This is a genomic window from Thalassobaculum sp. (genome assembly GCF_040219215.1).
GTDB lineage: Bacteria > Pseudomonadota > Alphaproteobacteria > Thalassobaculales > Thalassobaculaceae > Thalassobaculum_A.
This window is the reverse complement of sequence record NZ_JAVJSX010000022.1, coordinates 108,574-164,298: the sequence shown is the minus strand read 5'-3', so window position 1 is coordinate 164,298 and position 55,725 is coordinate 108,574. Positions and strand designations below refer to the sequence as shown.

The 55,725-nt window shown below is 66.1% G+C and carries 57 protein-coding genes (2 of these 57 cut by a window edge); 29 read left to right on the top strand and 28 right to left on the bottom strand.

All coding sequences use genetic code 11. The annotated features are described in order from the left end of the window. Positions 1–784 carry the 5' portion of an NADH:flavin oxidoreductase/NADH oxidase gene (locus RIC54_RS16395; protein ID WP_350090209.1) on the bottom strand. The gene continues 380 nt to the left of window position 1, outside the view, so 784 of the gene's 1,164 nt are visible here — the first part of the coding sequence; it begins with the start codon at positions 782–784; the stop codon falls past the left edge of the window. A 598-nt stretch (positions 785–1,382) separates the two neighbouring features. On the opposite strand from RIC54_RS16395, the gene RIC54_RS16390 reads away from it, so the two are divergent. The 5 genes from RIC54_RS16390 (at position 1,383) to RIC54_RS16370 (ending at position 5,817) form a co-directional block, all read left to right on the top strand. Continuing rightward, positions 1,383–2,150 (top strand): response regulator transcription factor, encoded by a 768-nt coding sequence (locus RIC54_RS16390; RefSeq protein ID WP_350090206.1) that lies wholly within the window; start codon positions 1,383–1,385, stop codon positions 2,148–2,150. Positions 2,151–2,163: 13 nt separating this feature from the next. After that, entirely contained in the window at positions 2,164–3,663 is a 1,500-nt protein-coding gene (locus RIC54_RS16385) for a sensor histidine kinase (protein ID WP_350090203.1), read from the top strand. A gap of 333 nt (positions 3,664–3,996) precedes the next feature. Continuing rightward, the gene (locus tag RIC54_RS16380; RefSeq protein ID WP_350090200.1) at positions 3,997–4,563 is read left to right on the top strand and encodes an RNA polymerase sigma factor; all 567 of its coding nucleotides are present in this window, start codon (positions 3,997–3,999) and stop codon (positions 4,561–4,563) included. Between the two features lie 139 nt (positions 4,564–4,702). After that, a complete protein-coding gene (locus RIC54_RS16375; RefSeq protein WP_350090197.1) occupies positions 4,703–4,984 on the top strand; it encodes an anti-sigma factor in 282 nt (93 codons plus the stop codon). A 41-nt stretch (positions 4,985–5,025) separates the two neighbouring features. Next, positions 5,026–5,817, top strand: coding sequence for an SDR family oxidoreductase (locus tag RIC54_RS16370; RefSeq protein WP_350090194.1), 792 nt, complete (start codon positions 5,026–5,028; stop codon positions 5,815–5,817). 6 nt (positions 5,818–5,823) lie between these two features. Here the strand turns inward: RIC54_RS16370 and glpK are convergent, their stop codons facing one another. Continuing rightward, a complete protein-coding gene (gene glpK / locus RIC54_RS16365; protein WP_350090191.1) occupies positions 5,824–7,317 on the bottom strand; it encodes a glycerol kinase GlpK in 1,494 nt (497 codons plus the stop codon). Between the two features lie 133 nt (positions 7,318–7,450). Between glpK and RIC54_RS16360 the strand changes: the two genes are divergently transcribed. The 9 genes from RIC54_RS16360 to RIC54_RS16320 all read left to right on the top strand — a co-directional run bounded on the left by RIC54_RS16360 (position 7,451) and on the right by RIC54_RS16320 (position 16,589). After that, positions 7,451–8,218 carry a DeoR/GlpR family DNA-binding transcription regulator gene (locus tag RIC54_RS16360; protein WP_350090188.1) on the top strand — a complete coding sequence of 256 codons (768 nt, stop codon included), beginning with the start codon at positions 7,451–7,453 and terminating at the stop codon, positions 8,216–8,218. A 113-nt stretch (positions 8,219–8,331) separates the two neighbouring features. Beyond that, entirely contained in the window at positions 8,332–9,879 is a 1,548-nt protein-coding gene (gene glpD / locus RIC54_RS16355; protein ID WP_350090185.1) for a glycerol-3-phosphate dehydrogenase, read from the top strand. A gap of 45 nt (positions 9,880–9,924) precedes the next feature. After that, positions 9,925–11,019 carry an ABC transporter ATP-binding protein gene (locus RIC54_RS16350; RefSeq protein WP_350090182.1) on the top strand — a complete coding sequence of 365 codons (1,095 nt, stop codon included), beginning with the start codon at positions 9,925–9,927 and terminating at the stop codon, positions 11,017–11,019. Between the two features lie 10 nt (positions 11,020–11,029). Next, a complete protein-coding gene (locus RIC54_RS16345) occupies positions 11,030–12,115 on the top strand; it encodes an ABC transporter ATP-binding protein (protein WP_350090179.1) in 1,086 nt (361 codons plus the stop codon). A gap of 14 nt (positions 12,116–12,129) precedes the next feature. Next, positions 12,130–13,002: a carbohydrate ABC transporter permease gene (locus RIC54_RS16340; RefSeq protein ID WP_350090176.1), complete on the top strand. Its 873-nt coding sequence runs from the start codon at positions 12,130–12,132 to the stop codon at positions 13,000–13,002. A gap of 13 nt (positions 13,003–13,015) precedes the next feature. Then, positions 13,016–13,819 carry a carbohydrate ABC transporter permease gene (locus RIC54_RS16335; protein ID WP_350090173.1) on the top strand — a complete coding sequence of 268 codons (804 nt, stop codon included), beginning with the start codon at positions 13,016–13,018 and terminating at the stop codon, positions 13,817–13,819. 13 nt (positions 13,820–13,832) lie between these two features. Beyond that, entirely contained in the window at positions 13,833–14,108 is a 276-nt protein-coding gene (locus RIC54_RS16330) for a DUF2160 domain-containing protein (protein WP_350090170.1), read from the top strand. A 142-nt stretch (positions 14,109–14,250) separates the two neighbouring features. Further along, positions 14,251–15,972 carry an ABC transporter substrate-binding protein gene (locus tag RIC54_RS16325; RefSeq protein ID WP_502989671.1) on the top strand — a complete coding sequence of 574 codons (1,722 nt, stop codon included), beginning with the start codon at positions 14,251–14,253 and terminating at the stop codon, positions 15,970–15,972. A gap of 146 nt (positions 15,973–16,118) precedes the next feature. Then, a complete protein-coding gene (locus RIC54_RS16320) occupies positions 16,119–16,589 on the top strand; it encodes a hypothetical protein (RefSeq protein WP_350090164.1) in 471 nt (156 codons plus the stop codon). 43 nt (positions 16,590–16,632) lie between these two features. On the opposite strand, the gene RIC54_RS16315 is transcribed toward RIC54_RS16320, so the two are convergent. Continuing rightward, positions 16,633–18,384, bottom strand: coding sequence for a methyl-accepting chemotaxis protein (locus RIC54_RS16315; RefSeq protein ID WP_350090161.1), 1,752 nt, complete (start codon positions 18,382–18,384; stop codon positions 16,633–16,635). A gap of 260 nt (positions 18,385–18,644) precedes the next feature. Here RIC54_RS16315 and RIC54_RS16310 point away from each other — a divergent pair, with 260 nt between their 5' ends. The 3 genes from RIC54_RS16310 to RIC54_RS16300 all read left to right on the top strand — a co-directional run bounded on the left by RIC54_RS16310 (position 18,645) and on the right by RIC54_RS16300 (position 21,148). Next, positions 18,645–19,904, top strand: coding sequence for an MFS transporter (locus RIC54_RS16310; protein ID WP_350090158.1), 1,260 nt, complete (start codon positions 18,645–18,647; stop codon positions 19,902–19,904). A gap of 52 nt (positions 19,905–19,956) precedes the next feature. Continuing rightward, on the top strand, positions 19,957–20,304 hold the full coding sequence (locus tag RIC54_RS16305) for a hypothetical protein (protein ID WP_350090155.1): 348 nt from the start codon (positions 19,957–19,959) through the stop codon (positions 20,302–20,304). A gap of 88 nt (positions 20,305–20,392) precedes the next feature. Then, positions 20,393–21,148, top strand: a complete 756-nt coding sequence (locus RIC54_RS16300) for an NIPSNAP family protein (RefSeq protein ID WP_350090152.1) — start codon at positions 20,393–20,395, stop codon at positions 21,146–21,148. A gap of 22 nt (positions 21,149–21,170) precedes the next feature. Here the strand turns inward: RIC54_RS16300 and RIC54_RS16295 are convergent, their stop codons facing one another. Both RIC54_RS16295 and RIC54_RS16290 read right to left on the bottom strand, forming a co-directional pair. Beyond that, positions 21,171–22,091, bottom strand: a complete 921-nt coding sequence (locus RIC54_RS16295; protein WP_350090150.1) for a glutaminase — start codon at positions 22,089–22,091, stop codon at positions 21,171–21,173. 23 nt (positions 22,092–22,114) lie between these two features. Then, a complete protein-coding gene (locus RIC54_RS16290) occupies positions 22,115–23,428 on the bottom strand; it encodes a DUF1835 domain-containing protein (RefSeq protein ID WP_350090147.1) in 1,314 nt (437 codons plus the stop codon). A gap of 262 nt (positions 23,429–23,690) precedes the next feature. Here RIC54_RS16290 and RIC54_RS16285 point away from each other — a divergent pair, with 262 nt between their 5' ends. Continuing rightward, on the top strand, positions 23,691–24,443 hold the full coding sequence (locus tag RIC54_RS16285; protein WP_350090144.1) for a proteasome-type protease: 753 nt from the start codon (positions 23,691–23,693) through the stop codon (positions 24,441–24,443). A 124-nt stretch (positions 24,444–24,567) separates the two neighbouring features. Then, entirely contained in the window at positions 24,568–26,919 is a 2,352-nt protein-coding gene (locus RIC54_RS16280; RefSeq protein ID WP_502989666.1) for a xanthine dehydrogenase family protein molybdopterin-binding subunit, read from the top strand. A gap of 15 nt (positions 26,920–26,934) precedes the next feature. Here RIC54_RS16280 and RIC54_RS16275 read toward each other — a convergent pair whose 3' ends face one another. Together RIC54_RS16275 and RIC54_RS16270 are read right to left on the bottom strand one after the other, a co-directional pair. Continuing rightward, positions 26,935–27,540, bottom strand: coding sequence for a gamma carbonic anhydrase family protein (locus RIC54_RS16275; protein WP_350090141.1), 606 nt, complete (start codon positions 27,538–27,540; stop codon positions 26,935–26,937). After that, entirely contained in the window at positions 27,534–28,052 is a 519-nt protein-coding gene (locus RIC54_RS16270; RefSeq protein WP_350090138.1) for a MarR family winged helix-turn-helix transcriptional regulator, read from the bottom strand. The genes RIC54_RS16275 and RIC54_RS16270 overlap by 7 nt, the downstream gene beginning before the upstream one ends. Before the next feature lie 147 nt (positions 28,053–28,199). On the opposite strand from RIC54_RS16270, the gene RIC54_RS16265 reads away from it, so the two are divergent. Beyond that, positions 28,200–28,547, top strand: a complete 348-nt coding sequence (locus RIC54_RS16265) for a hypothetical protein (protein ID WP_350090136.1) — start codon at positions 28,200–28,202, stop codon at positions 28,545–28,547. 25 nt (positions 28,548–28,572) lie between these two features. Here RIC54_RS16265 and RIC54_RS16260 read toward each other — a convergent pair whose 3' ends face one another. From RIC54_RS16260 to RIC54_RS16250, 3 genes are read right to left on the bottom strand one after another with little or no spacing between them, the layout of a single operon-like run. After that, positions 28,573–28,932 carry a hypothetical protein gene (locus RIC54_RS16260; RefSeq protein WP_350090134.1) on the bottom strand — a complete coding sequence of 120 codons (360 nt, stop codon included), beginning with the start codon at positions 28,930–28,932 and terminating at the stop codon, positions 28,573–28,575. Between the two features lie 56 nt (positions 28,933–28,988). Then, on the bottom strand, positions 28,989–29,669 hold the full coding sequence (locus RIC54_RS16255; RefSeq protein WP_350090131.1) for a hypothetical protein: 681 nt from the start codon (positions 29,667–29,669) through the stop codon (positions 28,989–28,991). 41 nt (positions 29,670–29,710) lie between these two features. After that, on the bottom strand, positions 29,711–30,508 hold the full coding sequence (locus tag RIC54_RS16250; protein WP_350090128.1) for a shikimate dehydrogenase family protein: 798 nt from the start codon (positions 30,506–30,508) through the stop codon (positions 29,711–29,713). A gap of 254 nt (positions 30,509–30,762) precedes the next feature. On the opposite strand from RIC54_RS16250, the gene RIC54_RS16245 reads away from it, so the two are divergent. Continuing rightward, the gene (locus RIC54_RS16245; RefSeq protein WP_350090125.1) at positions 30,763–30,966 is read left to right on the top strand and encodes a hypothetical protein; all 204 of its coding nucleotides are present in this window, start codon (positions 30,763–30,765) and stop codon (positions 30,964–30,966) included. Positions 30,967–30,978: 12 nt separating this feature from the next. Here the strand turns inward: RIC54_RS16245 and RIC54_RS16240 are convergent, their stop codons facing one another. The 3 genes from RIC54_RS16240 to RIC54_RS16230 all read right to left on the bottom strand — a co-directional run bounded on the left by RIC54_RS16240 (position 30,979) and on the right by RIC54_RS16230 (position 32,978). Beyond that, positions 30,979–31,836 carry a carbon-nitrogen hydrolase family protein gene (locus RIC54_RS16240; RefSeq protein WP_350090122.1) on the bottom strand — a complete coding sequence of 286 codons (858 nt, stop codon included), beginning with the start codon at positions 31,834–31,836 and terminating at the stop codon, positions 30,979–30,981. 35 nt (positions 31,837–31,871) lie between these two features. Beyond that, a complete protein-coding gene (gene grxC, locus RIC54_RS16235) occupies positions 31,872–32,138 on the bottom strand; it encodes a glutaredoxin 3 (RefSeq protein ID WP_350090119.1) in 267 nt (88 codons plus the stop codon). A 93-nt stretch (positions 32,139–32,231) separates the two neighbouring features. Further along, a complete protein-coding gene (locus tag RIC54_RS16230) occupies positions 32,232–32,978 on the bottom strand; it encodes a ComFC family protein (RefSeq protein WP_350090116.1) in 747 nt (248 codons plus the stop codon). A gap of 84 nt (positions 32,979–33,062) precedes the next feature. Between RIC54_RS16230 and RIC54_RS16225 the strand changes: the two genes are divergently transcribed. After that, complete coding sequence (locus RIC54_RS16225; protein ID WP_350151206.1) at positions 33,063–33,962, top strand: methyltransferase domain-containing protein; 900 nt, start codon at positions 33,063–33,065, stop codon at positions 33,960–33,962. Between the two features lie 22 nt (positions 33,963–33,984). Here the strand turns inward: RIC54_RS16225 and RIC54_RS16220 are convergent, their stop codons facing one another. The 5 genes from RIC54_RS16220 to RIC54_RS16200 all read right to left on the bottom strand — a co-directional run bounded on the left by RIC54_RS16220 (position 33,985) and on the right by RIC54_RS16200 (position 36,689). Further along, positions 33,985–34,359 (bottom strand): DUF4112 domain-containing protein, encoded by a 375-nt coding sequence (locus RIC54_RS16220; protein WP_350090110.1) that lies wholly within the window; start codon positions 34,357–34,359, stop codon positions 33,985–33,987. 3 nt (positions 34,360–34,362) lie between these two features. Beyond that, positions 34,363–34,521, bottom strand: a complete 159-nt coding sequence (locus RIC54_RS16215) for a YqaE/Pmp3 family membrane protein (protein ID WP_350090107.1) — start codon at positions 34,519–34,521, stop codon at positions 34,363–34,365. A gap of 104 nt (positions 34,522–34,625) precedes the next feature. Continuing rightward, positions 34,626–35,387: an oxygen-binding di-iron domain-containing protein gene (locus tag RIC54_RS16210; protein ID WP_350090104.1), complete on the bottom strand. Its 762-nt coding sequence runs from the start codon at positions 35,385–35,387 to the stop codon at positions 34,626–34,628. Positions 35,388–35,416: 29 nt separating this feature from the next. After that, on the bottom strand, positions 35,417–36,001 hold the full coding sequence (locus RIC54_RS16205) for a TetR/AcrR family transcriptional regulator (protein WP_350090101.1): 585 nt from the start codon (positions 35,999–36,001) through the stop codon (positions 35,417–35,419). A 94-nt stretch (positions 36,002–36,095) separates the two neighbouring features. After that, entirely contained in the window at positions 36,096–36,689 is a 594-nt protein-coding gene (locus RIC54_RS16200; RefSeq protein ID WP_350090098.1) for a LysE family translocator, read from the bottom strand. A 51-nt stretch (positions 36,690–36,740) separates the two neighbouring features. On the opposite strand from RIC54_RS16200, the gene RIC54_RS16195 reads away from it, so the two are divergent. Further along, entirely contained in the window at positions 36,741–37,631 is an 891-nt protein-coding gene (locus RIC54_RS16195; protein ID WP_350090095.1) for an AraC family transcriptional regulator, read from the top strand. 24 nt (positions 37,632–37,655) lie between these two features. Here the strand turns inward: RIC54_RS16195 and RIC54_RS16190 are convergent, their stop codons facing one another. Together RIC54_RS16190 and RIC54_RS16185 are read right to left on the bottom strand one after the other, a co-directional pair. After that, positions 37,656–38,771 (bottom strand): SMP-30/gluconolactonase/LRE family protein, encoded by a 1,116-nt coding sequence (locus tag RIC54_RS16190; protein WP_502989665.1) that lies wholly within the window; start codon positions 38,769–38,771, stop codon positions 37,656–37,658. A 154-nt stretch (positions 38,772–38,925) separates the two neighbouring features. After that, the gene (locus tag RIC54_RS16185; protein WP_350090092.1) at positions 38,926–39,846 is read right to left on the bottom strand and encodes a LysR substrate-binding domain-containing protein; all 921 of its coding nucleotides are present in this window, start codon (positions 39,844–39,846) and stop codon (positions 38,926–38,928) included. 117 nt (positions 39,847–39,963) lie between these two features. Here RIC54_RS16185 and RIC54_RS16180 point away from each other — a divergent pair, with 117 nt between their 5' ends. Beyond that, positions 39,964–40,194 (top strand): hypothetical protein, encoded by a 231-nt coding sequence (locus RIC54_RS16180; RefSeq protein WP_350090089.1) that lies wholly within the window; start codon positions 39,964–39,966, stop codon positions 40,192–40,194. 8 nt (positions 40,195–40,202) lie between these two features. On the opposite strand, the gene RIC54_RS16175 is transcribed toward RIC54_RS16180, so the two are convergent. The 3 genes from RIC54_RS16175 to RIC54_RS16165 form a co-directional block, all read right to left on the bottom strand. Further along, positions 40,203–40,637 (bottom strand): (deoxy)nucleoside triphosphate pyrophosphohydrolase, encoded by a 435-nt coding sequence (locus RIC54_RS16175; RefSeq protein ID WP_350090653.1) that lies wholly within the window; start codon positions 40,635–40,637, stop codon positions 40,203–40,205. Between the two features lie 40 nt (positions 40,638–40,677). After that, on the bottom strand, positions 40,678–41,913 hold the full coding sequence (gene argJ, locus RIC54_RS16170) for a bifunctional glutamate N-acetyltransferase/amino-acid acetyltransferase ArgJ (RefSeq protein ID WP_350090086.1): 1,236 nt from the start codon (positions 41,911–41,913) through the stop codon (positions 40,678–40,680). A 63-nt stretch (positions 41,914–41,976) separates the two neighbouring features. Then, positions 41,977–42,858, bottom strand: coding sequence for a peptidylprolyl isomerase (locus tag RIC54_RS16165; RefSeq protein WP_350090083.1), 882 nt, complete (start codon positions 42,856–42,858; stop codon positions 41,977–41,979). Positions 42,859–43,254: 396 nt separating this feature from the next. On the opposite strand from RIC54_RS16165, the gene RIC54_RS16160 reads away from it, so the two are divergent. Beyond that, positions 43,255–44,937 carry a methyl-accepting chemotaxis protein gene (locus tag RIC54_RS16160; RefSeq protein ID WP_350151203.1) on the top strand — a complete coding sequence of 561 codons (1,683 nt, stop codon included), beginning with the start codon at positions 43,255–43,257 and terminating at the stop codon, positions 44,935–44,937. Between the two features lie 98 nt (positions 44,938–45,035). On the opposite strand, the gene RIC54_RS16155 is transcribed toward RIC54_RS16160, so the two are convergent. The 3 genes from RIC54_RS16155 to RIC54_RS16145 all read right to left on the bottom strand — a co-directional run bounded on the left by RIC54_RS16155 (position 45,036) and on the right by RIC54_RS16145 (position 48,887). After that, positions 45,036–46,916 carry an ATP-binding protein gene (locus RIC54_RS16155; RefSeq protein WP_350151201.1) on the bottom strand — a complete coding sequence of 627 codons (1,881 nt, stop codon included), beginning with the start codon at positions 46,914–46,916 and terminating at the stop codon, positions 45,036–45,038. A gap of 22 nt (positions 46,917–46,938) precedes the next feature. Then, positions 46,939–47,928, bottom strand: a complete 990-nt coding sequence (locus RIC54_RS16150) for an ABC transporter substrate-binding protein (RefSeq protein ID WP_350090074.1) — start codon at positions 47,926–47,928, stop codon at positions 46,939–46,941. Between the two features lie 158 nt (positions 47,929–48,086). Further along, a complete protein-coding gene (locus RIC54_RS16145; protein WP_350090071.1) occupies positions 48,087–48,887 on the bottom strand; it encodes a hypothetical protein in 801 nt (266 codons plus the stop codon). A gap of 251 nt (positions 48,888–49,138) precedes the next feature. Here RIC54_RS16145 and secA point away from each other — a divergent pair, with 251 nt between their 5' ends. The 3 genes from secA (at position 49,139) to RIC54_RS16130 (ending at position 52,956) form a co-directional block, all read left to right on the top strand. Next, positions 49,139–51,901 (top strand): preprotein translocase subunit SecA, encoded by a 2,763-nt coding sequence (gene secA / locus RIC54_RS16140; protein ID WP_350151200.1) that lies wholly within the window; start codon positions 49,139–49,141, stop codon positions 51,899–51,901. A 120-nt stretch (positions 51,902–52,021) separates the two neighbouring features. Further along, positions 52,022–52,216: a hypothetical protein gene (locus RIC54_RS16135; protein ID WP_350090065.1), complete on the top strand. Its 195-nt coding sequence runs from the start codon at positions 52,022–52,024 to the stop codon at positions 52,214–52,216. Between the two features lie 143 nt (positions 52,217–52,359). Then, on the top strand, positions 52,360–52,956 hold the full coding sequence (locus RIC54_RS16130; RefSeq protein ID WP_350090650.1) for a PAS domain-containing protein: 597 nt from the start codon (positions 52,360–52,362) through the stop codon (positions 52,954–52,956). A 15-nt stretch (positions 52,957–52,971) separates the two neighbouring features. On the opposite strand, the gene RIC54_RS16125 is transcribed toward RIC54_RS16130, so the two are convergent. After that, positions 52,972–53,898: a dihydrodipicolinate synthase family protein gene (locus RIC54_RS16125; protein ID WP_350090062.1), complete on the bottom strand. Its 927-nt coding sequence runs from the start codon at positions 53,896–53,898 to the stop codon at positions 52,972–52,974. Between the two features lie 86 nt (positions 53,899–53,984). After that, positions 53,985–54,767 carry an HpcH/HpaI aldolase family protein gene (locus RIC54_RS16120; RefSeq protein ID WP_350090059.1) on the bottom strand — a complete coding sequence of 261 codons (783 nt, stop codon included), beginning with the start codon at positions 54,765–54,767 and terminating at the stop codon, positions 53,985–53,987. Between the two features lie 177 nt (positions 54,768–54,944). Here RIC54_RS16120 and RIC54_RS16115 point away from each other — a divergent pair, with 177 nt between their 5' ends. Then, positions 54,945–55,725, top strand: partial view of an FAD-binding oxidoreductase gene (locus RIC54_RS16115; RefSeq protein WP_350090056.1) — the 5' portion only. Its footprint extends 653 nt past the window's final position; 781 of the gene's 1,434 nt are visible here — the first part of the coding sequence; it begins with the start codon at positions 54,945–54,947; its stop codon lies off the right edge, out of view.

The window sequence follows — 55,725 nt, the reverse complement described above, 5'->3', positions numbered from 1 at the left end:
TCAACTCATGGGCCAGCGCGACGCTGTCGTCCATCTCCCAGCCGTCGTCGATGCCGTCGACCGAAGAAATACGCACGAACAGCGGCTTGTCTTTCGGCCAGACCGCGCGCACCGCCTCGGCGACCTCCAGCGGAAAGCGCATGCGCCCGGACCGGTCGCCGCCATAGCCGTCATTGCGCTTGTTGGACAGCGGCGACAGGAACGACTGCAGCAGATAGCCGTGGGCCATGTGGATCTCGACAATGTCGAACCCCGCTTCCCCGGCGCGCTCCGCGGCATCGGCGAAATCCTGCCGGGTCCTTGCGAGGTCGGCATCGTCCATCATCTTCGGCGTCAGCCAGCCTTCGGCCAGGGCATTTTCCGACGGGCCGAACGGCTTCCACAGCCGATCGCCGCGTGCGATCTCGGCGCCCGTCACCGGGCCGCCGCCTTCCCATGGGCGCTGGGTGCTGGCCTTGCGCCCCCCGTGACCGATCTGGACGGCCGGCACGGAGCGCTGCTGTTTGATGAAGTCGGTGATCGGCCGGAACGCTTTCACCTGATCGGCGTTGTACAGTCCGGGGCAGCCATTGGTGATTCGTCCGTCTTCGGAAACTCCTGTCGCTTCGACGAAAACGGAGCCGGCGCCACCCATGGCGAACTTGCCGTAGTGCACCAGATGATAGGTCGTCGGAACACCATCGACGGCCGAGTACTGGTCCATTGGAGAGATGACAACCCTGTTGGGAAGCGTCACCGACCCTATGGTCAACGGCTTGAACAGAAGGGGGTGTGTGGACGGCATGGGGGAACTCCGGAGCTTCCGATGGCGCCATGAAAGCGGGCGGCACCACACAATGCAAGTTGGTGGGCGGTCAGGCCACGTGCACTGGGGACCGTTGACACGCCTGAGCCGCCGGGGGATGACAGCGCTATGCGCGAGTTACTGGTCTTGACCACGGCACTTCTCATCACAGCGTGTGCAGCAACGGTGCCGCCACCGCCGACGCCGACGCCGGCGCCGACCGTTGCCACCGCTCCACCGCCGGTTTCCCGACCCGAGAACTCGATCCCACAGGCCGCCGCGCCGGTGCCGGTGCCCAGGCCGGCTTCCGCGAAAGTTGAACCGTTCGATCTGAGAACGCTCCGCGGCGCAACGGAGTCGACCGTCGTCACCCTGATCGGTCAGCCGGATAGCATTCGGGAGCAGTCGCCGGGCAAGGTTTGGGTTTACAATCACGGCGCCTGTCAAATCGAGGTGCACATGTATCCGAGTGTCGATCTGGGCAGCATGGGCGTTCTCGGTACCGCGATCCTGCCTCCGTCACTGGGTGACGGCGATCGCGACCGATGCCGCCGGAGCCTCGCCCGCCGAACCGCCAGGGCGGAGTGAGAGGCGGGGCATGATGGAGAACGTGCACATCCTGATCGTCGATGACGATTCGATCATTCGCGAAACGCTGTCGATGAACTTCGAGGATCAGGGAGTGTCGGTCCACGGCCTGCCGAGCGGCGAAGCCCTGCTCGAGCACCTGAAAGGGGGCGAAACCGCCGACCTCATCCTGCTTGACTGGAAGATGGGTCAGTTCAGCGGCTTGGACACCTTGCGGGAGATGCGGCGCGCCGGGCACGAAATCCCGGTGATCTTCCTGACCAGCCTGACCGACCAGATCTATGAAGAGGCGGCCCTGGCTACCGGCGCGCTTGATTTCATCGACAAGTCACGCAGCTTCTCGATCCTGCTGCATCGGGTGCGGACGGTCCTGGCAGGACGTCGCAACCCCATCGGGGCCGGCATGGACGCGGTGGTTGACGATGATGCTGGTACCGCCAAGGCCAGGATCGGTCACTTGTTGCTCGACCCGGAGGTAGGGCGCGCCTATTGGCAGGACAGGCTGGTGCCGTTGACGCTGACGGAATTCCAGATCGTGCATGCGCTGGCCGTGGAAGCGGGCCGCGATACCCGGTACCGCGATATCTACGACCTGGTGCATGGCGACGGGTTCCACGCGGGTGCCGCCGGCGATGGATACCGGGCGAACGTCCGGGGGTTCATCAAGCGGATTCGACGGAAGTTCGAAGAGATCGACGAGACGTTCTCGGAGATCGAGAACTATCCGGGGTTCGGGTACCGGTGGCGTGCACAGGACACCGAGGGGGGTGTGTCATGAACCCCGTGTCGGTGTGAGCCTGCGGTCTCCGTTGCGGCCGATCACGGCGAAACTGGCTCTGGTCATCATCCTGTTCGCCGCGGTCCCGGCTGTCCTCTACCAGCAGTTCCGGATAGCCGAAGCGGAGCGTACAGCCCTGTTGTTGGACGGGATCGCCAACCAAGGGCAGGCCATCATCGAGTCGATGCGGTCGGTCCTGATGAAGGCGGACCCCACGGAACTGACCCAGCTTGGCCCCCGCATGGCGGCGTTGGCCGGTGATCAGGTTGGGCTGCGCCTGTTGTACCGACCCCAGGAGTCGACGATCGACTCGTTCCTGCTGGTCGCGGCGGTACCGCCCATTCCAGCGGATGCCCTGGAGTCCGAGCGAAGGTTCCTGATCCGCTCGCGCCTGCTCGAGACGGCTTGGAATTCCTGCGACGCCACCGAACCGATCGGCCAAACGCTCGACAACGGCAGCGCCGAAGAAATGCTCGTGGTGGCAGTGACGCCGATGCAGACCGGCAACGGTTGTTGGGCCCTGGTGACGCGGCTGGCCGCCTCGGCGTCGCTGGCTCGCACCATTTCGGTGCCGTACTGGCAGCGGCCGGAGGTGCTGCTGGCCCTTGGCCTGTATCTGTCGCTGGCAGCGGTCATGCTCCTCGTGTTGCTGTCGGTGTCGAGAAACCTGGCGCGCTTTGAACGCTTGGCCCGTCTGATCGCCACGGGACGGGAGCCGAACCGCCGATTTGAAGCACTCAACGAAGTGCCGGAGCTGTCCGGGGTCGCACGGCAGTTCGATGCGATGGTCGACCGGCTGCGGGGCAGTGCCGCCTTCATCCGCGAGACTGCGGAGGAAAGCGCCCACGCGCTGAAGACTCCGATCGGCGCGATAAGACAGTCGCTGGAACCGCTTCGCCTGGTGGTGCCGGAAACCAACCAGCGCGGTCAGAGGGCGCTTGAGATCATCGACCAGTCCTGTGGCCGGTTGGGCGAACTCGTGGTTCATGCGCACCGGTCAATCGATGCGGCGGCGCAGATCGCCGACCCGCCGACCGATCGGATCGACCTCGGTGCAACGGTGGCCGGTCTGGTGGAGGACATGCGCGGTCCTTCGGAGCAGAGGAATGTCGGCCTGCGAACCGATGTCGAGCCGAACGTCGTCGTCATTGGCGGCGACGAGGTGATCGAGACCATCGTTGAGAATCTGATCGACAACGCGATCAGCTTTTCGTCGCCCGGGACCACGGTTGGTGTTTCCGTGCGTTCAGCAGGGGGACAGGCGATCCTGTCGGTGCTTGACGAGGGGCCGGGCGTCAACGGCGAGGTCGCGCAGAGGATGTTTGAGAAAGGCTTCTCGCGCCGTCCAAGGGGCAGGACCGACCCGGAGGCGGCTGCGCGCGAGAATTTCGGGATGGGGCTGTGGATCGTACAGCGCCACGTCCGGGTAATGGGCGGCTCGATCAGCGCCAGCAACCGGCCTGAAGGCGGGCTTGCCATGGAAGTCCAACTGCCTCTGGCTCTATCGGACTGAGTCTGATTCCTGCCGCTGCCAGGGATCCGGCCAACGCCGGGATCCCCCATCAATGTCTTCTGCATCGAGCCAATGACCTGAACCGCCACGGCCCGGGGTGCCGTTTGCATTGGGCGGCGGCGCTGCCAGACCGGCGTCTCGCGTATGTTGTGTCAATCTTACGGTTTCATGTATTCGCTAAATAGATACCTGTGATAAAAAAGTGGCATAGATGTGATAATCATGGATCCAGCGCTTTTACACTGTGTTATGTTGAAGGTTACTATGTTTACCAATTGATAGAGGTCAGAAAATCGCTAATTGTCTCTTCGTACACAACGCGGAGGCAAGAATATGCGCAGCGAATTCGTCGATGAAATCGAGCAGATGATTCCGACGCTGCGGCGGTTCGCGCACTCGTTGGCCCGCAACGCGGCGGATGCCGACGACCTGCTGCAGGACACCCTCGAGCGCTCGCTGGGCCGGTCGCACCAGTTCGAAGCGGGAACCAACCTGAAGGCATGGCTCTTCACGATCATGCGCAATCGCTTCTACACCGAATGCCGCCGCCGCCAGCGTGTCCGTGATCATGCTGAAGAGCGTCGGTTCGGCGCCGCCGATGGCGAAGAGCGGGTGATGGGCGACCAGTTCGCCCGGGTCGAGACCCAGGAGATCGCGCGAGCATTCGGCATGCTGACCGGTGAAGAGCGCAGCCTGCTGATCATGGCGACCGTCGAGGAGCTGCCGTACGAGACGATCGCGCAGATGCTGGAAGTTGAGATTGGAACGGTGAAGTCGCGAGTGTCTCGCGTCCGCGCCAAACTACGTCGAATTCAGGAGGAGACGGGGGACATCGCGCTTGCGCGCGTTGGCATCTCGTCGAAGCCGGTCCGGACCCACCTGTCCGCCGGCACCGCCTGACACTGTAGCCGCCCGGTTTTCGCGACCGGTCCATCACCGTCGTTCCCCCCCCTGGTCAGGGAACCGGGCGGCGCCCGTAGCGTTCTCCCCGTGATATGCATCATGTTCATCAGCGAAGTGATGCGCGCGGGGAGACGTTATGGGTGATGAATTGGACGTCCACAGCTGGGAAATGGTGTCGGCGTATGCCGACGGTGCGCTGGACGAAGTCGGGGCGGCCGTTGTCGAACGGGCGCTGCGGACCGATCCGGCGATGGCAGCGGCTCTCACCGCGATCGAACAGCAGAACATGGCGTTGAAGGCGTGGGCGGCCAGTGTGGATGTCCGCCCGGCGCCGCTTGGCGTGCAGGGGATGCTCAACCGCGCCCGCACGGAACGATGCCCTTGCGTCAACGGCGACGGCGCCCGCATCAAACAATGATATGACGCTATCCAAGCACCGACATCGCCGGGGAGGGCGAGATGCAGGTTCGTTTGGATGGGCGCACCGCGCTGGTAACCGGTGGCAGCCTTGGCGTCGGGCGCGCCATCGCGACCCGGTTCGTCGAGGCCGGGGCACGGGTGGTGATCACCGCGCGCCGACCTGAGATCCTTTCCGAAGCATGCGATGCGATCGCCGCTACCGCCGGCTCGCCGCCGACCGCCATTGCCGCGGACGTTGCCGATGCCGCGGACTGCGCACGGCTGGTCCGCGAGGCCGAAGCCGCGGTCGGGCCGATCGACATCCTGGTCAACAACGCGGGATCCTCCAAGCGCGCACCGTTCCTCGAAGTCGATGACGAGACTTGGCAGGCCGACCTGGATCTGAAGTTGTTCGCCGCTATCCGTCTGGCGAGGCGGGTGATTCCGGGCATGGTCGAGCGGCGCTGGGGCCGGATCATCAATGTCCTGAACACCGGGGCCAAGGCACCGCCGGCTGAGGGAGCGCCGACTGCGGTCAGCCGGGCCGCCGGCATGGCACTCACCAAGGTCCTGGCTGGCGAGTTGGCGCCGCACAATGTCCTGGTGAACGCTCTGCTGGTCGGCCGGATCAAGAGCGACCAGTGGGTGCGCCGGCATGCCGCCGGTGCGGCAGGCGGCTCGAACGCCACGCTCGACGACTACTACGCCGACATGGCGCGCAACATCCCGCTGGGCCGGGTCGGCGAGGCCGACGAGTTCGCCGCGGTGGCCTGCCTGCTGGCCTCCGATCTCGGTGGCTACGTCAGCGGCACCGCCATCAACGTTGACGGCGGGCTCAGCCCGGTGGTGTAGCCCGCGTCAGCCGATCCGGATTCGGGTGCGGGCGACGGCGGAGTCCCAGCCGGACAGCAGCCGCCGGCGGGTCATCGGTGCCATGTCCGGCTCGAACCGCCGGTCCAGCGCCCAGGACGCCGCGACATCGTCCAGCGAACTGTAGATGCCGGCCTGCAGAGCGGCCAGTGCGGCCGCGCCAAGTGCGGTGGTTTCGGTCACGGTCGGCCGCTCGACCGGGATCGACAATACATCCGACAGGAACTGCATCAGCCAGTCGTTGGCCGCCATGCCGCCATCGACCCGCAGGGTTTCCGGCTTGACCCCGTCTTCGGCCATGGCGCGGAACAGGTCGCGGGTCTGATAGGCGACCGACTCCAGGGCCGCGCGCGCCAGATGCGCCCGCCCGGTGTCGCGGGTCAGCCCGAACATCGCGCCACGCGCCTCGGCGTCCCAGAATGGCGCACCCAGCCCGGTGAATGCCGGAACCAGATACACCCCGCCGGTATCGTCGACCGATCGGGCCAATGCCTCGGTCTCCGAGGCCTTCTCGATCACCCCCAGCCCGTCCCGCAGCCATTGGACGACGGCGCCGGAAACGAAGATCGCACCCTCAAGGGCGTAGGTGTTCCGACCGGCTACCCGGTAGCACAGGGTGCTGAGCAGCCGGTTCGACGAACGCACCGGGGCGTTTCCGGTGTTCAGGATCACGAAGCAGCCGGTGCCGTAGGTCGACTTGATGTCGCCGGGCCGAAAACAGGCCTGGCCGACGGCTGCCGCCTGCTGGTCACCGGCGATTCCGAGGACCGGCAGGCGCTTGCCGAGGATCGACGGGTCGGTCTCGCCGAACTCCGCGGCACAGTCCAGGATCTCCGGCAGCATCGAGGCTGGGACCTGGAAGATCTCCAGTAGACGGTCGTCCCAGGCGCTGGTGGTCAGCCCGCACAAGTTGGTGCGCGCCGCGTTGGTGGCGTCGGTGACATGCCGGCGGCCGCCGGTCAGTCGCCACATCAGGAAGCTGTCGACCGTGCCGAAGGCCAACTCGCCACGGGCCGCGCGGTCGCGGGCGCCGTCGACGTGGTCGAGGATCCAGGCGACCTTGGTGGCCGAGAAATATGGGTCGAGCAGTAGTCCGGTGCGCTCGGTGATCAGATCCTCAAGCCCGTCGTCGCGCAGCCGTGCACACACACCGGCGGTTCGTCGGTCCTGCCACACGATGGCGTTGTGGATCGCCTTGCCTGTGCCGCGGTCCCAGACGATCGTGGTCTCGCGCTGGTTGGTGATGCCGATCGCCGCGACGCTGAGCCCGGCGGATTCGGCGGCGTCTATGGCCTCGCGCGTAACCGCTTGGGCGGTGCTCCAGATCTCCTCGGGATCGTGCTCGACCCAACCGCTGGCCGGGTATATCTGCCGGAACTCGCGCTGGGCGACGGCTATGATCGAGCCGTCGGTACGGAACGCGATGGCACGGCTGCTGGTGGTTCCCTGGTCGATCGCGACGATCGCCTGCGTGCCGGCCATGCCAACCTCCCCGGACTGTTCCGCTGCGCCCGCATCGGTGTCGGTTTGCGCAGTCATTGGTCGTGGATTTTCGATTGAGAAAGAAAATCGAAAACGACTACCCTTTTCCAGAAAAAAGAAAACGAGGCTGGTAATGGACAAGGCGACCCGTCGGCGCGGCCGGATCAGGGAGATCGTCACCGAGCGCGGCTATGCCTCGATCGACGAGCTGGTCACCCTGTTCGAGGTGACGCCGCAGACCATCCGGCGCGATATCAACCATCTGTCGGAGCGCGGCGACCTGAAGCGCTATCACGGTGGGGCCGGGCTGTCGTCCAGCGTCGAAAATGCCCCGTACGACCGCCGCCGCCTGTCGTTCGATGCCGAGAAGCGGGCGATCGGACGCCAGGTCGCGGCCGAGATCCCGGACCATTCGTCGCTGTTCATCAACATCGGCACCACCACCGAGGCGGTGGCCGGCGCCCTGCTCGATCACACCGGCTTGCGGGTGATCACGAACAACCTGAACGTCGCCCAGATCCTGTGCCGCAATCCGAGTTTCGAGGTGATCATCGCCGGTGGCGTGGTGCGCAACCGCGACGGCGGCATCGTCGGCGAATCGGCCACTGACCTGATCCAGCAGTTCAGGGTCGACATCGGTGTGATCGGGATCAGCGGCATAGCCGAGGACGGTTCGCTGTTGGATTTCGATTATCGCGAGGTCCGGGTGGCGCAGTCGATCGTGCGCAATTCCGAAAAGGTGTTCCTGTGCGCCGACAGTTCGAAGTTCGGCCGGAAAGCCATGGTTCGCCTGGGCCATATCGCCCAGATGCACACGCTTTTCACGAACGGACCGGTACCCGAAGCGTTCGCCGATACTTTTCGACATCACAACGTTCGGACCGTGACGGCCGACGTTTGATTGGTTAAATTTCGTTTGCGAAAATTTCGACCACCTAGTACGACTCGAAATCCGCAATGCCGAAAAGACGGGCCGGTCCCTGAGAGGCATTGAGCCGGACTTCGGGAGGACAGGTGGACACGGTATCCGCGAGTGTTGATGTCCTGATCATCGGCGGTGGAATCAACGGCGCGGGGATCGCGCGGGACGCCGCCGGGCGCGGGCTTTCGGTCGTCCTTGCGGAGAAGGGTGACCTGGCGTCCGCGACCTCGTCATCAAGCACCAAGCTGGTTCACGGCGGGCTTCGCTACCTTGAGCACTACGAATTTCGTCTGGTGCGCGAGGCGTTGAAGGAGCGCGAGGTGCTGCTGCGTGCCGCGCCTCACATCATCTGGCCGCTGCGCTTCGTGCTGCCGCATCATCGCGGCCTGCGTCCGGCATGGCTGCTGCGACTTGGTTTGTTCATTTACGATCATCTCGGCGGCCGCGCGTTGCTGCCGGGAACACGGATGATCGACCTCACACGGTCACCGGTCGGCGCTCCGTTGAAGCAGGAGTACCGCCTGGGCTTCGAGTACTCCGACTGCTGGGTCGAGGACACCCGGCTCGTCGTGCTCAACGCGATGGACGCGCGGGAACGCGGAGCCGAGATCCTGACACGCACGGCGCTGGTCGACGCCAAGATCGTCGATGGAGCGTGGGTTGCGCGGCTGCTCGGCCCCGAGGGGGAGCGCATCGTCCGCGCGCGCGCGGTGGTCAATGCTGCCGGCCCCTGGGTCGCCGATGTGCTGGGCGGGCGCCTCGGCGTCAACACCGGCAGCTCCGTTCGCCTGGTCAAAGGCAGCCACATCGTCGTGCCTCGGCTGTACGAGCACGACCGCTGCTACATCTTCCAGAACTCCGATGGGCGGATCATCTTCTCGATCCCCTACGAGGGCGCGTTCACACTGATCGGCACGACCGACGAGGATTATCAGGGCGATCCCGGCGCGGCGGCGATCAGCGACGACGAGATTGCCTATCTCTGCCGCCTGACCGCCGAGTACTTCCAGGCGCCGGTAACGCCGGCCGACGTGGTCTGGACCTATTCCGGGGTTCGCCCGCTGTACGATGACGGGGCCAGCAAGGCGCAGGAGGCGACCCGCGACTACGTGCTGGAATGGTCGGAGAGCCGTGGCGGGCCGTCGCTGAGCGTGTTCGGCGGAAAGATCACCACGTTCCGCCGCCTCGCCGAGGCGGCGATGGATCATCTGAAGCGCAGCTTCCCGAAGCTCGGCCCCTCCTGGACCGGTACGGCACCGCTGCCGGGTGGCGATTTCGACCCGCGCGGGGTCGATGCGCTGGTCGGCGGGCTGCGCGAGCGTATTCCCGACCTGGGCCACGCCACCGCGCGACGGCTGGTGCGGGCCTATGGCACCCGGGTCTGGAACATGATCGGTACTGCCGACAGCGCAGCCGACCTCGGTGTCGTGTTTGGCGCGGATCTAACAGAGGCTGAAGTTCAGTATCTAATGAACCATGAATGGGCGCTGCAGGCCGAAGATGTGGTCTGGCGTCGAACCAAGCTTGGCTTGCGAATGACCAAGCAGGAGATCCACCGGCTCGACGACTGGATGGTCGCGCGCACGGCGGGCGGACTGGGAGACAGGCATGCGACGGATAGAGCGGTGGGCGGCCACTAGCGATTCCCCGGCCTGGGCTCCGCGAAAGTGCGGGAGCCCAACCAGATGACGTTGTTGATGACCGGTGTCACCCGACGTGTCGGGCGGGACATCCACATTCACGAGACCGACCTGGAACTTGTCCCTGGTTCGGTCACCGTGTTGCTGGGACCGACATTGGCCGGCAAGACGACCCTGATGCGGCTGATGGCCGGACTCGACCGGCCGACGTCCGGACGGTTGGCCGAGAACGGACGGGACGTGACCGGCATGTCGGTCCGCCAGCGTTCGGTCGCGATGGTTTATCAGCAGTTCATCAATTATCCGTCATTCACGGTATACGAGAACATCGCCTCGCCGCTTCGGCGCGCCGGGCTGAGCGCAGCGGAGATCGATCGTCGGGTCCGTGAAACCGCGGAGACCTTGCGGATCGACGCCCTGCTCGGACGGTTGCCGCAGGAACTGTCCGGCGGACAGCAGCAGCGTACCGCGCTGGCCCGGGCCCTGGTGAAGCAGGCCGACCTGCTGCTCCTCGACGAGCCGCTGGTCAATCTCGACTACAAGTTGCGTGAGGAGCTGCGCGCGGAACTGCGCGAGATCTTCAATCAGCGTGATGCGATTGCCGTCTATGCGACGACCGAGCCGCTTGAGGCATTGATGATGGGCGGGCGCACTGTCGTCGTGCACGAGGGACGCGTGCGACAGGTCGGACCAACCGCCGAGGTCTTCAAGAACCCGGCTTCGGAGACGGTCGGTTCGATTTTCTCCGACCCGCCAATGAACCTGATCGACGTCACGGTGAGCGGCGGTGTCGTGGCTGTCGCCGACGACCTTCGGTTCCCGGCGACCGGTCACCTTGCGGCACTGCCCGACGGCCGGTTCCGGCTTGGCGTGCGCAGTCCGCACCTCCACCTGCGGCGCTCCGGGCCTGATCAGGTTGCCATCGGCGGAACCATCGACCTGGCCGAGATCAATGGTTCCGAGACCTTCGTGCACGTCGCCCATCACGGGGTGTCGTGGGTTGCGCAGGAACTCGGGGTGCACACGCTGGCACTGGGTGCGCCGGTGACCGTGTACCTGGACCCGCATCACGTCTTCGCGTTTGACGCGGCCGGCACGCTGGTGGCATCGCCGGCACCCGCCGTACCGGCTGCTGGTTGAGGAGGCGGCGATGGCGCGCATCGACTTCGAGAGCATCGCTCAAAGCTACCTGGGCCGCGACGCCGACCCGGCCAGCTTTGCGCTGAAGCCGATGAACCACGAATGGATGGACGGCGGCGCCTATGCGCTGCTCGGGCCGTCCGGCTGTGGCAAGACCACCTTGCTGAACGTGATCTCCGGTCTGGTCCGGCCGACTTTCGGTACCGTGCGCTTCGATGGAGTCGACGTCACCGATCTGCCGACCGAACAGCGCAACATTGCCCAGGTTTTCCAGTTTCCGGTGATCTACGACACGATGACGGTGCGCGACAATCTGGCGTTCCCGTTGCGCAATCGCCGGGTCGACCCGGCGACGATCGACTCCCGCGTGACCGAGATCGCCGACATGCTGGAGCTGACGCCGGATCTTGGCAAGCGGGCCCGCAACCTGTCGGCGGATGCCAAACAGAAGATATCGCTGGGCCGCGGATTGGTACGTTCCGACGTGGCGGCCATCCTGTTCGACGAGCCGCTGACGGTGATCGATCCGCATCTCAAATGGCAGCTTCGACGCAAGCTCAAGCAGGTGCACGATCGATACAAGCTGACCCTGGTGTACGTTACCCACGACCAGAATGAGGCGCTGACCTTCGCCGACCAGATCGTCGTGATGAGCGAGGGGCGCATCCTGCAGGTCGGTACCCCGCAGGAACTGTTCGAGCGACCCGCCCACACCTATGTCGGCTATTTCATCGGCTCGCCCGGGATGAACGTCCTGCCCTGCCGCGCCGAGGGCGACGGCGTATCGGTCGATGGCGTCGGAATCCCGCTTCCTGAGTCGTTCATCCATCAGGTGCGGACAGTGGGCGGCGTCACCTCGATTGGCGTGCGCCCGGAATTCCTGAGCTTGGCCGATACGGCAGCCGGCTCCGGTGTTCCGGTCTCGATCGTGGGGGTCGAGGATCTCGGCCAGTATCGCATCGTTACGGCCCGCCTTGGCGAACGGGCTCTCAAGATCAAGGTGCCGGAGGACGTCGCAATCCCGAGCGGCGACGCTTACGCCGTGTTCGATGCGGGCCGCACGCGGCTCTACTCCGACGACGTTCTGGTGGGCTGAGGGAGGGATCGGGCATGGATAAATGGCACGACAATCGGGCCTGGTTCCTGGTGATCCCGGTCTTTGTCATCGTCGCGATCAGCGCGATCATTCCGCTGATGACCGTGGTGAACTACTCGGTCCAGGACATTTTCGGCCCAGGCCAGCGCGTGTTCGTCGGCACCGAGTGGTTCGAGGAGGTTCTGGGCGACCGCCGGCTGCAGGACGCCCTGGTTCGGCAGTTCATCTTCTCGGGCCTGGTGCTGCTGATCGAGATTCCGCTGGGCGTACTGATCGCGCTGGCAATGCCGAAGAAGGGGTGGAGCGTATCGCTTTGCCTGGTGTTGCTGGCGCTGCCGCTGCTGATTCCCTGGAACGTGATCGGCACCATCTGGATCATTTTCACCCGCCAGGACATCGGGCTGATGGGACATACGATCGCCCAGCTCGGACTGCGGTTCGACCATACCGGTTCGCCGTTCGATGCCTGGGTCACGCTGATGCTGATGGAGGTGTGGCACTGGACACCACTGGTGGTGCTGCTGGCCTATGCCGGCCTGCGGGCAATCCCGGAGGCGTATTTTCAGGCAGCGCGCATCGACGGCGCGTCGGCCTGGGCGGTGTTCCGCTACATCCAACTGCCGAAGATGCGCGGGGTGCTGACCATCGCGGTGCTGCTGCGGTTCATGGACAGCTTCCTGATCTACGCCGAACCGTTCGTTCTGACCGGAGGCGGTCCGGGCAATGCCACCACCTTCCTGTCGATCCACCTGGTCAAAATCGCGATCGGCCAGTTCGACCTCGGGCCGGGAGCGGCGTTCTCGATTGTCTACTTCCTGATCGTGCTGCTGTTCAGCTGGCTGTTTTACCAGGCGCTCCAGAGCGTCGGTACCGGCGACAAGGGGTGAAGGGAGACCGACGATGAGGATCCAGAAACGCACCCTGGCGCTCGGCCTGTACCTCGTCCTGCTGATGCTGCCGATCTACTGGATGGTGAACATGTCGCTGCGCAGCAACGCGGCGATCCTGACCCAGTTCAGCCTGTATCCGATCGACCCGACCCTGGAAAACTACATCCGGATCTTCACCGATCCGTCCTGGTACTCGGGATACGTCAACTCGATCATCTATGTCAGCCTGAACACCGCGATCTCGCTTACCGTGGCCTTGCCGGCGGCCTATGCGTTCTCGCGCTACCGCTTCCTCGGCGACAAGCACCTGTTCTTCTGGCTGCTGACCAACCGAATGGCACCGCCGGCGGTTTTTCTGCTGCCGTTCTTCCAGCTCTATTCGACCGTCGGTCTGATCGACACCCACATTGCGGTCGCCATCGCGCATTGCCTGTTCAACGTGCCATTGGCGGTCTGGATCCTGGAAGGTTTCATGTCGGGGGTCCCGCGCGAGGTCGATGAGACCGCCTACATCGACGGCTATTCGTTCCCGCGCTTCTTCGCCCTGGTGTTCGTGCCGCTGATCCGCACCGGCATCGGTGTCACGGCGTTCTTCTGCTTCATGTTCTCGTGGGTCGAACTGCTGCTGGCACGCACCCTGACGACCACCGAGGCCAAGCCGATCGCGGCGGTCATGACCCGAACCGTCAGCGCCACCGGCCTGGACTGGGGACTGCTGGCCGCCGCCGGAGTGCTCACCATCGTGCCGGGCGCGCTCGTGATCTGGTTCGTTCGGAACTACATGGCCAAAGGTTTCGCCATGGGCCGGGTCTGAGGAGGGCGCAGCGATGCTCGAATGGATGGCCTGGACCCTGCCGACCGCAGTGTTCTTCGCAACCATAGCGGCAATTCTGGCTGGAATGACGGTGTGGGAGATCGCGCGGCCCAGTGTACCCCGCCGCGGTTTCCTGCCGTTGGTTACTACCCGTGGCGACCGGTTGTTCATCGGCCTGCTGGGCAGTGCCTACCTGCACCTGGTCTGGATTGCCGCCACCGACGCCACGCTCTGGATCGTCCTGGCTCTGGCAGCGGCTTGGATGGCGATCGTCATGCGGTGGGGTTGAGAGCCGCTACCCATTCATCGCCGGCGGAACGCCTTCGGCGTCGGTGATGGTTCCGCTCCGGTACGGAGCGAGAAAAAAACGGAGGCCAACAGGGAGATAGCTCATGAGAGCGGCACATCGTGTCACCCTCCGGCGACTGTTGATGGGAACGGTGCTCGCCGTGTCCGTCGCGGCAGCCGGCGTGCCATCGGCCGTCCGCGCCGACATGGCGGCAGCGCAGAAATGGATCGACAGCGAATTCAATCCATCGACGCTGTCCAAGGAGCAGCAGCTCAAGGAGATGGAGTGGTTCATCAAGGCGGCCGAGCCTTTCAAGGGCATGGAGATCAAGGTCGTATCGGAGACCATTCCGACCCACGAATATGAGTCGAAGGTTCTCACCAAGGCATTTCAGGAGATCACCGGGATCAAGGTCACGCACGACCTGATCCAGGAAGGCGATGTGATCGAGAAGCTGCAGACCCAGATGCAGTCCGGCGAGAACATCTATGATGCGTATGTCAACGACTCGGACCTGATCGGTACGCATTCCCGGTACGGCTACGTGGTCAACCTGACCGACTGGATGGCCGGTGAAGGCAAGGCGGTCACCCTGCCGACCCTCGACATCGACGACTTCATCGGCAAGGAGTTCACAACGGGCCTCGACGGCAAGCTCTATCAACTGCCCGACCAGCAGTTCGCCAACCTGTACTGGTTCCGCTACGACTGGTTCCAGCGCCCCGACTTCCAGGCCAGGTTCAAGGAACTCTACGGGTATGATCTGGGCGTGCCGGTAAACTGGTCCGCGTACGAGGACATCGCCGAGTTCTTCTCCAAGCACGTCAAGGAAGTCGACGGCAAGGCGATCTACGGCCACATGGACTACGGCAAGAAGGCGCCGGATCTTGGCTGGCGGTTTACCGACGCATGGCTGTCCATGGCCGGTGCCGGCGACAAGGGTTCGCCGAATGGCAAGCCGGTCGACGAGTGGGGCATCCGGGTCGATGGCTGCCGTCCGGTCGGCTCAAGCGTAACCCGCGGCGGCGCCACCAACGGCCCGGCTGCGAAATACGCCCTTCGCAAATACATGGAGTGGCTGCGGCAGTACGCCCCCCCGGGCGCGCTTGGCATGGACTTCTATCAGTCGCTGCCGAGCCTGGCGAAGGGCAACGTCGCCCAGCAGATCTTCTGGTACACCGCGTTCACCGCGTCGATGGTCGAGCCTCGCGAGAAGGGCAACAACACGGTCGACGACAAGGGCGCTCCATTGTGGCGCATGGCGCCGTCGCCGCATGGCCCCTATTGGGAAGAGGGCCAGAAGCTCGGCTACCAGGACGCTGGTTCGTGGACTCTGATGAAGTCCACACCGGTCGATCGCCGCAAGGCGGCTTGGCTGTTCGCGCAGTTCACGGTGTCCAAGACCGTCTCGCTCAAGAAGAGCCATGTCGGGCTGACGATCATCCGCGACAGCGACATCAACCACCAGTCGTTCACCGACCGGGCAGCCAATCTCGGCGGACTGGTCGAGTTCTATCGCAGCCCAGCGCGCGTCGCCTGGACGCCGACCGGCACGAACGTGCCCGACTATCCCAAGCTCGCTCAGCTGTGGTGGCAGAACATCGGTGAAGCGGTCTCGGGCGAAGTCACGGTGGACACTGCCATGGATAACCTCGCTCGCGAGCAGGACAAGGTCATGGAGCGCATCGCGCGTTCCGGAGCCCAGGGCGACTGCGGTCCGAAACTGAACGAGGAGCGTGACGCTTCCTATTGGCTGGGTCAGCCGGGGGCGCCGAAGGCGAAGCTCGCCAACGAGAAGCCGCAAGGCCAGACCGTCAAATACGACGACCTGATCAAGGCATGGCGTGAAGGCCGGGTGAAGTGACTCCTCCCACTCCCGGGTAGCGACGCCGACTGGGCGGGACCGATACGGTCCCGCCCATTTTCTTTGTTGGCAGCGGGTCCGTTGGGCAACGATCACCGGGACAGGGCGTTACTCGCAGTGCGACAACCGGTGCACTGCGAGGACCGATGAGACGCTCGTTCGCCTACAAGGTTGTGTTTTTCATCGCCTTGCTGGCCACCACCCTCGCTCTTGGTGGGGCGCTGGCTCACGCATACGGGTTACCGAACAAGATCGATCTGTCACGCGACGAGTACTTCGTGGCCCAGAAGGCGTATGCTGGCTGGAATCGGCTGGCGTATGTCTTGCTGGTTCAGTTCCTGTCGATGGCGGCCATCCTGCTCATGTCACGGCGCGTTCCACAGGTGCGGTGGCTGGTCGCTGCCGGGATCGTCTTCCTGGTATGCGCGCAGGCGGTTTTCTGGATCTACACGGCTCCCGCGAACGCCCTGACCGACAATTGGACGGTCATTCCCGACAACTGGGAGGTTTTGCGGCTGCGCTGGGAGTACTCCCACCTCGCAGGCGCGGTGTTCCAGCTGCTGGCCATGTCCTCGCTGGTCGTGGCCGCGCTGAGGAGCCGCCGGCGTTGCGGCTGACATCCCAGGTCGGGCTCAGCCGCAACGCCGGCGCATCAGACCATTAGACCCCGCGGATGCGTGCCAGGAAGCCGTCGACCTGGGCCCGCAGGGTCTCGGAGTTCCTGGACAGCTCGCCCGCCGCTTCCAGCACCTGATGGGACGCCGAGCCCGTGTCCGTGGCCGAGCGTGTCACCTCTGCGATCGTCGCCGACACATCATGGGTTCCGCTCGACGCCTGCTGGACGTTGCGGGCGATCTCGTTGGTGGCGGCACCCTGTTGCTCGACCGCCGCGGCGATGGTGGTGGCGATCTCGTTGATCTGCTCGATCGTCTTGCTGATCATCCGCACGGCACCGACCGATTCGTTGGTCGCTGCCTGCATCTCGGTGATCTTGGTGCTGATCTCCTCGGTTGCCGTGGCGGTCTGGGTGGCCAGATTCTTGACCTCCGACGCCACGACGGCAAAGCCCTTGCCGGCTTCCCCGGCGCGGGCCGCCTCGATGGTCGCGTTGAGCGCCAGCAGGTTGGTCTGGGCGGCGATGTCGTTGATCAGCTTGACCACGTCGCCGATCCGCTGGGCTGCCTCGGCAAGACCATGGATCTGAGTGTCTGTCCGTGTCGCCTGCTGGGTGGCCTCGCCGGCGATGCGCGTGGACTCCGACACCTGCCGGCTGATCTCGGCGATCGAGCTTGAGAGTTCTTCGGCGGCGCTGGCGGCGGTCTGCACGTTGGTAGACGCCTGCTCGGAGGCGGTTGCCACAGCCTGCGATTGCCGGCTGGTTTCCTCGGCCGACGCGGACATCGATTCCGCCGTCGACTGCAACTCGGTCGAGGCCGACGACACGGTTTGGACGATCTCCTTCACACTTGCTTCGAACTCGTTGGCCAACCGCTGCATCGCGGCCGTCTTCTCGGCTTCGGCATCGGCCTTGCTCCGCTCCTGCTCGTCGCGCGTCCGGTCGGCATCGATCATGTTTTCCTTGAACACCTGAACGGCACCGGCCATCACGCCGATCTCGTCGCCCTGGTTCCGCGAGGGTACTTCAGCGTCAAGGTCGTGTGCCGCCAGCCGCAGCATCACGGACGTCAACCCGCCGATCCGGGCCGTGATGGTCCGGACCAGAACCAGGCCGAACAGCAGCACCGCCGCCGCCGCAGCCAGGGCGGCGCCGATCACGGTTGCCTGCATGGTTTCGCGGGCGGACCGCAGCGCGGCGGTGGCCGTGGCGGCCTTCGTGCGGTTCGCTTCGAGCATCGCGCCGACCTGCGAGGAGATCGCGTTGACGCTGGCGCCGTAGTCCCCGTTGATCAGTTCGTTGGCCTGGACCTGCGCGAAGCTGCCGGCGAAGTCGAGAACCTGGGTGCCGTTTGCGATCAACGGGGTCAGGTTGGCGCTGATCTGGTCGATGACGGTCGCCGTGTCGGGATCGGCGGTCTCGCGCGCGGACGCCAACTGCTCCTCGAACGCCTTCATCGTCGTCACGAACTCAGCCCGCAGCCCGGCCTGCCGATCGAGATCGAGTTCGGCCGCGGCCCCGGTTACCAGGCCGCGCTGCTTCTCGACCAGCAACGAGATCCGCGAGCCGAACTGGCTGCCGCGCACAGCGCTGGCAAGCGTATCGCCGGCCGCGGCCATCCGCTCGGCACCATAGATGGCGGAGACCGAGACGCCGGCCAGGGCGACGCAGACGATCAGCATCAGGATGTAAAGCTTGGCCCTGACGGTGAGGGTCAGGGAAAGGCGTTTCGGAAGGATGGTCACTGTCGGCTCCTTGCCCCGGTCGGTCAGGCCGCCATCGGGGGCGGCAGTCACGACGATCTCAATTGGCTGCAATTATCTTGAATTGTGCGGATAGCGTGTATTCGTTTCTGTTATCGGACCGTATGTTGGAGTGCTTACCAAACGGTTAATTCAGCCAAAGCCGGGGCGCGAATGGCCGTGATCGCGCCTGCGTTGTTCCAGTTGTCGTCGGCGGACGGTCCGGATACCGTGGGCGCATCGATCCCGGACCGGGTGACGGGCGGCGGCGCCATGTGCGATGGCCGCCCATCCTTTCGAGAGGACGCAGTATCGTGACGACCGACAGTCGAGCCGCGCCGGTGACGGCAGGCGAGGCGGATAGCCCCTATGCGTGGTATCGGCTGGCGATGTCGCTGCTGATCAGCATGATCGGCGGCGTCGGGCTGTGGTCGGTGGTGGTCACGCTGCCGGCGGTCGAGGCCGAGTTCGACGTGGCGCGGGGCGACGCCTCGTTGCCCTACACGGCCACGATGATCGGCTTTGCGGTCGGCGGCATCATGATGGGTCGTCTCGCCGATCGGTTCGGCATCCTGGTGCCGCTGCGCTTTGGCACCGTCGCCCTCGCCCTTGGCTATGCCGCGGCCAGTCAGTCGACCAGTCTCTGGCAGTACACGCTCGCGCATGGGTTGCTGGTCGGGCTGTTGGGCAGCTCGTCGACGTTCGGGCCGATCATTTCCGACGTGTCGTTGTGGTTCGTGCGCCGGCGCGGCATCGCGGTGGCGATCGGTGCCAGCGGCAGCTACATGGCGGGGACGGTTTGGCCGCCGATCATCCAGCACCTGATCGACTCGATCGGCTGGCGCGACACCCACCTGGTGGTCGCGGCGTTCTGCTTCGCGACCTTGATCCCTCTGTCGGCGGCGTTGCGCCGGCGTCCGCCGTCCACGCTGGCGTCGGTGCCGCCCTCGGCGGAACCGAGGGGCGGTGCCTCGATGGCCAGCACGATGTCGCCGGCTGCCTTGCAGACCCTGTTGCTGATCGCCGGGCTGAGTTGCTGTGTCGCCATGGCCATGCCGCAGGTCCACATCGTCGCGTACTGCGCCGATCTCGGCATCGGCACGGCCCGTGGTGCCGAGATGCTGTCGCTGATGCTTGCCACCGGTGTCGTCAGCCGGCTTGCCTTCGGCGGTATCAGCGACCGCATTGGCCCGCTGAAGGCGCTGCTGCTGAGCTCCGGGTTGCAGGCGCTGTCGCTGCTGCTGTTCCTGCCGTTCGAAGGCCTGGGCATGCTCTATCTCGTATCGGCACTCTTCGGCCTTTCCCAGGGCGGTATCGTGCCGACCTACGCCCTGATCGTGCGTCAGTTCTTCCCCCCGGCCGAGGCAGGTGCCCGTGTCGGGCTGGTGCTGTCGGCCACCCTGCTGGGCATGGCGCTCGGCGGCTGGATGTCGGGGGCGATCTACGACCTCACGCTGTCCTATCAGGCGGCGTTCCTGAACGGGGTCGCCTGGAACATCCTTAACCTGGCAATCGCGGCGTTCCTGCTGCTGAAGCTCGGCCGCCGGTTGTCCCTGTCGTCGTCCCCGGCATAGTGTTCACAGGCTCCGGTCCGGAGTCTGATCGCCCAACGAAAGGATAGAACCGATGCCCATCACCGGCCGCTACGTGCTCATGGCGAGCATGGATGTCGATCCCGACAAGGACGCGATCTTCAACGAGGTCTACGACCAGGAGCACATCCCCTACCTGATGGAGGTGCCGGGCGTGCTGTCGGTCACCCGCGCCATTGCTGAGCCGTTGTCGATGATGCTGGGCGGCGAGAAGCGGACCATGCCGATGGAAGGCCCGCGCTACACTGCGATCTACGAGATCGAGAGCCCCGACGTCGTGCTGAGCCCGGAGTGGGCGGCGGCCGTCGAGCGCGGCCGCTGGCCGGCTGAGGTGCGTCCGCACACCCGGAACCGCCAGCACCGCCTGTTCAAGGTCAGTTGAGCGGGTCCGGTACTGAACCTGCTGACAAACCCTGACACGAGGGTTGCCTAAAGAGGAACGGTCAGTCCGACCTCTGAGGAGCCCTTCTGTGAGCGCCAATCCGTCCACGATGACCCCGCTGTCACGGCTCGCCTGCCCGGTCGTGGAGTTGCGCCAGTACACGCTGCGACCGGGCATGCGGGACGCGTTGATCGACCTGTTCGACCGGGAGTTCGTGGAAACTCAGGAAGCGCTCGGGATGGCCGTGATCGGGCAATTCCGGGACCTCGACGATTCCGAGCGTTTCGTCTGGCTGCGCGGCTTTGCCGACATGGCGGTGCGCCGGTCGGCGCTGACCGCGTTTTATGACGGACCGGTGTGGGCAGCGCACCGCGACGCCGCGCGCGCGACCATGGTCGACACCGACGATGTCCTGCTGCTGCGCCCGGCGGCTCCGGGTTCCGGTTTCGCGACGATCAGGCCCCGGCCACCACACCGCACGCGATCGGTGCGGCCGACCTTGATGACGGCCACGATCCACTATCTCGCCGGGCCGGCGGATCATGGGTTTCTCGCGTTTCATCAGCAGACCGTCGAGCCGGTGCTGCGTCGGGCCGGTGCGACGGCAATCGCGACCCTGGTGACCGAGGACAGCGCGAACACCTATCCGCGCCTGCCGGTTCGCGAAGGCGAGAACGTCCTGGTCCGTTTCGCGACGTTCTTCGACCGGGCCGCCTACGACCGGCACCTCGACGCGCTGTCGCGCTCGGCGGCGTGGCGCGAGGCGTCCGACGCTCTGGACCGCCGGGTGGCCCGGCCGTCGGAGACGCTGCGTCTGATCCCTACAGCCCGTTCGGCGCTCTGACAACGACCGTTGCAGGGGAGGCTCAGAACACGCTCCAACCCATCTCGGCGGCCAGCAGTTCCAGCGCGATGGTGCCGGCGTGCGAATTGCCGTTGGCGTTGAGGCCGGGCGACCACACCGCGATTGCCGCCTTGCGCGGCACGATGGCGAGGATCCCGCCGCCGACCCCGCTCTTGCCGGGCAAGCCGATGCGGAAGGCGACATCGCCGGACGCGTCGTAGTGACCGCAGGTCAGCATCAAGGCGTTGATGCGACGGGCCCGCTCCGGTCGCACCACTTCAAGGCCGGTCAGCGGGTCGCGTCCTCCGGCCGACAGGAACAGCCCGGCTCGGGCCAACTGGACGCAGGTCATGCTGAGGGCGCACTGGTGGAAGTACACCGCCAGCGCCGATTCCACCGGATTCTTCAGCTGCCCGAACGCCGACAGGAAATGCGCCAGGCTGAAGTTCCGGTGCCCGGTTTCCGCCTCGGAGCGGGCGACTTCGTCGTCGATCGACACGTCCGGATCATCGGCGAGCCGCTGAAGGAACCCCAGGATTTCGTTGATCACCGCTTCCGGCGGCCGCCCCTCGAGCAGCACGTCGGTTACCACGATGGCGCCGGCATTGATGAACGGGTTGCGCGGAATTCCATGCTCGCGTTCAAGCTGGACGATCGAGTTGAAGGATGAACCCGATGGTTCCCGCCCGATGCGCTTCCAGAGCTCGTCGCCGAGTTCGCCGAGCGCGAGGGTCAGCGTGAAAACCTTGGAGATGCTCTGGATGGAGAACGGCACCAGGGCATCGCCGGCGGTCGCCACCTCGCCGTCCACGGTCACCACGGCGATTCCGAACTTCGACGGATCGACCCGTGCCAAGGCCGGGATGTAGCCCGCCACCTTGCCCTCAACCAGATGCGGACGCACCCGCTCGGCAATGCGCTGCAGCGTCGCGGTCAGGTCCATGCTTGGTTTTCCTCAGCGAGCGGTCAATGGGGTGCGCCCGGAACGGGTGCGTCCCGATCCGAGGACCACCGCCATTGATCGGCGTCCGGTTGGATCGCGACACCGCCGAGCCACCGTAGCGGAGGCTGACAGGCAAGCCAATCGAGCCGGCCGTCGAGGATGTCATGGCCGTCGTAGGTCAGCACCAGGCGACGGCGTGGCCACGGCTCGTGCGCCGTCAGCGGGTCGACGGCGAACGGTGGCCTGGACGCCTTCAACATGCCGCCCAGGATCGCCCAGAGCATCAGGTCGCCAAGGAACGGCAGGGGCTCGGTTTCGTCCTGCAGGGTAACGAACACGCGCCCGGCGGTTGTCGGCTCGTCGCGCATGGCCTGCAGGACCAGCCGTTCGGTAAGAGCCAGGCCGTCATTGGTCCATGGCAGATCCTGCAGATGCCGGTGCAGCGCCGACGCCATCGGCGGCAGCTCCGGCGTCCCGGCCGCCGCGATCGCATGCAGGGACTGCGGACTCGGGTCGCGCAACGCGGACCAGACTTCACGACCAAGGGCGTACTGCGTGTCGACGACCGGCGTTCGCGTCGACCACAGGCTGCGCAATTCGGCCGGGCTCAACATGCCGAGGCCAATGAACCGGTCGACAAGCGGAAACCGGTCGACACAGATCAGCTCCAAGGCGGCGGGCCGGGCACCCTCGGAGAATGCCGCCAGCACCCGGGCCAGGATCAACTGGTCGTAGGAATCGTGCTCGAACCACAGAACGACGCGCTGGTACCGGCCGGCGGCAGCAGCCAGGCCGGCGGCTTCAGCCTCCAGGCGGCTTCGTGCCTCGTCGACCGTCAACCCATAGGCATCCACCAGGAACGCCGCGCGGGCGGTGAACAGGTCGCCGTTGTTCGGCACCGGGCCCTGGCAGATCGGATCCGAGACCTCCAGGAAGTCGCCGATGAAGCCGGCAGCCTGCAGTGCGGCCCGGATGTCGGATCCGCAACGCAGGTGAAGGGTCGGGCAATCGCCGTCCGGTGCGTGCGCGGCGGCCATGGATCGTCGTGCTTCGGCCAGGCGGCCGGCATGGGCCACCAGGGCGGGCCAGCTGGGCAGTCCGAGCTCGCGGGCAATCACCAGTTGCGCATCGTCGGGATGGCCGAAGGCGGCGGACAGCAGGTCGTCCGGCATCCCGATCGCTCTGGGGTGGTGGGTCCGCACCCGGCTCAGTGATTCCGGCTCTCCGGCGGCGATGCCGTGGTGGAGGGCGCGAGCGCGGAAGCGCTGCTCGTCCAGATCAAGCGGCCGAGGGTCGGCGAGGGCGGTGGTGTCATCGGCAGGCGCGGCGACCGGCATGAAGACCTCCCCTGGATCGTGCCCGTCCCACGGTCCCGCGATCGGACTCGCCGCGGACAGCGTTCAGGCGGCGATCCCGGGCGCCGCCTGTGGAGCGGGATGCGTCGATCACACTCCCAAACGGTATCGGCCGGTGGCCACGTGTTCAAGAGCGCGCCGCTTTCCAGTTACCAGACGGGCTCGGAATGCCCATAGTGATCGCACACGCGCGGCCGGGCCAGCTTGGCCTATCGACAATGAACCGGCGTTGGGGGATCCATCGATGACCTATTGCCTTGGTGTGCTTTTGCCGGCCGGCTTGGTGCTGGCGTCGGATTCGCGAACCAATGCCGGTATCGATCATATCGCGACCGTTCGAAAGCTGGCGCTGTTCGAGAACCCGGGCAAGGCGGTGATCACCGTGCTGTCCGCCGGCAATCTGGCGACCACCCAGGCCGTCGTCACCATCATCAAGCAGAACCTGAACACCGCGGATGTGGGTCGGGACCTGTTCACGATGGGGTCGATGTTCGAGGTGGCGCAGACCGTTGGAACCGTGCTGCGCGAAGTGCTGGCGCGGGACGGCGATGCGGTCCGTCCGTTCGGCGATCCGGGCGCCAGCTTCCTGGTCGGCGGCCAGATCCTGGGCGAGCCGCCTCGGCTGTTCCAGATCTACACGGCCGGGAACTTCGTGGAGGCCGCGGCGCGCAACCCGTTCCTGCAGATCGGCGAGACCAAGTACGGCAAGCCGATCCTGGACCGGGCCGTCCGTGACGAACTGTCGCTCACCGCTGTGGCCAAGCTGGCGCTTCTGTCGTTCGATGCGACCATCCGAAGCAACCTGTCGGTCGGTCCGCCGATCGACATGCTGTGCTACGAGACCGACAGCTTCAGCATCGGGAACCTGTCGAAGTACACCGAGGATGACCCGTATCTGGCCGAGTTGCGCAGCACCTACGGTGCGGGGTTGCTGGATGTCGTCCGCCGCTTGCCGGAACCACCGCTGGCCAATCGCGACGGCCCGATGCGGGACTGACTGTCCGGTGTCCGACCCTGGCGCAGCCGGCATGAGTGTTTTGTACGCCGGGGGGTGGGCGAAGGTGCGGTCGATCGTTTAGCCTTCGGCGCGACCGGTGGGCGCGCAATCCAGGAGGCATTTCGTGAACGCGATATTCGACGAGGCGGAACTCGCCACCATGAAGTTCGGCGTGGGCCAGCCGGTGCCCCGGACCGAGGATCCCACGCTGCTGATGGGCCAGGGCCGATACACCGACGACCTCAATCGCGACGGCCAGGCGTATGGCGTCTTCGTGCGGTCCTCGATCGCCCATGGCGTGCTGAACGGCATCGACCTCGACGAGGCTCGGGCGATGCCGGGCGTGCTGGCGATCTACACCGGAGCGGACCTGGCGGGGTATGGCCCGATCCGCTGCGGCGTCCCGTTGAAGAACTTCGACGGCTCCGAGATGCGCAATCCGATGCGCCCGGCGTTTCCGACCGACAAGGTGCGGTTCGTCGGCGACCCGATCGCCATCGTGGTCGCCGAAACGCCGGACCAGGCGCGCGACGCGGCCGAGGTCGTGGTGCCGGACATCGACCCGCTGCCGGCGGTGACCGATGCCAAGTTGGGTGCCGCCGACGGCGCACCGCTGCTCTATGACGAGACACCGAACAATGTCGTGCTGGACTATCACTTCGGCGACAAGGCAGCTGTGGACAAGGCGTTCGCGTCGGCCGCCCATGTCACCAGGCTCGGTATCCTCAACAATCGGGTGATCGTGTCGGCGATGGAACCGCGCTCGGCGATCGCCGAATACGATCCGGCCGACGAAAAATGGACGATCCGGGTCGGCAGCCAGGGCGCGTTCGGTCTGCGCAACCTGCTGGCCAACGACATCCTGAAGGTGGCGCCGGAAAAGGTCCGGGTGCTGACCGGGAATGTCGGTGGCTCGTTCGGCATGAAGGCATTCGTCTATCCGGAGTATCCGGCGCTGTTCCACGCGGCGCGCGATCTGGGTCGGCCGATCAAGTGGACGTCGGATCGCTCCGAGAGCTTCCTGGCCGACCAGGCCGGCCGCGACCACGAGGTGACCGCCGAACTGGCGCTCGATGCCGAGGGCCGGTTCCTGGCGTTGCGGATTAACGGCTACGGCAACATGGGCGCGTATATCGGGCAGGTCAGCCCGATGATGTCGACCCTGAACATCGTGAAGAACGTCACCAGCGTCTACAAAGTGCCGGCGATGGAGGTGACGACCAAGTGCGTCTTCACCAACAGCTCGCCGGTCAGCGCCTATCGTGGTGCAGGGCGGCCGGAAGGCAACTATTACATGGAGCGGCTGGTCGAAACCGCTGCCCGCGAGATGGGCATCGACCGGGTCGAGTTGCGCCGCCGCAACCACATCCAGCCGTCGGAGATCCCCTACGACACCGTGTCGGGCCTGACCTACGACAGCGGCGAGTTCACTGCCGTGCTCGACAAGGCGCTGGCATTCGCCGATTGGGACGGCTTCGAAACGCGCAAGGCGGAGAGCCAGGCGCGCGGCAAGCTGCGCGGCCGCGGGATCGGCGACTACCTGGAAGTCACCGCCCCGCCGCAGAACGAGATGGGCGGTATCCGCTTCGAGGACGACGGCACGGTGACGATCATCACCGGCACCCTGGACTACGGTCAGGGCCACTGGGCGCCGTTCGCCCAGGTGCTGCACAGCAAGCTGGGCGTGCCGTTCGAGAAGGTCCGGCTGTTGCAGGGCGACAGCGACGAATTGATCGCCGGCGGCGGCACCGGTGGGTCGAAGTCGATCATGGCGAGCGGTGCGGCGATCGTGGAGGCCAGCGACAAGGTGATCGAAGCCGGCAAGCAGATCGCCGGGCACCTGCTGGAAGCGGCCGTGGCCGACATCGAGTTCCAGCGCGGCCGGTTCTCGATCGCCGGGACCGACCGGTCGATCGGGGTGATGGAGATCGCCGAGAAGCTGCGCGGCGGCATCGACCTGCCGGACGACGTGCCGCATACCCTGGACGTCAAGCACGTCCACGAGGGCGGCCCGTCCGCGTTCCCGAATGGCTGTCATGTCGCCGAGGTCGAGATCGACCCGGACACCGGGATTGTCGAGGTGGTGCGCTACCACATGGTCAACGATTTCGGCACGGTGGTGAACCCGCTGCTGGTCGAGGGTCAGGCCCATGGCGGCATCGTCCAGGGGATCGGTCAGGCGTTGATGGAGCGCTGCGTCTATGACGGGGACGGCCAGGTGCTGACCGGCTCGTACATGGACTACGCGGTGCCGCGGGCGGCCGACGCGCCGTTCTTCGCCTTCGACACCCACTCGGTGCCGGCGACCACCAACCCGCTGGGTGCGAAGGGCTGCGGCGAGGCCGGCTGTGCCGGTTCGCTGCCGGCGGTGATGAACGCGGTGGTCGATGCCCTGGCCGAATACGGCGTGACGCACGTCGATATGCCGGCTACGCCGCAGAAGGTGTGGAAGCTGATCCAGGACGCGCGGGGCTGATCCGTCGGGCTCCGGTCAGCCGTCGATGACGAGATCGGCGGCGTGGCCGGCGAGCGACTGGGACAGCCGGCGCGTGACGTGCTGCATCAGGTCGGGCGTGCTGCGGTCCAGGCCGTAGACCCAGTCGGGAAAGTCGAGCGGTCGCTGGATCTCCCAGATCTCGTCGTGGCGATCGGGCGACAGGATGCGCGCCGGATCGCCAACCGCGACCCAGCCGATAGGCACGACGGCGCCGGGGTCCAGGCGGGTGCGCAGGTGTACCGTCGCGTGCACGCGGATCTCGGAGCCGCGACCGAGGGCGGCGCCATGGAACACCGCGGCTCCGGTTGCGACGAACACCTCGTCTTCGATCTCCGCGCCGGTCACGTGGGCGTTCGGCCCGATCAGGCAATGGTCGCCGATCGTGCAGGGATGCTTGCGGCTCGCCCGGATCACGGCGTTCTCCATGACGATGCACTCCCGGCCGACCCGAATGGTGCCGCCAGCCTCGCCGATCAACCGCGCGCCGTGCAGAACGCGGCTGCCGGGGCCGATGCTCACGTCCCCGCACACGGTGGCGTCGGGCGCGACCCAGGCAGACGGGTCGATGCGTGGTCGTTTCCCCGCGTGTTCGATCAGCATGCTGCCTCCTCCCGTTCGATCTCGGTCGCCCGGGTTCCGATCGGGCAGGCCGAGCCGGCACACAGTGCGTGGTCGCACAGCCGGCAGGTAGTGCGAGCGAAGGCGCACGATGTTGTGGCCCTCGCCAGGAGGGTGTCGATCAGCCGCTCCAGATCGGCCTGCTGGTCGTTCGTCAGCCCGTCGAGAACAGTTTGCAGGGCCATCAGCCGGGTCTTCTGTAAATTGTCGGCGGTTCGCTCGCCTGCTGGTGTCAGCCGCAGTGGGGCGGTCTTGCCGACACGCGCGTCGCGTTCGATCAATCCTCGCCGCACAAGTCCGTCGATCACCCGGACGGCCGTCGGCTGTGCAATGCCGGCGATAGCGGAAAGTGCGCTGGCGGTGTTCTCACCGTGATACCTCAGCGTCAGCAGGATAGCGCCGGCACTGGGCGACATGCCGTCGAGCGCTTCGCGCGTGCGGTCTCCGAGTAGCGTCGCGAGCGTACCAAGCTTGTTGGCAAACAACATATGCATAGGCTATGCATTATTGATGATCTGTCAAGCCTAGGCCGATCCACAGAAACCCGTTGGCCGGACGGCCCGGAATCGGCGATGCTGCGCGTCGCGGCTTGGACGGACGGATCGCCCACGGGCAGGCTCGTCCGGGCGATCGATACAGGGATGACGATGATGCGTGGAACGGTTGCAGCGATGCTCTTGGGAGCGGGAGTTGCCCTGACGTTGGCGTCCGGCCTGCCGGCATCGGCTCAGACTGCCAGCCCCACCCCGGCGCAGCCGGCACAGGTCGATCTGCACAGCGCACAGTCACACGGCTCGCAGTTGAAGGCTGTTCCGGCCGCCGATGATACGCCGATGCGTACGATGTACGTCACGATGGGGGCAATGACCGGGTACATGTTCGCGGTCATGCCGGTGACCATGACCGCGATCACCGCCGCGGCGGCCAGCGGTGTCGCGTCGATGTGGGCCTACGACTACTTGATCGCACCAAACGGCAAGGCGCACTGACGCCGATTGCGCAGGTGCCGGATGGCTACTCGCTGACGACCCAGTAGCCCAGGCCGGCACCGACCGCCGCCGCTGTCAGCACTGTGGTCGTCCGACAGAGTGCCTGACGGGCCGCGACCGACAGCGTGGCGGGGCCGAGTATGCTGCCGCCAAGCGCGTTAGAGATCGCCGGGCCGGCCATCGGCGCCAGCATCGCGCCGCCAGTGACTGCATTGAGCGCGACCACGCCGACCACTGCGCCCGCACTGACCGCGACTATCGCTGTGGTGCTCCAGCCTGCGTCGGCTGCCGCTGGAGCAGCGGCGGGTGCCGCGGTCTGAGCGGCCGCGCCCATCGGTATCAACAGGAGGCCAAGGGCCAGGGTTGCTGCTCGAATGCGGCGCATGCCGTCCTCCCTATCGGTCGATGGGGGAAGCGTACCACATGACAGTGCCGCGGCGGCTACTCCCGCAGCATGTAGGCCAGCGTGTAGGTCTGCCGGGCTGCCGGCCGGAAGCCGAAGCCCGTTGCCGCAACCAGGTCCTCGATCTCCGCCGCGTTCTGTTCAAGCGTGACGGGGTCGTAGGATTCAACCACGACCACTCCGTCGGGCGATTGCTCGCCGGTGCCGCTGCGCAGGGCGCGCTCATTGGTCTCGGTCTTGGTTACGCTGGGATCGCAGATGCCGATGTGGGCGCCGACGATGCCGTCGCCACGTTCGGCGATCGCGCGGACCAGCGCGTCTGCCGCCGCCATGTCCTCCGAGCCGCCGGTTCGCTCCAGGCGGATGGCCATGACCGAGCCGGCATAGCCGTTCTCCGCACCGGCGCTGGCGACGCAGCGGCAGGCGCCGCGCATGAAGTCGCGGAACGCCGGTGCCATCGCGCGAGTCCATTCGGTGGGGGCATTCAGGCGCGCCAGATAGGCCGGGCTGTTGAACACCGACAGGTCGCTGCCCTCATACATCGTGAAGCAGCGGTGCCTTGGTGCGTCGTCGCTCATGTAGCGCCGGCCGCCGAGAAAGCCGGGGATGCCGACCCGCTCGGCCATGTGCTCGTAGGTGTGCCAGCGATGCCAGTCGGCCTCCATGGCCGGGTCGATATCATGCCAGATGGCCAGGAAAGCGCGCGTTCCACGCAACATTGAGAGCCCCCTTCGGTGTCGTTCAGTGGAATTCGGTTGGGTCAGTCGCGCCCGAGCAGGAAGTCGGTGATGACGTCGACCTGACACTCGTACATCTGCGTGCCGGTGTGGGTCGAGCAGCCGATCCGCCGGGCGGCCTCGATCAGCGGCGGCACTTCCGGTGCCGTGACGACGTCGCCGACATGCATGGCCGGGGTCAACCGTTCCACGTCGATGGGCAGCGCATCGTCGGGGCGCATGCCGGACGGCGAGGCGTTGGCGATCAGATCGAAGCCGGTCGGGTCGGTGTTGGACGCCGCGGAGACCGCCGGGTAGGCGGTCTTCAGCTTGGCGACCAGTTCGTCGCGACGGCCTTCGTCCAGGTCGAACACCGCCAGGCTGTCGGCGCCGCTATCGAGCAGCAACAGGCCGATTGCCGAGCCGGCACCGCCGGCGCCGACCAGCAGGGCCCGCTTGCCGGCGAGGTCGAAGCCGGATGCCCGCACCGCGTTGCAGAAGCCGATGCCGTCGGTCATGTCGCCGTGCCATCGGCCGCTCGGATTCCGGCGCAGGACGTTGGCGGCTCCCAGCAGACGGGCGCGTTCCGAGACCGTGTCGCAGACCGAGCGGGCCTTGAACTTGTAGGGGACGGTGATGACCATTCCATCCACGTTGTCGGCTCGGGCGGCGACGGCCAGGAACGCATCGATTTCCTCTTGCGGGATCTGGATCGGCACCACGACCGCGTTGGCGCCACGCGCCTCGAACCCGCGGGTGATGCCTCCCGGCGATTTCACCTGGGCGATCGGATAGCCGACAGTGAAGTACAGGCGGGTGTCGCCGCTCAGTCGTTCCAGCATGTGGGTCTCCGTTCGTTGACGGCGGTCGCGGGCGGGTGGCCGGACCGGCGCACCGTTCAGCATCTTGCCATCGCGAACCAGGTTCGGGAGTCCGTGGTTCCGCACGGCACCGGGTCCACAGGGAACGTAATCCGAGCGGAATGGTATGGATATGTATTGCAAATAATTCTCATTATCGTTAAAAGAACCATGCGGTGACACCTGCCGCACGGATCCGCAACGGTATGGGGCACCACCCCGTGAGAGAGGCGAGCGTGACGGTCCAACGAATGGTCGGGGTGCCGGCCCTGGTAGAGGCCATGCGTCAGGATGAACGGCCGGGGCCGGTCGATGCGAAATCGACCTGCAACTGGTGGCGTCCAATAGTTGCCCGGCGGCTGGTGCCGAGCATGGCCGAAGCGCCACGTCAGGCGCGGGTCGAAACGGTCGGAATCTTCAGAGCCGCCGGCGCCGAGTAGGCCGGCTGCGGGCTACTCGCCGGCCTGCCGGAACGAGGTGCCGTACACCGTCGGCTCGCCGATGGCGCGGTCGTGGGTGAGCGAGGGCACCTTGCCCCGCGCAGCGGCGACCTCGGCGAGATCGATCTCGGCGGTGATCACACCGACATCCTCGCCGGCGTCGGCAATCACCCGGCCCCAGGGATCGACGATCACCGAATGACCATAGGTGTGTCGGCCCTCGGCGTGCTCGCCGGTCTGGGCGGCGGAGATCACATAGCAGCCGGTCTCGATGGCGCGCGCCCGCTGCAGCACATGCCAATGCGCCTCGCCGGTCACCTTGGTGAAGGCGGCCGGCGCGAACAGCACCTCGGCCCCGGCCTGCGCCAGGGAGCGGTACAGATAGGGGAAGCGGATGTCGTAGCAGATCGTCATGCCCATCCGGCCCCACGGCGTCTCGGCGATCACCGCCTCGTCGCCCGCCCGGTAGGTGTTGCTTTCCCGATAGGTCTGGCCGTCGCCGACCTGCACGTCGAACATGTGGATCTTGGAGTAGCGCGCGACGATGTTGCCGCGGTCGTCGAGCAGGAAGCTGCGGTTGGCCATCTTGTCGTCGGCAACCTTGATCGAGATCGACCCGACCAGCAGCCATGTGCCGAGTTCGGCAGCGAGCCCGCGCATCGCCGCCAGGACCTCGTGACTCTCTTCCGGCTTCGCCTTGGCCAGCGCCTGATCGCGCTTCGGTTCGATCATGCCCATGACCTCGGGCGTGGTGATCAACTGCGCGCCGCGTGCCTTCGCCTCGCGGATCATCGGCGACACCCGCTCGATGTTCTCGATCGGATCGCGCGTGGTGTTGGTCTGCACGCAGGCGACGGTCAGCTTGGTCATCGGTGATCTCCCGGAAACGCGGAGCGGCAAGAGGCTCAGGCTGTCAGGCCGAGCATGGAATCCAGCTTACCCTGCCGGTCGAGCGCTGCAAGCTCGTCCGAGCCGCCGATGCCGACGCCGTCGATGAAGATCTGCGGCACCTTGTGCCGGCCCTCGGCCCGCTCGCGCATCCGGGCCCGTTCGTCGGACGAACCGCCGACGTCGTACTCGGTGAACGCGACGCCCTTGTTCTTCAGCAGCGCCTTGGCGCGGTGGCAGAACGGGCAGAACATGGTGGTGTAGATCTCGATCTTCTTGGCCATTCGTCTCTCCGTGGGTCTCGGCGGAAGATAAGGCCGGAGGCCGGGTTTCGCCAGGGCTGCCGTGCCGGTTGCCGGACAAATACGCGTGTCGGCTCAGACCACACGGGCCAACGTCAGCAGTTCCACCGAGGCCGCACCGGCGCGCAGCAGCACGCGTGTGCAGGCCCCGGCGGTGGCCCCCGAGGTCAGCACGTCGTCGACCAGCAGGACCCGCCGTCCGGCGATCGCCGACTGCCTGCGGTCGTCAACCCGGAACGCTCCCTGGACGTTGCGGGCACGCTGCGACTTGGTCAGATGGCCCTGGCTCGACGTGCGCTTGACCCGGACCAGCGCCCGGTCGGCGACCGGGATACCGGAGAGCCGACCGAGCGCGTGCGCCAGCGCGGCCGCCTGGTTGTAGCGCCGCGCGATCAACCGCCATCGGTGCAGCGGCACCGGCACGATGACGTCTGCGTCGGCCAACAGTTCGGCACCCGCCAACCGCATCCAGCCAGCCAGCAGCGAGGTCAGATGCAGCCGGTCGCCATGCTTGAAGCCGAGTACCAGAGGTCGGCTCGACTCGTCGTACGCCAGCGCCGAGCGCCCCCGTCGCCACGGCGGAGGGGTCGCCAGGCAATCCCCGCAGACCGGCTCACCCGGCGATGCCGTCTCGAACGGGTGGCCGCAGACCGCGCACTGGGGCCGGGCCAGGAAACACAGCCCGGACCAGCAGGTCAGGCACAGGGTGCGCGGGCGGTCGACAGGCTCGCCACAGACAGCGCACCGCGGCGGCAGCAGCGCGTCGAGCACGACGATTGCTGCTCCACGGAGCACCGATGTGACGCTGTCGAGCGGTGTCATCCCGACGCTATGGACGACACGGGATCGATTTCGCAGGTGCGCCGCCGCTGTCGCTGGGCCATATACCCGGCCATGACCGACTCAATGCTCGTCTTCGACCGATCCCTGGTGCGCCGCCGCCGCGAGCGCGCGGTATCCAACTACGCCGACTTCGCATTCCTGGAGGAATCGGTTGCAGAGCGGGTTGCCGAGCGGTTGGAGGATGTCCGCCGCCGGTTTCCCCTGGCCCTCGAACTCGGCGCGCGGTCCGGCGCGCTTGGCCGGCACCTGCGCGCCAGCGGTCGGGTCGACACGCTGATCCAGGCCGACCTGGCGCCGGGCTGGGCACGGGCACGGGCCTCCGACGGGCCTTCGGTGGCGGCCGACGAGGAGTTCCTGCCGTTCGCCGACAACTCGCTCGACGCGGTGTTCGGTGCGCTGTCGCTGCACTGGGTGAACGACCTGCCGGGCGCGTTGTCACAAATCCGCCGAGCGCTGAAGCCGGACGGGCTGTTGCTGGTGGCACTGCTGGGCGGCGACACACTGGTCGAGTTGCGCGATGCGCTGTTCGAGGCCGAAAGCGAGGTTACCGGTGGGGTCAGTCCTCGGGTCTCGCCGTTCGCCGACCTGCGCGACGCCGGCGGGCTGCTGCAGCGGGCCGGTTTCGCACTGCCGGTGGTGGATGCCGATACCATCCCGGTGACCTACGAGACGGCGTTCCACCTGATGCGCGACCTGCGCGGGATGGGCGAGACCAACGCCGTGCTGGAGCGCCGCAAGCAGCCGTCCCGGCGCGCGCTGTTCGCCCGAACCGCCGAGATTTATGCCGAGCGTTTCGCCGGCTCCGACGGCCGGGTGCCGGCGCGGTTCCAGGTGCTGTACCTGACCGGCTGGGCACCCTCGGCGGACCAGCCCAAGGCCCTGCGCCCCGGTTCGGCGGCGGCCCGTTTAGCCGACGCCATCGGCGGTGCCGAGGTGGGGACTGGCGAAAAGCCGGGCGGCTGACGCCCGGTGGGTGATCGTGGAGTCAACGCCCCGGCGGACGCAGCCGGTGGGCGTCGGCCCGGCTGCCGAGATGACGGTGCAGCAGCGTCAGATTGCGCCGGTTGGCCTTGAACGCGACGTCGAACAGGTCGCCCAGCACGGGCACGGCGCCGACGGCGGTGTCGATCAGCACGTTGCCGATCATGCGCAGGATCACTGGGTTGGATGCGCCGAGGCCGCGTGCGCGGTAGATGATGTACAGCGATGCCAGCATTGACGCGGCGTCGCCAAGCCCCGGAACCAGGCCGACAACCCCGTCCAGCCCGAAGCGGATCGAAGTGCCGGGTATCCGGAACCGGTCGTCCAGCAGACGGGTCAGCAGTTCGATGTCTGCCAGCCGCTTCTCGCCGGTGCTCATGGTTTACCGGCGGGCGATGATCCACACCGCGTGCACGATGCCGGGAATGTAGCCAAGCAGGGTGAGGAGGATGTTCAGCCAGAAATGGCCGCCCAGCCCGACCTGCAGGAAAACCCCCAGCGGCGGCAGCAGGATCGCGAAGACGATGCGGATTATGTCCATTGAGTTTCCCCTGGCACGGACGCCCGGCGTCGGGCATCCGTGAAGGGAACGGTCAGTGCGGACCGCAGTTCCGGCGCTTGTCGGCCACCCGCGATGACCGATTGCTATGCTGTTGCTCGCTGCGACCCGGCGTCCAACTCGACCAAGCTGCGCCGGACGCGCTGATCGTAGTAGTCGCCCAGGCTGACGAGCGCGGCGCCGGTCTGTCCACTGAGGGATGAGCCGTGCATGAGCGCCAGGGTGCGCGGCGCCAACTCGCCGAGCCCCCGGATCGTCCGTCCGGTCGTCGGCGTGAGGCTGGACGACAGGAACATCTCTTCAGCGGCGATCGCCGGCCCGACGATATCGGTCTCGACCAGAGCGGGGCCGTTGCCGGTGTGGCTGAACAGGTCGCCGCACAGCAGCGTCCCTGTCACTTCCTCATAGAGGATCCCGGCCTCCCAGCCGTGCGGCACGTGGGCGGTGTCGATATAGCGCACCCGCTTGCCGCCCAGGTCGACGACCTCGCCGTCGCCGAGGATCCGCGGCGCGCGGTCCGACAAATCGTTGAGGGAGACCATGCAGGCGGTCTGGCCGTGTGCCACCTGGGCGTTCGGGGCAGCCGCGAGCCACTGGTTCATCGCCCCGCACTCGTCGGCCTCGACGTGGCCGAAGCTGATCCAGCGCAGCCGCTCCAGCGGCATCAGGCGAGCCACCGCAGCGGACGCCGTCGGGAACATCCCGCGAAACCCGCAGTGGAACAGCAGCGGCTCGTCAGCCATCAGCAGGAACTGGTTGAAGGTGAATCCCGCCGGCGGCGCGATCTCCGGCACGAAGGTTGAAAGGCGGAAGACGCCCTCGGCAATCTCGTCGGTCTTGGTTTCCATGCGGTCCTCCAGGGAAGGTCTGGCCGGTTTCAGGGTGTTGCGGGCAGCAGGCTGATGGTCAGGGTGCGGGCGATCTCGCTTGCCGCGTTGCCGGTCGACCAGCCGGCCTGCGTCAGGGCGCTGTGCACTGCCGGGTCGGTCAGTGCGATCGCGACGTCGACCTGCTGCGGCGGCGTGCCGGGGCCAAGGGCGAGCTCAAAAAGCGCCCGGCGGTTCTGCCGTTCTTGGTCGATGAAGCGGCGCAGCACCGGCATCAGATGCTGGTCGCAGCGCACGCGCTCCAGCACCGGCAGCCGGGCGTAGAAGCTGAACAGTTCGGCCACTAGGCGTTCGACCCGTGATCCAGCGTCGGTCAGCCCGGCGAAGATCCCGGCATCGGGTGGCGGGATGGTTTCGACCGTGTGCTGGCCGCAGGCGATCACCGCATCCTCGTAGGTCGGAAAGTGGTGGTAGACCGTCCCGACACTGACCTCGGCGCGCTCGGCGATCTGCTTCATGCTGGTAGCCGCGATGCCCTGTTCGTCATGCAGGGCGAAGGTCGCCTCGACAATCCGACGCCGGGTTTCCTCGGCTGACTCCGCGCGGCGGTTCTGGCGATAGCGTCTTGGTGGCATGATTGATCATTTAATTGATTGAACAATTCATCAATTAAATGACTCTCGGCCGGCTGTCAAGCGGCCGACACGCAAGGAGGCGCAACGGCGTCGGTCAGAACCGGAGCGCGAAGGCGACCGACACCAGGAGCAGCAGCGCGAACACCACATTGACTGCCCGGTTGGTCCGGGGGTCGCGGAAGAATCGGGTGAGCGAGGCGCCGGCGATCAGCCATGCCAGATTGCCCGGGATGATAAGCGCCACCAGAACGGCGATCTTGGCGACGATGTCCAGTTCCGGGCGGGCCGGGATCAGCACGAAGCTCGAGAACAGCGCTGCCATGGCGGCATAGGCCTTGGGGTTCGCCAGCGACAGGACCAGCCCGCCGGCGAACGAGGGCTGGCGGCGCTGGGCGCCGGTGTCGGACAGCGGCGGCGCCGTGGCAATCCGGTAGGCGAGGTAGAGGAAATATCCGGCGGCCAGGGCCGTGACGGCCGGCTTGACCCCGGGCAGTGCCAGGACGATGCCCATGATCCCGCTGGCGGTGATCAGCATCACGCAGACCATTCCCGCCACGATGCCTGCCATGCAGGGAAGCCCGCGGCGTGTGCCGAACGCGGCGCCGATCGCCGCGAGGCTCAGCACCGCCGGACCGGGGCTGCCGGTCAGCGCCAGCCCGGCGAAGGCGAAGCCAAACATCTCTTCCATGTGACCTGTCCAAGCTGTCGAAGGGTGGCCGCTGTTCTGGTACAGAGATCCATGGCGAGTGATGTGGGTCAGGACAGGGTTCCAGGTCTTGAACGATCGTGCGGCACCGTGGCCGGCGACTGGATCAAGGCCGCGCCGCCGTCGCCCGGCATCGAGCGCATCGAGGCATTCTTCACCGGCCACGGATTCGACCCGCACCGCCACGACACCTACGCGATCGGCTACACGGTGGGGGGCGTGCAGTCCTTCCGGTACCGCGGGACGTCGGAGCACAGCGTGCCGGGCAAGGTGTTCGTGCTGCACCCGGACGAGCTTCACGACGGTCGCGCCGGGACCGAGACTGGTTTCCGCTATCGCATCCTGTACGTCGATCCTGGGCTCGTTCTGGATGCTCTGGGCGAGACCGGCAGTCCGCTGCCGTTCGTGCGGGAGACGGTGTCGGACAATCCGGCATTGCGAGCGGCCCTGGTGCCGGCGCTGGACGACCTGGACCGGTCGCTCGAGGAACTGCAGCGCGACCAGATCGTCGTCGGTCTTGCCGATGCGCTGGCGGCGGCCGACCCGTCGCTCGCTGCCCGGCGGCTCGTGGCGGGCCATTGGCGGGCGGTGAACGAGGCGCGGTCGCTGCTCGATGCCGGCGTTGAGACCGGTGTGGCGTCGGCCGACCTGGAGGCCGCGACCGGCCTCACCCGCTACGCGCTGGCCCGGCACTTCCGGGCCTGCCTGGGGACCAGCCCGTATCGGTACCTCGTATTGCGGCGTCTGGACCGGGCGCGCGCGCTGATCCGCCTGGGTACGCCGCTGGCCGAGGCGGCCGCCGCCAGCGGCTTCGCCGACCAGGCCCACATGACCCGGCACTTCAAGAAGACGTTCGGGATCGCGCCCGGCCGCTGGGCCGCGATCACTGGAGCGGCGGGAACGCGGCGGCGACTGGCGGAGTGAGCCGGCCGCCACCGCGCATGGTCCTCAGGTGATGTGCGCCCCCTTGGTCTCTACATAGACCGCGTAGAGGCTCTGGCTTGCGGTCATGAACAGCCGGTTGCGCTTGGTGCCGCCGAAGCAGACGTTGGAGCAGATCTCCGGCAGCCGGATCTGGCCGATGCGAGTGCCGTCGGGAGCGAAGATGTGCACCCCGTCGTAGCCGTCGCCGACCCAGCCGGCTGACGACCACACATTGCCGTCCTCGTCGCAGCGGATACCGTCGGCGAAGCCGGTCTTGCCTTCCCAGGTCATGCTGGCGAACGTCCGCGGGTTGGCCAGGGTGCCTTTCTCGGCGTCCACGTCGAACGCCCAGATCTGGCTGGCGGCGTCGGGGTAGTGCGATACGCCGGTGTCGGCGACGTACAGGATCTTGTAGTCCGGGCTGAAGCACAGGCCGTTCGGCTTGAACGGCTGGTCGGCGACCTTGGCCACCTTGCCGGTGTTGCCGTCGATCCGGTAGACCGCCTCCTTCATGAACGGCTGGACCGAGCCGGTGCCGGCGCGGAAGCCTTCGTAGTTCATCAACTGGCCGTAGCCGGGGTCGGTGAACCAGATCGAGCCGTCGTCAGGATGCACCACGGCGTCGTTGGGGGCGTTGAAGCCCTTGCCTTCCGCGTTCTTGTCGGCCAGCACGGTCACGGTGCCGTCGTACTCGTAGCGCACCACCCGGCGGTTCAGGTGCTCGCAGGCGATCTGTCGGCCGCGGAAGTCGAAGGTGTTGCCGTTGCTGTTGCCGGAGGGCGAACGGAAACCCCGGCTGACGTGGCCGTCTTCCTCGATCCAGCGCAGCTGTTCGTTATTCGGGATGTCGCTCCACAGCAGGTAGCGGCCGACCCCGTTCCAGGCCGGTCCCTCGGCCCATAGCGTGCCGGTGTGCAGGCGCTGGATCGGTGTGTTGCCGAGCTTGGACTTGAAGCGCTTGTCGAGCGCGATGATGTCCGGGTCGGGGTAGCGCACCGGTTCGGCGCCCGGGCCGAAGTTGCGGGCAAAGGCCGCCGGGGCCATGGCGGTGGTGGCAGCCAGCGTGGTCGCCGCGGCCAGGAAGGCCCGGCGGTCGAAACCGGGGGCGTGGTCGGGATCCGATCGATCTGTGTGTGACATCTGTGCCCTCCCTTGGACGGGGTGGTCCCGTAAGGCAGAACCTTCCCGCCGGGCCTGCCCCGGCCGGACGCTTCCTGTACGGCGTGATATCGCCACCCGTTTATCGTGTGATGATATCTTAGATATGCGATCCATGCTGTACAAGCGAAGGCTGTTAACCAGAATCGCCGTCGGCCGGCGCCAGGCCAACCTCCTCCAGGACGAACGTCCGGAACGCCGCGACCACCGGGTCGTCGCGACGGGCCTCCGGGTAGCAAAGCCAGTAGCTCGCCTCGGCGCCGATGGATCGGTCGTTCAGGATCCGCAGCACGCCTTGGGCGATCAATCCTTCGGCAAGCGCCACCCGACCCAGCACCACCCCCTGGGCGGCCATCGCCACGTCGATCAGCACCCCGGCTTCGTGAAACACGGCACCGCTCGACACATCGGCGCCGATCAGGCCGGCGTCGGCGAACCATCGCCGCCAGTGGTCGCGGGTCTCCTCGTGCTGCAACGGCAGCGACGCGATGATCGAAGCCGGCAGGGGCAGTTGCGTTGTGGCGAGACCGTGGCGTTCCAGCAGCACCGGTGACGCCAGCGGCTTGGCGTAGCCCGGCATCAGTCGATGCGCCGTGAGGCCGGGCCAGGGACCCGAGCCGTAGCGGATCGCGACGTCGACGCTCTCCCGCGCCAGGTCGATCAGCCGGGTGGAGTGCTCAAGCCGCACGTCGATCTCCGGGTGCCGGGTGCTGAACGCGGCGAGCCGGGGCACGATCCAGCGGTGGGCGACCGAGGGGGCCGACGAGATGGTCAGGATCCGCCGGTCGGTCTGCGCGCGCAGTTCGACCGCCCGTGCCGCAATCCGGTCGAAGGCGTCGGTGACCACCGGCAGCAGGCTGATGCCGGCCTCGTTCGGGATGATCCGTCGATGCTCCCGGCGGAACAGCGGGCGCCCGACCCACTCCTCCAGGCTGCGCAACTGGTGGCTGACGGCGGCGTGGGTCACCGAGAGTTCGTCGGCCGCCCTGGTGACACTGCCGAGCCGGGCTGTCGCCTCGAAGGCGCGCAGGGCGGTGAGCGGCGGCAGCGTGCGCATATGTAAATCCAACTAACAGATAGAGTGAAAAGGTATCGTTTGAGATCGGCTCCGTACAGCGCGATCTACGCATGGACAGGCAAACAGCTGTCTGTCTGCTCTGTAAGGAGATCTGTCATGTTGAGCGACGCGTTGTTTCGACTGGTCAACACCGCCAGCGGACTCGGCCTGGATGATTCGCTGTGGCGCCGCCAGGTGCTCGGCCCAACGCGCTCGGACGCGCGCGCTTCGGCACGGGGGCGGATTGCCCAGGAGGCGAGCCGTTGGGGCGAGGCGGTATTGAACCGGGTCGAGGATCTGCCCTGCACCGCCGCGCGTCAGCGTGCGGTTGGTGGTCTGTGCCGGTGATCGGATGATCAGCCCAGGATGTCGCGGATCATTGCGATCAGCGGGGCATCGGCCGGCGGCATCGGATAGTCGCCGAGCCGCACCGGGCGCACCCACTTGATCGCCTGGTCCTCGCGGGGGGTCACCGTGCCGATCCAGCGCCGGCAGGCGTACAGCGGCATCAGCAGGTGGAAGGTCTCGTAGCGGTGCGAGGCGAAGGTGAGCGGCGCCAGGCAGGATTCCGCCGTGTCGATGCCGAGTTCTTCCTTCAACTCGCGGATCAACGCAGCTTCCGGGGTCTCGCCGGGATCGACCTTGCCGCCGGGAAACTCCCACAGCCCGGCCATCGACTTGCCCTCGGGGCGCTGGGCGATCAGCACGCGGCCGTCGACGTCGACCAGGGCGACCGCCACCACCAGCAGCGTCGGGAGAGCCGGCAGGTCCTCGGCCGGACCGGCCGCCATGCAGCCGTCGAGATCGCTCACACCCGCCGCCATCGGTCGGTCAGCTGCGGTAGTCGGCGTTGATGTCGATGTAGCCGTGGGTCAGGTCGCAGGTCCAGACGGTCGATCGGCCGGAGCCGATGCCGACGTCGACGGTGATCTTGATCTCCTGGCCCTTCATGTGGGCGGCTACCGGCGCCTCGTCGAAACCCTCGACCCGGGCGCCGTCACGCGCTACCGCCACGCCGCCGATGTCGATGGCCAACCGGTCGCGGTCGGCCTTCTGGCCGGACTTGCCGACCGCCATGACGATCCGGCCCCAATTGGCGTCCTGGCCGGCGATCGCGGTCTTGACCAGCGGGGAGTCGGCGATGGCGAGCGCGATCCGGCGGGCGGCGCGTTCGGAAGCGGCACCGGTCACCGTGATCTCGATCAGCTTCTGCGCGCCTTCGCCGTCGCGCACGACCTGCAGGGCGAGGTCCTTCAGCAAATCCTCCAGCTTCGCCCGGAAGTCGCGCAGCGCCGGCTCGCCCGGCCCCTCGATCGCCGCGTGCGAGACCTGGCCGGTGGCGAACAGCATCAAGGTGTCGCTGGTCGAAGTGTCGCTGTCGACCGTTATGGCGTTGAAGGTGCGGGCCACGGTGCGGGCCAGCAGCGTCTGCAGAATGTCGGCCGGTATCTTGGCGTCGGTCACTACGAAAGACAGCATCGTGGCCATGTCCGGGGCAATCATTCCGGAGCCCTTGGCGATGCCGTTGATGCGGACCGGGACGCCACGGATGTTGGCGGTCCGGGTCGCGGCCTTGGCAAACGTGTCTGTGGTCATGATCGCCCGGGCGGCATCGGCCCACGCGTTGCCGGACAGCCCGGCCTGGGCGGCGGGCAGGGCGGCCACGATCCGCTCATAGGGCAGGGGTTCGCCGATCACGCCGGTCGAGGCCAGCATGATCTCCGCCGGGGTGCAGCCCAACTGCCGGGCGGCCGCCGCCGCGGTCTCGACACAGGCCGTGCGGCCCTTGGCGCCGGTGAACACGTTGGCGTTGCCGGCGTTGACCACCAGTCCGCGGGCGCGGCCAGCCGGAAGGTGCTGGCGGCACCAGTCGATCGGCGCTCCCGGCATCTGGTTGCGTGTCAGCACCCCGGCGACCGTGGTCCCGGCCGCAAACTCGGCCAGCAGCAGGTCGCGCCGCCCCTTGTAGCGCACCCCGGCCTCGACCGCGGCGAAGCGGCATCCGGCGAGTTCCGGCAACTCGGGCTGATGAGCGGGCGCAAGCGGCGAGACGGGAAGCGGGGCCACGGACTGGACCTTTCGCGGTTGAAACGGAGACGACAGCCCGGGCTGTGACACCCGGGCCGATGGTTATTGCGGGGCCGGAATCGGCGTGCCGTCGGGACCGAAGCGCTCCACCTTCACCCCGGCGCGCAGCGTATCCAGCTTGGCGGTAATCAACTCTCTGCTCAACTCGGAAGCGAGCTGGTCGCGGATCTCTTCGAACGCCGGCGCCTGGGTCGTCCGCTTCTCGATCAGCTTGATGACGTGCCAGCCGAACTGGCTCTTCACCGGCTCCTTGGAATAGGTGCCCGGCGTCAGTGCGAACGCGGCCTGGGAGAACTCGGGAACCATCTGCTCGGCGCTGAACCAGCCGAGATCGCCGCCGTCGGCGCCGGCCGGATCGGTGGAACGCTCCTTCGCCAGCGCGGCGAAATCGCCACCCTTGTCGAGTTCGGCGATCACGGCCTTGGCCTGCTCCTCGGTGTCCAGCAGGATGTGGCTGGCATGGGCCTCCTCGCGTCCGCTCTGCTCGGCTGCGAAGGTCTTGTAGCGTTCGCGCAGGGCGTCCTCGGTCACCTGGGCGGTGATCGACTCGGTCAGGTACACCTGGGACAGGACCTGGTCTTCGGCCCGCCGGATGCGGCGTGCGACGTCCTCGCGCTTGGCCAGATCGGCGGCCCGCGCGGCGTTGGCGATCAGCCGGCCGTCGATGGCCCGCTCCAGCAACGCCGGATAGATCGCCTGCAACGGCATCTGCCGGTATTGGGGCGGCAGGTCCTCGCGCATCGCGATCAGGTCGGCCAGCGTGACCTCGCCGTCGCCGACCTTGGCGACCACCATCTTGGCGGGATCGAGGTCGGCGGCTTTCTCGGCAGCCGGTGCGGCGGTCTGGGCCAGCAGGGGACTTCCCGCGGCGGAGGCCGCAAGCAGGGCGATGGCGGCGAGGGCCGCAGAGCGCAGAAACGGCATCGGGTGTCCTTTCGCTGTCGTCGGTCCGGCATCGATCCGGAGAGGGGCGCCGCCGCCAAGCACCGGCGGGTCGCAGGGGTACCAGATCACCGAATCCCGGACAAGCGCGCCGCCGTCCAGCGGAATTTCGATGGACGTTTTCCTACAGACCATCCGACTACTGACCATCCGAAGTCTCGACCGTCTGAAACGGTCTGCCGGCAGCCCGGCCGACAACGCATCTGCGTGTGAGTCGAGTGGTTAATGAAGGCGTAATTCACTCCATTGCAAGAACGCCATGCTTCCAATATTTCGCCGATCTATGAGGTTTTCCATTACGTAGAACTGCTAATTACTGGCTACCGGAGCCACTCTCAGAAGAGATATGGAGTTGTGGTATTGCAATGGAGGGTTGCTGTGTTTGGTTTTAGTGCATCGAATAGATACAAAGATCTTGCCGCCAAGGTCGAGGCGATGGAGCGTTCGCAAGCGGTGATTGAGTTTGACCTGAATGGGACGATCATCTCGGCCAACGCGAACTTCCTCAATGCAATGGGCTACACGCTCGTGGAGATCCAGGGCAAACATCACAGTTTGTTTGTCGATCCCACCGAGCGCGAGGGGGCCGAGTATCGGGCGTTTTGGGACAGCCTGCGGCGTGGAGAGTTCCAATCAAGGGAGTTCCGCAGGCTTGGCAAAGGCGGCCGAGAGGTCTGGATTCAAGCCGCCTATAATCCCGTCATGGGCCGTGACGGCAAGCCGACCAAGGTGGTGAAGGTTGCGACCGACGTCACCGAACGGGTTCAGCGCGACGCCGACTCTTCCGGTCAGATCGCGGCAATCGGCAAGTCGCAGGCCGTCATCGAATTCAATCTGGACGGCACGATCCTGACGGCGAATGAGAACTTCCTGAACGCCATAGGCTATGAACTGGCTGAGATTCAGGGCAAGCACCACAGCATGTTCGTTACCCCGGTTGACCGTGACAGCCAGGGCTACCAGGCGTTCTGGGCGGCGCTGCGGCGCGGGGAGTATCAGACAGCGGAGTACAAGCGGATCGGCAAGGGCGGTCGGGAGATTTGGATCCAGGCGTCCTACAATCCGATCTTCGACCGCAACGGCAAGCCGTTCAAAGTCGTCAAGTTCGCCACCGATGTCACCGCCGACAAACTCAGAAACGCCGATACCGCCGGGCAACTGGCGGCGATCTCCAAGTCGCAGGCGGTGATCGAGTTCGATCTTGACGGCACGATCCGGATGGCGAACGAGAACTTCCTGGGCGCAATGGGTTATGAACTGTCCGACGTTCAGGACAAGCACCACCGCATGTTCGTCACGTCCGCCGACCGCGACAGTCAAGAGTACCAAGCGTTCTGGGCGATGCTGCGGCGCGGCGAATATCAGGCTGCCGAGTACAAGCGGATTGCCAAAGGTGGGCGGGAGGTCTGGATCCAGGCGTCCTACAACCCGATCCTCGATCTCAACGGCAATCCGTTCAAGGTCGTCAAGTATGCTACCGACGTGACCGAACAGGTGATCGCGCGCAAGCGGGCCGAGCATGTCCAGCAACTGTTAGAGACGGTCGCCGCCGGGTCGGAGCAGCTCAACGCCTCGGTGCGGGAGATCGCGGGCAGCATGGTGAAGTCGAAGAACACGACGTCCGAGGCATTCGATCTCGTCATGGAGGCTGACCGCGCGACGCAGCAATTGACTGAGGCAACGAAGTCGATGGGCGGCATTGTCGAGGTCATCAACAATATCACCAGCCAAATCAACCTGCTGGCCCTCAACGCCACAATTGAATCCGCACGAGCCGGTGAGGCCGGCAAGGGCTTCGCCGTGGTCGCCAACGAGGTCAAGAATCTGGCGGGCCAGGCGAAGGGCGCCACCGAGCAGATCTCCGAGAACATCGATGGAATGCGCACGATCTCAAACGATGTGGTCGGCTCGCTCAGTGCGATCCGCGGGGCGATGCAGCAGGTGCTCGACTACGTGACGTCGACCGCCTCTGCGGTCGAGGAACAGAGCGCCGTTGCCGATGACATGTCATCAAACATGCAGCAGGCGGCAACCGCTGCCAGTCGTATCGGGACGGCATAGCCGAGACGGGGTTGCGGAGCGGTCGTGCGCCGCTCCACAGGGCCGCGGTCGGCCCTGATCCGCCGCTTGATCGCCGGACCGCCGGAACCGGTTGTCGGCTAAACGGATGCGGTGACTTGGGCTCGGTGCCGGGTCAGGCGCGCGTGCAGGTCGTCCCAGACCACCGGCTTCGGCATGACGTCGGTCATCCCGGCCTGCAGGTATTCGCCCCGCTGCTCGGAGAAGGCGTTGGCGGTCATGCCGATGATCGGTGTCAGGCGGTCGGAGCGGCGGATCAGCCGGGTCGCCTCCACGCCGTCCATCTCGGGCATCTGGACATCCATCAGCACCACGTCGAAGTGGCCGGCGCTGAACATGTCGACCGCCTCGCGACCGTCGCGGGCCTCGCTGACGGTGCATCCCCAATGCTCCAGGACCTCCGAGGCGATCATCCGGTTGAGGTCGACGTCGTCGACCAGCAGCACCCGCAAGCCCGCCAACGCCGTGTCATCGTCGCTGACCCGCTCGCGTTGCACGGTCCTGGCGTCGTCGGTGCTGATCGGCAACGGCAGGGTCAAGGTGAAGGTCGTCCCCTGTCCTTCGGCGCTGTCCAACGCCAACTCCCCGCCCATCACCGCCGCCAGCTTCGCGCAGATCGCCAGGCCCAGTCCCGACCCACCGTATTTGCGGGTGGTTGTCTCGTCGGCCTGTGAGAACGCTTCGAACACATGCTTGAGCTTGTCGGCCGGAATCCCGATCCCGGTATCGATGACTTCAACCGTGAGGGTTGTCGGACCGGAGCCGTCCGTCTCCGCGACGCGGGCCCGGATCGTCACCGTACCGGCGGCCGTGAACTTGACGGCGTTGCTGAGCAGGTTGTTGAGGATCTGGGTAATTCGTGTCGGGTCGCCAAGCAGTTGAAGGTCATCGGGCAGGTCGATGGTGCTGTCGAAGCGCAGTCCTTTCTGCTCGGCCAGCGACACGAACATCGAGCGGACGTCCTGGAGGATCCGCATGGGATGGAACGCCATCCTTTCGACCTCGAGCCGGCCGCTTTCGATCTTGGTGAAGTCCAGAACGTCGTTGACGATCGCCAGCAGGTTCTCGCCGGACGTCTCGGCCATCGACAGATAGCGTGCTTGTTTGCCCGACAGTTCCGAACCCGTGAGGATGCGGATGCTGCCAAGCAGGCCGTTCAACGGGGTCCGCAGTTCGTGGCTGATCGTGGCGATGAAGGCGGTCTTGGCGCTGCTGAGCTCCTCTGCCTTCTGGCGGGCGTCGGTCTCGGCCGCGAACACGCTGTCCATCGATTCGCGAGCCGCCTCGATCTGGACCAGCAGACCACCGACCTCATCACGTCGAGCTGTCCTGATCTTGCTCGATGGTTGACCCGGGCGCAGTTGTCCGACGGCCTGGCTGATCTCATCGAACGCACCGAGAAACGTCTTGAACAGCTGGTACGAACTGGCAGTCACCAGGAGCGACGACATCACGACCGTCGCCAGAATCAGGATGGCAGTGGTGTTCAGGAGGCGGCCGCGCTCCGCTTCGAGCTGAACCTCCAGTGCCTCGACCCGCGCGGTCAGCGCGTTGCGGTTCGCGTTCAGGCGGGTCATCAGGATTTTCGACAACGGACTGTCGATCGGCGCTGAGGTGGATTGAAGCTTCTCAATGGTCTGCTGCATGGAATGCAGCCGGATGACCAGTTCGGTCCGTGCACCGTTCGGCAGAATCAGCGCCTCGGACAGGCCGGAGATGTTGTCCTCCACCTTGATCCGAAGACGGTCCCATTGCTTCAGGGCCCGCTCGCTCTGGGTGAGCAGGAACTCGGTCGCCAATGTGTCGGCTGCGCGGACATTGTGCAGCGTGAGGTTGACCTGGTCCAGTCGGGCGCTGACGTCGTACAGACGACTCAGGACGCTGATCGTGACCAGGATCAGCGCGGCTGCGGCAACCACGGTGATGCCGCCGAGGACGCCCGCTTTGGTTCGGATCTTCACCGGCTGATGCCTCGAGCGATCATCAGTTGTGGATCAGAACGGCTTGCGGCGCGACCGAGTGCAATGGATCGATTCTGACCACGTCCAGGGTATCGGGTATTGGTCCCGTGGAGAGTTCCTTGGCGATCCGCCATTCCGCCTGGCTTTCGATAACGCTGAGCAGATCCTGCGTCAGCGTCAAGGTGAGCGAGTGCTGCGGCCAGATTTCAGCCATGGTTTCCGGCGACAGCTGCAGCCGTCGGCCAATCACTTTCTTGGCTTCGTCCGGACGTTCTTCAACGAGTTGCTCGGCCCGCTTGAGCGCGCGCAGGATGGATCGCAGGGCGTTGGCCTTGTCGGCGCTGAGATCGCAACGGCCGTGCAGAACGAAGTAGTAGTACTGCTCAGCCTGATCCGGATAGTCCAGTGCGATCGGACCGAGCGCCTTGCGGATGGCGGCGACATGCGGCTCCCAGGCCATGCCGGCATCGACCGTCCCGGATGCCAGGCGCGTCACGATCTCCTCCGGCTTCGAGGGAACCAATTCGACCTGATCCTCGGCAAGTTCCGACAACGCTAAGTATTGCGACAGAAAGTACTGGCCAATCCCGTTGGGTGTAACCGCAATGCGCTTGCTGGCGAGATCGCGGGGGTGAGGCCCGACCCGGTCGCTACGGGCGATCAGGCGGGTGGTCCGCGACGCCGAGATCGTGCCGTAGATGCAGAGTCCAGGCGCATCCATGATCTTGCTGGTAAAGGCGAACTCCGAACTGGTTCCGAAGGTGATCTCGCCCTTGTGAACACGATCCGCCGCGACGACGCCCGATCCGACCTCGACCACCTCGACGGATACGTTCTCGTCGGCGAAGTAGCCGTTGGCGTCGGCCAGCCAGATCAGAAACCCGGTCTTCGAAGTACCGAGCGTGATTGTTTCAGCGGACGCCGGTGCCGGCACAATGCAGAACATCGCCACGGAGAGCAGTGCCATCTTGCCGGCGGCTTGAAGAATCGGGCGGCTGCGGCGGCTTGTCATCAGGCAATCCTCGGTCGCGGTCATCGACCGCGCGTTCGCACGGGTTTCCTGCCGTCCACAAACCCTAGACGGGATTGGTTAAGCAAGACTGAACGTCGAATGGCAACGATTGACGGTTCGCGACCCTGGCGGACCGATCGTGCCGGTTCATCGTCCCGTCAGGCGGCTGAACCGCCGGACCAGGCCGGGTCGAACGGAACGTGGACATCCATATCGACCACCCAGGTCGCCGAACGGCCGGTGACGAAGTCGCTGGCTTCCGCGCGAATCGTCACGCAGACGCCTTCTGTGTCCTCGGCAATGCCGAACGACGGCAACTCGGTACGGACGGTCTCCACGATGGCGGCAGCCGTGGCGGCACCGGTCTCGCCGGTGTCGACGTAGAAGCCCGGTGCCGGTTCGCTGACGGTACCCGAGGCGCGGATGTCGAACACAACGCCGGTCGCGCGAAAGTCGAAGCTGTTGCGGAACTCCACACCGCCGACGTTCAGCGCGAGCCTGCCGTCATCGGCTTCAAGCGACAGCCGGACATCCTCGAACGACACACCGATTGGCAGGCGGTCGTGGTTCTCGGCGTAGGCGCGGTAGCGGGGCAGGGCGTCACGCACCCAGCCCAAGGCGGCCTTCTGGAAACTGCTGACCAGCCCGGTGGTACGGCGCGGATCGATTCCCAGCAGGGTTTCGGCCATCTGCCGGATGGCCTGCCCGGCGCGGCGCAGCACGCTGTCCAAGTCGCCGGTCAGAATCGCGGCCGAGCGGCTGATCACCACCTCGGCATCCTTGCGGACCGCCCTGGCGACGCCGCCGTAGGCCCGGGCGGCGCGGGCTGCAGGCGACCTGCGGTCGACCGTGAACGCCTCGTCGGGGTACCGCTCGTCCTCCGCCTGATCGTCGGGTGAGTCGTCGGAATCCCGGTTCTGCCCGCGTTCGCTACCGCGCAGGCGAATGGAAAGCCGCATAGGTTCTGTAGACCCAACGCCCACTGACGCCGTCAGTGGCGGTCCTACGATACTCTCGACCATGTCTCGTCTTTCGGCCAGTCGGCCGCCTCTCCCGCTTCAGGATGCAGGCAGAGCCGCGAAAACGCAACAAATCGGCGGCTTCCGAGGCTTCCAAGCTGCCATCGGTCGCGTTGACAGCGCGCCGACGGCCCCCTAAATGTCGGTGTCTCGACGGCCCGCCGGCCGGCGCGCACAACTCGAGGACATCCATGTTCGGCGCCATCGCCAAGGCCCTGTTTGGGTCGCAAAACGACCGTATTCTCAAAGGTTTGCAGAAGCCGGTCGAGGCCGTCAACGCGCTGGAATCGGAGATATCGGCGCTTTCCGACGACGATCTGCGGGCGAAAACCGACGTCTTCAGGCAACGCCTGGGGGCGGGCGAGGACCTGGAGAAGCTGCTGCCGGAAGCGTTCGCAGTGGTTCGCGAGGCGGCGCGCCGGGTTCTCGGTCAACGCCATTTCGACGTTCAGTTGCTGGGCGGGATGGTCCTGCACCAGGGCAAGATTGCCGAAATGAAGACCGGTGAAGGCAAGACCCTTGTCGCGACCCTGCCGGTTTATTTGAACGCGCTATCCGGCAAGGGCGTTCACGTGGTCACCGTGAACGACTACCTGGCCCAGCGTGATTCCGCCTGGATGGGTCAGATCTACCAGTTCCTCGGGTTGACCGTCGGCTGCATCGTGCACGGGCTGACCGACGAGGAACGCCGGCGCGCGTATGCGTCCGACGTCACATATGGCACCAACAACGAGTTCGGCTTCGACTACCTGCGCGACAACATGAAGTTCCGGCTGGAGGACATGGTCCAGCGCGACTTCAACTATGCGATCGTCGACGAGGTCGACTCGATCCTGGTCGATGAAGCGCGCACTCCGCTGATCATTTCCGGCCCGGCCGACGACAGTTCGGCGCTCTACGCCCAGGTCGACGGGCTGATTCCGATGTTGAAGCCGGAGCATTTCGAGAAGGACGAGAAGCAGCGCACCGTTACCCTGACCGACGACGGGGCGGTGGAGGTCGAGCGGCTGCTGACGGAAGCCGGACTGCTCAAGGACGGCGGCCTGTACGACGTCCAGAACATCAACCTGGTGCATCACGCCAACCAGGCGCTGCGGGCGCACAAGCTGTTCTCGCGCGACACCGACTATATCGTGAAGGACGACAAGGTCGTCATCATCGACGAGTTCACCGGCCGAGCCATGGAGGGTCGGCGCTATTCCGAGGGCCTGCACCAGGCCCTGGAGGCGAAGGAGCGGGTAACCGTCCAGAACGAGAACCAGACGCTCGCCTCGATCACCTTCCAGAACTACTTCCGCCTTTATCCGAAGCTGGCCGGCATGACCGGCACGGCGATGACCGAGGCGGCGGAGTTCGCCGAGATCTACAGCCTCGAGGTCGTGGAGATCCCGACCAATGTGCCGGTCACGCGCAAGGACGAGGACGACGAGGTCTACCGCAGCGCCAAGGAGAAGCACGAGGCGCTGGCTCAGCTGATCGACGAGTGCCGCGGGCGTGGCCAGCCGGTGCTGGTCGGCACCGTGTCGATCGAGAAATCGGAGACGATTTCGGCGCTGCTCACCGAGAAGGGCGTACCGCACCAGGTGCTGAACGCGCGCTTCCATGAGCAGGAGGCCGGGATCATCGCCCAGGCCGGTGTGCCGGGCGCGGTCACGATCGCCACCAACATGGCCGGGCGCGGCACCGACATCCAGCTCGGCGGCAACCTGGACATGCGCCTGACGGCGGCGTTGGCGGGGATTGAGGACGAGGCCGAGAAGGCCAAGATCCGTGAGACTTTCAAGGCCGAGGTCGAGGCTGGGCGGGCAAAGGCGCTGACGGCGGGCGGCCTGTATGTGATCGCCACCGAGCGGCACGAGAGCCGGCGCATCGACAACCAGCTGCGCGGCCGGTCCGGTCGCCAGGGCGACCCAGGCGGCTCGAAGTTCTTCCTGTCGCTGGAAGACGACCTGATGCGGATCTTCGGATCCGAGCGCATGGACGGCATGCTGCGCAAGCTTGGCCTGCAGGAAGGCGAGGCGATCATCCACCCCTGGATCAACAAGGCGCTGGAGAAGGCGCAGCAGAAGGTCGAGGCGCGGAACTTCGAGATCCGCAAGCAGCTGCTGAAGTTCGACGACGTGATGAACGATCAGCGCAAGGTCGTCTACGAGCAGCGCCGCGAGATCATGCGCGCGCCGGACGTCCACGAGATGATCGTCGACATGCGTCACGAGGTCATCGAGGACCTGGTCGCACGCTGCGTTCCGGCCGGTGCCTATTCCGAGCAGTGGGACCTGGATGGGTTGCACGAGGAATGCCTGCGCCTCCTCGCCCTGGACCTGCCGGTTCAGGACTGGGCCAAGGAAGAGGGCATCGCCGACCGCGAGATCCTGGAGCGGATTCTCGACGCCTCGAACCGCAAGCTCGCCGAGAAGGTTGCCAACTACGGCCGCGAGATGATGCGCACCGCGGAGCGCAGCCTGCTGCTGCAGCTGCTGGACCAGCAGTGGAAGGACCACCTGCTGTCGCTCGACCATTTGCGCCAGGGCATCAACCTGCGGGCCTACGCCCAGAAGGACCCGCTGAACGAGTACAAGCGCGAGGCGTTCTCGCTGTTCGAGGCGATGCTGGCCAATCTGCGTCAGGTCGTGACGAGCGTTCTGTCCCATCTGGAGATCCGGGTTCAGGCGCCGGAGGAGATGGAGGCCCGCATGGCCGCCCAGCGCGCCCAGACGGAAATGCACGAGACCCGGATGGACCCGGCCCTGTCCCGCGACCAGACGTCCGAGGCCGAGGACGAAAGCGGAATGGCGGCGACCGGCACCGACGGCGGCGTCGCGCTCGCGACCCGGCGGCCGGCCGTTGCCGTTGATCCGAACGATCCTTCGACCTGGGGCAAGGTCCAGCGCAACGCGGCCTGCCCGTGCGGCAGCGGCAAGAAGTTCAAGCAGTGCCACGGCCGGTTTGCGTGATGCGTTGACGGTCTGCGAAGGCCGCGGCGGCAGACGGCCGGCCTCGCAGGCAGCCGATCTGCATGGCTCGGACAATCCCGGAATGGTCGGTCAAAGCGATGGGGCGAAAGACGTGGCCGGTTGACCGAAAGCGTCGTCAAGCATCACCGGACGATCGGAACGACGCTCTCCTTGCTGATCCGTGTGGACTTTCAGAGTCTGCATGTCCAGCAGTTCTGCCCGGCAGCAGAGCGGATCGAGGTTGGGCCGGAATTACTTGAGAAACTCGAGCGACCGATGTTTCAGATGGTCGCGGCGCGCATCGCCGGTACGTAAAAACACCTACCGGGATCGCAGCCGACGTCAATCGGCTGTTAACTTCACTCACCTACTCTCGCGAGACCTTGCCATCCCTGTTGCTGCGATAGGACAGCGCATCGGGCGGCGATGGCGGATCCCGACAGGAGGGAAGCGTGAGAATGAACACGGTGTGCGGAACGGCCTACAACTCGATGATCAGCACGTGCGGTCGTGTCCTTCAGCACGCGAACGACTCCGTCCTGCCGATTGTGGATCATCGTCTGCACGCGTTCCTGACCTACTGGCTGGAACTGCGGGCCGGCCGGCCGACCCCCAATCGCCAGGATTTCGATCCGGCCAGGGTGCCGACCCTGCTCAGCGGATTCTGGATCCTCAAGCGCGAGGCGGCGAGCGGGCGGTATCGGTTCCGCCTTGCCGGCGACGAGATCCGCTCGCTGCTCGGCCGGCGCGTCGTCGGGGAATACGTCGACGATCTGTTCGTGGAGCATGGCCGGCAGTTCAACGACACGCTAGATCAGGTGACATCGATGCCAGGCATTCACCACTTGATCGGCTCGGCCTATCAGAGCGGCCGTCATGGCGTGCATACTGAACGGCTTGCCCTGCCGATGGCCGATGACGGAGTGATCGACACGGTTTTCGGCGCGACCGTCTACCAGTGGCCGACGGCCGTGCCCGCGGGGGTCGCCCGGTTCGCCGGAACGGCGATGCAGACCGTCGTGCCGATCTCCGCCCTTCATCGGGCGGGCCGCTGAAGCCGGTCGAACCTCCTACTTCCCCCAGCGCAACGCCAGCACGTCGGCGTCGCGCGCCAGTTCGAGCAGGCCGGCCTTGGTGGCCGGATGCAGCGCCTCCAGCGGATGGCGCACGGTGTCGCTCTTGATCACCCCGCCTTCCATCATCACGGTCTTGCAGGCCCTCAGGCCGCACTGCCGGTTCTCATAGTTGATCAGCGGCAGGATCCGCGCATAGGTTTCGGCCGCTTCCTGGCGACGGCCCGCCAGATGGTGGGTGACCACCGGCTTGATCAGGTCCGGCAGCAGGGCGCTGCACATGGTGCCGGTCGCGCCGGCGTCCAGGTCCGCCATCAGGGTGATGGATTCCTCGCCGTCGAACGGACCCTGGATGGCATCGCCGCCAGCTTCGATCAGCGCCCGCAGCTTCGAAGCCGCGCCCGCCGTCTCGATCTTGAAATAGGTGACCTGCGGCACCGCCTTGGCCAACCGGACCAGGAAGGGCACCGACAGAGCGACCCCCGACAGCGGCGCGTCCTGCACCATGATCGGCAGGCCCGATGCTTCGGCCACCTTGGCGAAGTGCTCCTCGATGCCCTTCTCGTCGGCGCGCAGGCCGGTCCCGTGGTAGGGCGGCATCAGCATCAGCATGGCGGCACCCGCCTGCGCCGCGCGCTTGGAACGCTCGGCCGCCAGGCGGGTGGAGAAGTGGCTGGTGGTGACGATCACCGGCACCCGTCCGGCGACATGGCTCATGCACAGGTCCAGCAGGGTCTCACGCTCGGCATCGGACAGCAGGAACTGCTCGGAATAGTTGGCCAGGATGCAGATCCCGTCGACGCCCTGGTCGATCATGCAATCCAGCACCCGCTTCTGACCGTCGAGATCGATGTCTCCGGACCGGGTGAACGGGGTCGGCGCGATCGGGAAGATGCCGCTGCGGGCGATGGTGGGCGTGGCCATCGGGTGGTCCTCCGGTGGGGTGTTCCTGGTCCAGGTTCGATCGGCATTCGAGGCGGTGCGCCCGCCTGCGTCAAGCGATGCCGGGTCTACAGCATGGCACGCAGAATCTTGGTGCGCTCGCTGGCCGCCGCCATCAGCAGAGGCAGGTCGTTGCCGCCCAGGATGAACCGGGCGCCGATGCCGATGTAGCGCTGCATCAGTGCCGGGTCGTAGACACCACCCATGCCCGGGTGCTTGCCATGCGTCTTGCAGGCAGCCACGACGCGCTCATAGGCGGCGGTGATGTCGGGATGTCCGACCTGGCCGGGAATGCCCATCTCCATGCTCAAGTCGCTGGTTCCGATCAACAGCGCGTCGACGCCGGGGACGGCGGCGATCTCCTCGGCGTTGGCGATCGCTGTCGGGGATTCCAGCATCACGACCAACAGGGTTTCGCGATTGATTGTCTCAGTCGCCTCGCCCATCGGATGGGTCTGGAAGTCGAGTTGCGGCAGGCTGCCGGTGACCGATCGGTGGCCGACCGGCGGGTATCGGCATTGGCTGACCATGCGGGCGGCGGTCGCCGCGTCGTCAACATGCGGGACGACGATGCCCTGGGCGCCGCCATCGAGCACACGGGTGGCGTGGAACGACTCGTACCCTGGTACCCGAACGATCGGTGTGATCCCCGCGTCCTGGGCGGCCACGCAAATCTGCACGGCGGTATCCAGGTCCATGGAGTTGTGCTCCATGTCGATGAACAGCCAGTCGAACCCGGCGGTACGCATCGCCTTGGCAATGTCGACGGTGCGGGCCTGGCGCAGGCCGACGCCCAGCGCCAGATCGCCGGCGCGCAACCGGTCCAGGGCAACGTTCTTCAGTTCGATCACGGTACTCTCCGTCCGATATCGCATACGATGGGGTCGATCAGAGCAGGGATTGGCGCCCGCGTCACCGCCCGGCGCGGCACGACACTCGGTGCAGCACGGACTTGCCGGGCCCTGCCGTCCGGCGGCACACTCCGGGTCGGACCTTTGCCTGACAGCTATCCGCCCGGGAGAACGCTCGTGAACCAGCACACGCCGCCGTCGGTGGTCGCCGAAGCCGTGGCGCGCATCAAGGACGCGCTTGGGTCCAAGGGGTGGCTGGAGGACTCGTCCGACACCCTGAAGTACCGTACCGACTGGCGCGGACGCGACGTCGGCGAGGCGGTCCTGGTGGCGCGGCCGTCGTCGACGGAGGAAGTGTCCTCGGTGGTCCGGGTTTGTGCCGAGGCCGGCATCGCGATCGTGCCGCAGGGCGGCAACACCGGTTTGGTGCTGGGGTCGATCCCGACCGAAAACCGACCGGCGGTGGTGCTGTCGCTGGACCGAATGACCCGGGTGCGAACCCTCGACGCGGATAACTTCGCGCTGGTGGCCGAAGCCGGATGCGTCGTCAAAGCCGTCCAGGATGCGGCTGCCGCGGCCGACCGGTTGTTCCCGCTGTCTCTCGCCTCGGAGGGCAGTTCGACGATCGGCGGCACGCTGTCCACCAATGCCGGCGGCAACCAGACCATCCGCTACGGCAATGCCCGTGAACAGGTCCTGGGCCTGGAAGTGGTGCTGCCGGACGGCACGGTGTTCGACGGGCTGAACACGCTGCGCAAGAACAACACCGGCTACGACCTGAAGCACCTTTTCATCGGAGCCGAGGGGACACTCGGGATCATCACGGCGGCGGCGATGCGCCTGATGCCCGCACCGCGCGGCCGCGAGACCGCGCTGCTGGCCGTTCCGGACCCGGCGGCCGCCCAGGCGCTGCTGGCCCGTGCCCGGGAGCTGTCCGGCGACACGGTCCTGGCCTACG

Excerpts from the sequence above, each read along its gene's own strand:
- RIC54_RS16390 (WP_350090206.1), top strand. The coding sequence starts at position 1,383 with ATGATGGAGAACGTGCACATCCTGATCGTCGATGACGATTCGATCATT.
- RIC54_RS16380 (WP_350090200.1), top strand. The coding sequence starts at position 3,997 with ATGCGCAGCGAATTCGTCGATGAAATCGAGCAGATGATTCCGACGCTG.
- RIC54_RS16375 (WP_350090197.1), top strand. The coding sequence starts at position 4,703 with ATGGGTGATGAATTGGACGTCCACAGCTGGGAAATGGTGTCGGCGTAT.
- RIC54_RS16370 (WP_350090194.1), top strand. The coding sequence starts at position 5,026 with ATGCAGGTTCGTTTGGATGGGCGCACCGCGCTGGTAACCGGTGGCAGC.
- glpK (WP_350090191.1), bottom strand. The coding sequence starts at position 7,317 with ATGGCCGGCACGCAGGCGATCGTCGCGATCGACCAGGGAACCACCAGC.
- RIC54_RS16360 (WP_350090188.1), top strand. The coding sequence starts at position 7,451 with ATGGACAAGGCGACCCGTCGGCGCGGCCGGATCAGGGAGATCGTCACC.
- RIC54_RS16350 (WP_350090182.1), top strand. The coding sequence starts at position 9,925 with ATGACGTTGTTGATGACCGGTGTCACCCGACGTGTCGGGCGGGACATC.
- RIC54_RS16345 (WP_350090179.1), top strand. The coding sequence starts at position 11,030 with ATGGCGCGCATCGACTTCGAGAGCATCGCTCAAAGCTACCTGGGCCGC.
- RIC54_RS16340 (WP_350090176.1), top strand. The coding sequence starts at position 12,130 with ATGGATAAATGGCACGACAATCGGGCCTGGTTCCTGGTGATCCCGGTC.
- RIC54_RS16335 (WP_350090173.1), top strand. The coding sequence starts at position 13,016 with ATGAGGATCCAGAAACGCACCCTGGCGCTCGGCCTGTACCTCGTCCTG.
- RIC54_RS16330 (WP_350090170.1), top strand. The coding sequence starts at position 13,833 with ATGCTCGAATGGATGGCCTGGACCCTGCCGACCGCAGTGTTCTTCGCA.
- RIC54_RS16325 (WP_502989671.1), top strand. The coding sequence starts at position 14,251 with ATGGGAACGGTGCTCGCCGTGTCCGTCGCGGCAGCCGGCGTGCCATCG.
- RIC54_RS16320 (WP_350090164.1), top strand. The coding sequence starts at position 16,119 with ATGAGACGCTCGTTCGCCTACAAGGTTGTGTTTTTCATCGCCTTGCTG.
- RIC54_RS16305 (WP_350090155.1), top strand. The coding sequence starts at position 19,957 with ATGCCCATCACCGGCCGCTACGTGCTCATGGCGAGCATGGATGTCGAT.
- RIC54_RS16295 (WP_350090150.1), bottom strand. The coding sequence starts at position 22,091 with ATGGACCTGACCGCGACGCTGCAGCGCATTGCCGAGCGGGTGCGTCCG.
- RIC54_RS16290 (WP_350090147.1), bottom strand. The coding sequence starts at position 23,428 with ATGCCGGTCGCCGCGCCTGCCGATGACACCACCGCCCTCGCCGACCCT.
- RIC54_RS16285 (WP_350090144.1), top strand. The coding sequence starts at position 23,691 with ATGACCTATTGCCTTGGTGTGCTTTTGCCGGCCGGCTTGGTGCTGGCG.
- RIC54_RS16275 (WP_350090141.1), bottom strand. The coding sequence starts at position 27,540 with ATGCTGATCGAACACGCGGGGAAACGACCACGCATCGACCCGTCTGCC.
- RIC54_RS16270 (WP_350090138.1), bottom strand. The coding sequence starts at position 28,052 with ATGCATATGTTGTTTGCCAACAAGCTTGGTACGCTCGCGACGCTACTC.
- RIC54_RS16265 (WP_350090136.1), top strand. The coding sequence starts at position 28,200 with ATGACGATGATGCGTGGAACGGTTGCAGCGATGCTCTTGGGAGCGGGA.
- RIC54_RS16260 (WP_350090134.1), bottom strand. The coding sequence starts at position 28,932 with ATGCGCCGCATTCGAGCAGCAACCCTGGCCCTTGGCCTCCTGTTGATA.
- RIC54_RS16255 (WP_350090131.1), bottom strand. The coding sequence starts at position 29,669 with ATGTTGCGTGGAACGCGCGCTTTCCTGGCCATCTGGCATGATATCGAC.
- RIC54_RS16250 (WP_350090128.1), bottom strand. The coding sequence starts at position 30,508 with ATGCTGGAACGACTGAGCGGCGACACCCGCCTGTACTTCACTGTCGGC.
- RIC54_RS16240 (WP_350090122.1), bottom strand. The coding sequence starts at position 31,836 with ATGACCAAGCTGACCGTCGCCTGCGTGCAGACCAACACCACGCGCGAT.
- grxC (WP_350090119.1), bottom strand. The coding sequence starts at position 32,138 with ATGGCCAAGAAGATCGAGATCTACACCACCATGTTCTGCCCGTTCTGC.
- RIC54_RS16230 (WP_350090116.1), bottom strand. The coding sequence starts at position 32,978 with ATGACACCGCTCGACAGCGTCACATCGGTGCTCCGTGGAGCAGCAATC.
- RIC54_RS16225 (WP_350151206.1), top strand. The coding sequence starts at position 33,063 with ATGCTCGTCTTCGACCGATCCCTGGTGCGCCGCCGCCGCGAGCGCGCG.
- RIC54_RS16220 (WP_350090110.1), bottom strand. The coding sequence starts at position 34,359 with ATGAGCACCGGCGAGAAGCGGCTGGCAGACATCGAACTGCTGACCCGT.
- RIC54_RS16215 (WP_350090107.1), bottom strand. The coding sequence starts at position 34,521 with ATGGACATAATCCGCATCGTCTTCGCGATCCTGCTGCCGCCGCTGGGG.
- RIC54_RS16210 (WP_350090104.1), bottom strand. The coding sequence starts at position 35,387 with ATGGAAACCAAGACCGACGAGATTGCCGAGGGCGTCTTCCGCCTTTCA.
- RIC54_RS16205 (WP_350090101.1), bottom strand. The coding sequence starts at position 36,001 with ATGCCACCAAGACGCTATCGCCAGAACCGCCGCGCGGAGTCAGCCGAG.
- RIC54_RS16200 (WP_350090098.1), bottom strand. The coding sequence starts at position 36,689 with ATGGAAGAGATGTTTGGCTTCGCCTTCGCCGGGCTGGCGCTGACCGGC.
- RIC54_RS16195 (WP_350090095.1), top strand. The coding sequence starts at position 36,741 with ATGGCGAGTGATGTGGGTCAGGACAGGGTTCCAGGTCTTGAACGATCG.
- RIC54_RS16190 (WP_502989665.1), bottom strand. The coding sequence starts at position 38,771 with ATGTCACACACAGATCGATCGGATCCCGACCACGCCCCCGGTTTCGAC.
- RIC54_RS16185 (WP_350090092.1), bottom strand. The coding sequence starts at position 39,846 with ATGCGCACGCTGCCGCCGCTCACCGCCCTGCGCGCCTTCGAGGCGACA.
- RIC54_RS16180 (WP_350090089.1), top strand. The coding sequence starts at position 39,964 with ATGTTGAGCGACGCGTTGTTTCGACTGGTCAACACCGCCAGCGGACTC.
- RIC54_RS16175 (WP_350090653.1), bottom strand. The coding sequence starts at position 40,637 with ATGGCGGCCGGTCCGGCCGAGGACCTGCCGGCTCTCCCGACGCTGCTG.
- RIC54_RS16165 (WP_350090083.1), bottom strand. The coding sequence starts at position 42,858 with ATGCCGTTTCTGCGCTCTGCGGCCCTCGCCGCCATCGCCCTGCTTGCG.
- RIC54_RS16150 (WP_350090074.1), bottom strand. The coding sequence starts at position 47,928 with ATGACAAGCCGCCGCAGCCGCCCGATTCTTCAAGCCGCCGGCAAGATG.
- RIC54_RS16145 (WP_350090071.1), bottom strand. The coding sequence starts at position 48,887 with ATGCGGCTTTCCATTCGCCTGCGCGGTAGCGAACGCGGGCAGAACCGG.
- secA (WP_350151200.1), top strand. The coding sequence starts at position 49,139 with ATGTTCGGCGCCATCGCCAAGGCCCTGTTTGGGTCGCAAAACGACCGT.
- RIC54_RS16130 (WP_350090650.1), top strand. The coding sequence starts at position 52,360 with ATGAACACGGTGTGCGGAACGGCCTACAACTCGATGATCAGCACGTGC.
- RIC54_RS16125 (WP_350090062.1), bottom strand. The coding sequence starts at position 53,898 with ATGGCCACGCCCACCATCGCCCGCAGCGGCATCTTCCCGATCGCGCCG.